This window comes from Gemmatimonadota bacterium (assembly GCA_016712265.1).
Classification (GTDB): Bacteria; Gemmatimonadota; Gemmatimonadetes; order Gemmatimonadales; family Gemmatimonadaceae; genus RBC101.
Genome location: JADJRJ010000027.1, coordinates 517427 through 575097 on the forward strand (window position 1 = coordinate 517427; position 57671 = coordinate 575097).

The 57671-nt window shown below is 67.1% G+C and carries 48 protein-coding genes and 4 pseudogenes (1 of these 52 cut by a window edge); 26 read left to right on the forward strand and 26 right to left on the reverse strand.

The window, feature by feature from the left end:
- The 3 genes in view from mnmG to IPK85_06645 are tightly spaced (at most 54 nt apart) and all read right to left on the reverse strand, a layout consistent with a single transcriptional unit that may run on beyond the window.
- A protein-coding gene (gene mnmG, locus IPK85_06635; GenBank protein MBK8247057.1) for a tRNA uridine-5-carboxymethylaminomethyl(34) synthesis enzyme MnmG crosses the window boundary here: on the reverse strand, positions 1–783 show its beginning. The gene continues 1152 nt to the left of window position 1, outside the view; 783 of the gene's 1935 nt are visible here — the first part of the coding sequence; its start codon is at positions 781–783; its stop codon lies beyond the left edge, outside the window.
- 54 nt (positions 784–837) lie between these two features.
- Positions 838–1980 (reverse strand): ThiF family adenylyltransferase, encoded by a 1143-nt coding sequence (locus tag IPK85_06640; protein ID MBK8247058.1) that lies wholly within the window; start codon positions 1978–1980, stop codon positions 838–840.
- On the reverse strand, positions 1977–2897 hold the full coding sequence (locus tag IPK85_06645; GenBank protein MBK8247059.1) for a bifunctional helix-turn-helix transcriptional regulator/GNAT family N-acetyltransferase: 921 nt from the start codon (positions 2895–2897) through the stop codon (positions 1977–1979). The genes IPK85_06640 and IPK85_06645 overlap by 4 nt, the downstream gene beginning before the upstream one ends.
- A 162-nt stretch (positions 2898–3059) precedes the next feature.
- Between IPK85_06645 and IPK85_06650 the strand changes: the two genes are divergently transcribed.
- Positions 3060–3344 (forward strand): hypothetical protein, encoded by a 285-nt coding sequence (locus IPK85_06650; GenBank protein MBK8247060.1) that lies wholly within the window; start codon positions 3060–3062, stop codon positions 3342–3344.
- Here the strand turns inward: IPK85_06650 and IPK85_06655 are convergent.
- Both IPK85_06655 and IPK85_06660 read right to left on the reverse strand, forming a co-directional pair.
- Positions 3272–3598 (reverse strand): hypothetical protein, encoded by a 327-nt coding sequence (locus tag IPK85_06655; GenBank protein MBK8247061.1) that lies wholly within the window; start codon positions 3596–3598, stop codon positions 3272–3274. The genes IPK85_06650 and IPK85_06655 overlap by 73 nt on opposite strands.
- Positions 3599–3660: 62 nt before the next feature.
- Positions 3661–4680: an alpha/beta fold hydrolase gene (locus tag IPK85_06660; GenBank protein ID MBK8247062.1), complete on the reverse strand. Its 1020-nt coding sequence runs from the start codon at positions 4678–4680 to the stop codon at positions 3661–3663.
- 81 nt (positions 4681–4761) lie between these two features.
- On the opposite strand from IPK85_06660, the gene IPK85_06665 reads away from it, so the two are divergent.
- The 3 genes from IPK85_06665 to IPK85_06675 are packed head-to-tail and all read left to right on the forward strand — an operon-like array spanning position 4762 to position 8138.
- Positions 4762–5109: an arsenate reductase gene (locus tag IPK85_06665; protein MBK8247063.1), complete on the forward strand. Its 348-nt coding sequence runs from the start codon at positions 4762–4764 to the stop codon at positions 5107–5109.
- 19 nt (positions 5110–5128) lie between these two features.
- Entirely contained in the window at positions 5129–7066 is a 1938-nt protein-coding gene (locus IPK85_06670) for an ABC-F family ATP-binding cassette domain-containing protein (protein ID MBK8247064.1), read from the forward strand.
- Between the two features lie 49 nt (positions 7067–7115).
- Positions 7116–8138: a TerC family protein gene (locus IPK85_06675; GenBank protein MBK8247065.1), complete on the forward strand. Its 1023-nt coding sequence runs from the start codon at positions 7116–7118 to the stop codon at positions 8136–8138.
- A 48-nt stretch (positions 8139–8186) separates the two neighbouring features.
- Here IPK85_06675 and IPK85_06680 read toward each other — a convergent pair whose 3' ends face one another.
- From IPK85_06680 to IPK85_06705, 6 genes are all read right to left on the reverse strand, one after another.
- Positions 8187–10673 carry a zinc-dependent metalloprotease gene (locus IPK85_06680; GenBank protein MBK8247066.1) on the reverse strand — a complete coding sequence of 829 codons (2487 nt, stop codon included), beginning with the start codon at positions 10671–10673 and terminating at the stop codon, positions 8187–8189.
- A 115-nt stretch (positions 10674–10788) separates the two neighbouring features.
- A complete protein-coding gene (locus IPK85_06685; protein MBK8247067.1) occupies positions 10789–12918 on the reverse strand; it encodes a N,N-dimethylformamidase large subunit in 2130 nt (709 codons plus the stop codon).
- Positions 12911–14416 (reverse strand): AMP-binding protein, encoded by a 1506-nt coding sequence (locus tag IPK85_06690; protein ID MBK8247068.1) that lies wholly within the window; start codon positions 14414–14416, stop codon positions 12911–12913. The genes IPK85_06685 and IPK85_06690 overlap by 8 nt, the downstream gene beginning before the upstream one ends.
- A 7-nt stretch (positions 14417–14423) precedes the next feature.
- Complete coding sequence (locus IPK85_06695) at positions 14424–15179, reverse strand: TetR/AcrR family transcriptional regulator (GenBank protein MBK8247069.1); 756 nt, start codon at positions 15177–15179, stop codon at positions 14424–14426.
- Positions 15176–16483: an MFS transporter gene (locus IPK85_06700; protein MBK8247070.1), complete on the reverse strand. Its 1308-nt coding sequence runs from the start codon at positions 16481–16483 to the stop codon at positions 15176–15178. Before IPK85_06700 ends, IPK85_06695 begins: the two co-directional genes overlap by 4 nt.
- On the reverse strand, positions 16480–16971 hold the full coding sequence (locus IPK85_06705) for a hypothetical protein (protein ID MBK8247071.1): 492 nt from the start codon (positions 16969–16971) through the stop codon (positions 16480–16482). Before IPK85_06705 ends, IPK85_06700 begins: the two co-directional genes overlap by 4 nt.
- Before the next feature lie 94 nt (positions 16972–17065).
- On the opposite strand from IPK85_06705, the gene IPK85_06710 reads away from it, so the two are divergent.
- From IPK85_06710 to IPK85_06720, 3 genes are read left to right on the forward strand one after another with little or no spacing between them, the layout of a single operon-like run.
- Positions 17066–19399 carry a penicillin acylase family protein gene (locus tag IPK85_06710; protein ID MBK8247072.1) on the forward strand — a complete coding sequence of 778 codons (2334 nt, stop codon included), beginning with the start codon at positions 17066–17068 and terminating at the stop codon, positions 19397–19399.
- Positions 19396–20646 (forward strand): DJ-1/PfpI family protein, encoded by a 1251-nt coding sequence (locus IPK85_06715; protein ID MBK8247073.1) that lies wholly within the window; start codon positions 19396–19398, stop codon positions 20644–20646. The genes IPK85_06710 and IPK85_06715 overlap by 4 nt, the downstream gene beginning before the upstream one ends.
- A gap of 7 nt (positions 20647–20653) precedes the next feature.
- Positions 20654–21133, forward strand: coding sequence for a hypothetical protein (locus tag IPK85_06720; GenBank protein ID MBK8247074.1), 480 nt, complete (start codon positions 20654–20656; stop codon positions 21131–21133).
- A 177-nt stretch (positions 21134–21310) separates the two neighbouring features.
- Here the strand turns inward: IPK85_06720 and IPK85_06725 are convergent, their stop codons facing one another.
- A complete protein-coding gene (locus IPK85_06725) occupies positions 21311–21520 on the reverse strand; it encodes a cold-shock protein (protein MBK8247075.1) in 210 nt (69 codons plus the stop codon).
- Between the two features lie 267 nt (positions 21521–21787).
- The gene (locus IPK85_06730) at positions 21788–22138 is read right to left on the reverse strand and encodes a hypothetical protein (GenBank protein MBK8247076.1); all 351 of its coding nucleotides are present in this window, start codon (positions 22136–22138) and stop codon (positions 21788–21790) included.
- 205 nt (positions 22139–22343) lie between these two features.
- On the opposite strand from IPK85_06730, the gene ispG reads away from it, so the two are divergent.
- Both ispG and IPK85_06740 read left to right on the forward strand, forming a co-directional pair.
- A complete protein-coding gene (gene ispG, locus IPK85_06735) occupies positions 22344–23555 on the forward strand; it encodes a flavodoxin-dependent (E)-4-hydroxy-3-methylbut-2-enyl-diphosphate synthase (protein MBK8247077.1) in 1212 nt (403 codons plus the stop codon).
- 85 nt (positions 23556–23640) lie between these two features.
- Positions 23641–24858, forward strand: a complete 1218-nt coding sequence (locus IPK85_06740) for a hypothetical protein (GenBank protein MBK8247078.1) — start codon at positions 23641–23643, stop codon at positions 24856–24858.
- A gap of 21 nt (positions 24859–24879) precedes the next feature.
- Here the strand turns inward: IPK85_06740 and IPK85_06745 are convergent, their stop codons facing one another.
- The 6 genes from IPK85_06745 to IPK85_06770 form a co-directional block, all read right to left on the reverse strand.
- Positions 24880–26781 carry a CocE/NonD family hydrolase gene (locus IPK85_06745; protein MBK8247079.1) on the reverse strand — a complete coding sequence of 634 codons (1902 nt, stop codon included), beginning with the start codon at positions 26779–26781 and terminating at the stop codon, positions 24880–24882.
- Between the two features lie 4 nt (positions 26782–26785).
- Positions 26786–27382 (reverse strand): HD domain-containing protein, encoded by a 597-nt coding sequence (locus IPK85_06750; GenBank protein ID MBK8247080.1) that lies wholly within the window; start codon positions 27380–27382, stop codon positions 26786–26788.
- 28 nt (positions 27383–27410) lie between these two features.
- On the reverse strand, positions 27411–27782 hold the full coding sequence (locus IPK85_06755) for a hypothetical protein (GenBank protein ID MBK8247081.1): 372 nt from the start codon (positions 27780–27782) through the stop codon (positions 27411–27413).
- Positions 27749–28456: a hypothetical protein gene (locus IPK85_06760; GenBank protein MBK8247082.1), complete on the reverse strand. Its 708-nt coding sequence runs from the start codon at positions 28454–28456 to the stop codon at positions 27749–27751. The genes IPK85_06755 and IPK85_06760 overlap by 34 nt, the downstream gene beginning before the upstream one ends.
- 144 nt (positions 28457–28600) lie before the next feature.
- A complete protein-coding gene (locus IPK85_06765; protein ID MBK8247083.1) occupies positions 28601–29083 on the reverse strand; it encodes a hypothetical protein in 483 nt (160 codons plus the stop codon).
- A 168-nt stretch (positions 29084–29251) separates the two neighbouring features.
- Complete coding sequence (locus IPK85_06770; GenBank protein ID MBK8247084.1) at positions 29252–30892, reverse strand: hypothetical protein; 1641 nt, start codon at positions 30890–30892, stop codon at positions 29252–29254.
- A 363-nt stretch (positions 30893–31255) separates the two neighbouring features.
- On the opposite strand from IPK85_06770, the gene IPK85_06775 reads away from it, so the two are divergent.
- The 16 genes and pseudogenes from IPK85_06775 to IPK85_06850 all read left to right on the forward strand — a co-directional run bounded on the left by IPK85_06775 (position 31256) and on the right by IPK85_06850 (position 49373).
- Complete coding sequence (locus IPK85_06775; GenBank protein ID MBK8247085.1) at positions 31256–32107, forward strand: ATP phosphoribosyltransferase; 852 nt, start codon at positions 31256–31258, stop codon at positions 32105–32107.
- A complete protein-coding gene (gene hisD, locus IPK85_06780) occupies positions 32104–33408 on the forward strand; it encodes a histidinol dehydrogenase (GenBank protein MBK8247086.1) in 1305 nt (434 codons plus the stop codon). Before IPK85_06775 ends, hisD begins: the two co-directional genes overlap by 4 nt.
- Positions 33405–34457: a histidinol-phosphate aminotransferase family protein gene (locus tag IPK85_06785; GenBank protein ID MBK8247087.1), complete on the forward strand. Its 1053-nt coding sequence runs from the start codon at positions 33405–33407 to the stop codon at positions 34455–34457. Before hisD ends, IPK85_06785 begins: the two co-directional genes overlap by 4 nt.
- 2 nt (positions 34458–34459) lie before the next feature.
- The gene (hisH, locus tag IPK85_06790) at positions 34460–35053 is read left to right on the forward strand and encodes an imidazole glycerol phosphate synthase subunit HisH (protein ID MBK8247088.1); all 594 of its coding nucleotides are present in this window, start codon (positions 34460–34462) and stop codon (positions 35051–35053) included.
- A 290-nt stretch (positions 35054–35343) separates the two neighbouring features.
- The gene (locus IPK85_06795) at positions 35344–36057 is read left to right on the forward strand and encodes a 1-(5-phosphoribosyl)-5-[(5-phosphoribosylamino)methylideneamino] imidazole-4-carboxamide isomerase (protein ID MBK8247089.1); all 714 of its coding nucleotides are present in this window, start codon (positions 35344–35346) and stop codon (positions 36055–36057) included.
- On the forward strand, positions 36054–36587 hold the full coding sequence (locus IPK85_06800) for an imidazoleglycerol-phosphate dehydratase (protein ID MBK8247090.1): 534 nt from the start codon (positions 36054–36056) through the stop codon (positions 36585–36587). Before IPK85_06795 ends, IPK85_06800 begins: the two co-directional genes overlap by 4 nt.
- Before the next feature lie 97 nt (positions 36588–36684).
- Positions 36685–37446 carry an imidazole glycerol phosphate synthase subunit HisF gene (hisF, locus tag IPK85_06805; protein ID MBK8247091.1) on the forward strand — a complete coding sequence of 254 codons (762 nt, stop codon included), beginning with the start codon at positions 36685–36687 and terminating at the stop codon, positions 37444–37446.
- A gap of 227 nt (positions 37447–37673) precedes the next feature.
- A complete protein-coding gene (locus tag IPK85_06810; protein MBK8247092.1) occupies positions 37674–38303 on the forward strand; it encodes a type IV toxin-antitoxin system AbiEi family antitoxin domain-containing protein in 630 nt (209 codons plus the stop codon).
- Entirely contained in the window at positions 38300–39232 is a 933-nt protein-coding gene (locus tag IPK85_06815) for a nucleotidyl transferase AbiEii/AbiGii toxin family protein (GenBank protein ID MBK8247093.1), read from the forward strand. Before IPK85_06810 ends, IPK85_06815 begins: the two co-directional genes overlap by 4 nt.
- A gap of 91 nt (positions 39233–39323) precedes the next feature.
- A pseudogene (locus tag IPK85_06820) lies at positions 39324–40535 on the forward strand (IS3 family transposase).
- 172 nt (positions 40536–40707) lie between these two features.
- Positions 40708–41481, forward strand: a complete 774-nt coding sequence (locus tag IPK85_06825; GenBank protein ID MBK8247094.1) for a histidinol phosphate phosphatase — start codon at positions 40708–40710, stop codon at positions 41479–41481.
- Between the two features lie 1285 nt (positions 41482–42766).
- On the forward strand, positions 42767–43756 hold the full coding sequence (locus IPK85_06830; protein ID MBK8247095.1) for a hypothetical protein: 990 nt from the start codon (positions 42767–42769) through the stop codon (positions 43754–43756).
- Between the two features lie 111 nt (positions 43757–43867).
- A complete protein-coding gene (locus IPK85_06835; GenBank protein MBK8247096.1) occupies positions 43868–44131 on the forward strand; it encodes a hypothetical protein in 264 nt (87 codons plus the stop codon).
- Between the two features lie 190 nt (positions 44132–44321).
- Positions 44322–47117: a hypothetical protein gene (locus tag IPK85_06840; protein ID MBK8247097.1), complete on the forward strand. Its 2796-nt coding sequence runs from the start codon at positions 44322–44324 to the stop codon at positions 47115–47117.
- A complete protein-coding gene (locus IPK85_06845) occupies positions 47114–48061 on the forward strand; it encodes a hypothetical protein (GenBank protein ID MBK8247098.1) in 948 nt (315 codons plus the stop codon). Before IPK85_06840 ends, IPK85_06845 begins: the two co-directional genes overlap by 4 nt.
- Positions 48062–48209: 148 nt before the next feature.
- Positions 48210–49373, forward strand: a complete 1164-nt coding sequence (locus IPK85_06850) for a hypothetical protein (protein ID MBK8247099.1) — start codon at positions 48210–48212, stop codon at positions 49371–49373.
- Positions 49374–49616: 243 nt separating this feature from the next.
- Here IPK85_06850 and IPK85_06855 read toward each other — a convergent pair whose 3' ends face one another.
- The 5 genes and pseudogenes from IPK85_06855 to IPK85_06875 all read right to left on the reverse strand — a co-directional run bounded on the left by IPK85_06855 (position 49617) and on the right by IPK85_06875 (position 53206).
- The gene (locus tag IPK85_06855; GenBank protein ID MBK8247100.1) at positions 49617–51410 is read right to left on the reverse strand and encodes a zinc-dependent metalloprotease; all 1794 of its coding nucleotides are present in this window, start codon (positions 51408–51410) and stop codon (positions 49617–49619) included.
- 151 nt (positions 51411–51561) lie between these two features.
- Positions 51562–51801, reverse strand: a pseudogene (locus IPK85_06860) (DUF5117 domain-containing protein).
- Positions 51802–51906: 105 nt separating this feature from the next.
- Positions 51907–52158, reverse strand: a pseudogene (locus IPK85_06865) (DUF5118 domain-containing protein).
- Between the two features lie 173 nt (positions 52159–52331).
- Positions 52332–52772, reverse strand: a complete 441-nt coding sequence (locus tag IPK85_06870; protein MBK8247101.1) for a DUF4143 domain-containing protein — start codon at positions 52770–52772, stop codon at positions 52332–52334.
- A complete protein-coding gene (locus tag IPK85_06875) occupies positions 52679–53206 on the reverse strand; it encodes a DUF4143 domain-containing protein (GenBank protein ID MBK8247102.1) in 528 nt (175 codons plus the stop codon). The genes IPK85_06870 and IPK85_06875 overlap by 94 nt, the downstream gene beginning before the upstream one ends.
- 596 nt (positions 53207–53802) lie before the next feature.
- Here IPK85_06875 and IPK85_06880 point away from each other — a divergent pair.
- On the forward strand, positions 53803–54240 hold the full coding sequence (locus tag IPK85_06880; protein ID MBK8247103.1) for a hypothetical protein: 438 nt from the start codon (positions 53803–53805) through the stop codon (positions 54238–54240).
- Between the two features lie 84 nt (positions 54241–54324).
- Here IPK85_06880 and IPK85_06885 read toward each other — a convergent pair.
- Together IPK85_06885 and IPK85_06890 are read right to left on the reverse strand one after the other, a co-directional pair.
- Positions 54325–56614, reverse strand: a pseudogene (locus IPK85_06885) (glycogen/starch/alpha-glucan phosphorylase).
- A gap of 799 nt (positions 56615–57413) precedes the next feature.
- Positions 57414–57584: a hypothetical protein gene (locus tag IPK85_06890; protein ID MBK8247104.1), complete on the reverse strand. Its 171-nt coding sequence runs from the start codon at positions 57582–57584 to the stop codon at positions 57414–57416.
- Between the last annotated feature and the right edge of the window lie 87 nt (positions 57585–57671).

Consider the following 57671-nt stretch of genomic DNA (forward strand, 5'->3'; position numbering starts at 1 on the left):
CTCCAGGAAGGTGATCCAGCAGTTCAGTTGCTCCGGATGACGGCTGTCGCCATTCTGGCGCCTAGGAGTCTCCCAGAAGTGTGACCAGGAATAGTCGAAGGCTTCGACCTCGGAGTGCTGTTCCTCGAGGGCGGAGTAGTCCACCGACCGGCCGTCGATGCGCGGAGGGGTGCCCGTCTTGAACCGTGCGACGGTGAGCCCGGCCGTCTCCAACTGCTCGGCAAGGTGCGTTGACGAGTTCTCCCCCGCCCGTCCGCCGGCGATGCGCGTTTCCGTCCCGATGTGGATCCGGCCGCGGAGGAAGGTGCCTGTGGTGATGACCACGGCCTTTGCACCGAACTGTCGGCCTTCCAGGGTGGCGACGCCGTGGAGTTCTGCGCCGTCGATCAGGAGGCTGGCGACCGTTCCCTGGATCGTGTGGAGCCCTTGCTGTTCCTCGATCAGCGTCCGGGCGGCGCGGCGATACAGCCCGCGGTCGCACTGGGCTCGTGGGGCCCAGACCGCGGCGCCCTTGCTCCGGTTCAGCATTCGAAACTGGATCATCGCCAGGTCAGTCGCGCGGCCCATGATCCCACCCATGGCATCGACCTCTCGCACGACCGTTCCCTTGGCCACACCGCCGATGGCCGGATTGCACGACATCTGGCCGATGGTCTCGAGGGCGCTCGTGATCAGCCCCACTCGGCAGCCCAGTCGGGCGGCGGCGACGGCGGCCTCCGTGCCGGCGTGGCCGGCCCCGACCACAATGACGTCGAAATCCTGCTCGGTCCGCGTCGACCCCATGGAACGCAAGCTAGCAACGTCCGCAAGCAATGCGGGCCGTTGGCCGGCGAAGGATCAGGCGATCGGGCGGGCCACCAGTTCGTCGAGATCGAGGTGCCCGACGAATGGCTCCACGGCCTCGCCGAGTAGCAGCTTGCGAGCAAACCACGCGAGCTGCCCGGCGGCCAGGCGGGCCTCTCCGGCTAACTGCGGGTAGCCACCAAGCGTCGTGCCCACCCCCTCCAGCGAGCGCCGCGAGCGCTCGGAGATCGCGTCCCATCCGCCAAGCCACACGGTCAGCGCCCGAAGGAACTCACTCGCGGTCGCATACGCGTCCCGTGGGGGCTGCGGGCCCGTGACTCGACCATGAAAGGCCGGCAGCCGGGGATGTGTCGCGTACGGCTCGAGACTCAGGAAGCCGCGTTCGTCGCCGGCGAAGATGATGTTGAGCCGACGTTCCCGGGCCTTCTCGCGCATGAGGTACTTGAGCGGGAGGCTGTCGCACTCCTCGATCAGGAGGTCGAGTCGGTCGAGGAAGGCGTCGACATTGGCCGGCGTGACGCCCTCGGTGTACACACGGAGCCGCAGGTATGGGTCGATCTTCACGATGCGTCGCGCAACGAGGATCGCCTTGTTCTGTCCGAGGTCGTCGAAGCCGGCGCCGAGGCGGTTGAGGTTGGACAGGTCGAGCGCGTCGAAGTCGGCAAGCACCATCTCACCGCAGAGGTGCTCCTGAGCGACGGCGACCGCGGCCTCGCCGCCAACCGACAGCCCCACCACGCCGACACGTCGTGAGCGCAACAGGTCCTGTTCGTCGCGCGTGATCTTCTCCCGGTTGCGGCTCGTGATCACCTCGAGATACGACTCGGGGTCGAGGAGGTGCACCAGGCGTAGCTCCCACGGGAGCAGGACCCAGAGTCCGCACGCATCCACATCGCCCGCGCGGACGACGTGGTCGGCGATGCATCTCCCGCGATCATCGGCCGTTCCGCCAGGGAGTCGCACCGCGGCCAGGTCGGCGAGCTGCCGATCGATGGAATCCACCAGGGTTATCGCATGTTCGAGACACAGCGCTTCGAGCTGCGGTCGCTCACCCGGCGCCAACTGAACGAAGACCGGTTCGTACGACGTCATCGCATCGGCAAGCACGGTCGCCACACACGCGCGAAACGCCGCGAGGTCAAACACCTCACGTGGTCCTGCTGCCACTGCCGTCACAGCGCCAGCTCCCAGGTCTGGCCGACGAGGTCGTGGCCGAACGTGTGGTGTGCCTCCTCGTGCACGAGGCGGTAGCCCTCGTGCTGGTAGATGCGCCGCGCGGCGTGGAGGATCGAATTGGTCCAGAGGGTGATCGCCTGGTATCCGGCCTCGCGAGCGAACTGGGTGCACTCGCGTACCAGTCGTTGGCCGATCCCGAGTCCGCGCGCGCGCTCATCAACGAAGAGCAGCCGGAGTCGTGCGACGCGGTCGCGCTCCCGATGCCGCATCAGGAAGACGGAGCCGACGCGCTCTCCCTCGCGCTCGGCGATCCAGCATCGCTCGCGGTCCGGCTCGAAGTGTCGCAGGAACTGCGCGACGATCTCGGCACAGAGCGCCTCGTACTCGCTGGTCCACCCGAACTCGCGGTTGTACAGGCGCGCCTGCTGCTCGACGACCCACCCCATGTCGCCGACGTGATGCGGGCGGAGGACATACGGTACGCGCGGTTCCTGGCGATCGCCCAGGACGGCCTCGAGCTGGGATAGCGCCGTCACCAACCGTTGCTGGTCGTCCTCGGCCAGCCCGGCGAGCATGGACCCGACCTCGGCTTGCGAGGTGGCGTTGAGCTGCGCGAAGGCCTGGGCGCCGCGCTCGCTCAGCGAGAGCAGGTAGTGGCGCCGGTCCTCGGGCGACTTGCGCTTGCGTACAATGCCGCGTCGCACGAGGGATCGGAGGACGCGACTCAGGTACCCGGCATCGAGCCCGAGCGCGGCACCGAGGGTGCTGGCCGTGGCCTGGTCTCGCTGGGCGAGTTCGTAGATGAGCCGCCCTTCGGTGAGGCTGAAGGGGCTGTCGAGGAATCCCTCGTGGAGGAGCCCGATCCGCTTCGTGTACAGGCGACTGAAGCGGCGCACGGTCTCGATTCGTGCGTCCATATGGCGTGTGGCCAGGCGTGGGTTGGAAACGGCAAGAGTCGACGTCCGGTACTTGCTAGAGTACATCGAATGCTTGCCATAGGCAAGTATTATGACGCCCGCGCCATTCCCCGGCCGCATGCCCCCTGCGGAAAAGCACGGGGGGCCCGTTAGACTCCCGCCATGCCGCTTCCTCTTGCCGCCGAGTATCCGTCCCTCGTCATTCGCCGCGAGGCGTTTGAGCGCACTGGCCTGAACCGGACCGCGTTCGATGAACGCCTTGGGCTGACGGATGAGGAGTTCCGCGTCGAAGGGGCCCTGATTGTCATCGGACCTATCCATGAAACCGATGCCCTGCCCCAGGTCATAGAGGAACTGGAGCGGGCGGGGCTCACCTACTTCGACGACTTCTTCGACCTTTCGGGGAACTGGCCGGCCTGGCTGCGGCTCTTCGCCATGGGTTCATAGGTCACCGGATCGACGTCGGTTGTCAGCGGCCCGCGTCGCAACAACCCTACCCATCCGCAGCGCAAGCACCAGCTCTTGCGGAACCACGGCAGCCAGTGGTCGTGTAGGCGCGAGGCCACGCGCACCGTGGGCGCGTCACAGTCGATGCACCGATCTCCCTGGGGCAGCAACACCAGGAACACGAAGGTGGCCGCAATGACGCGAAGGACGAAGAGTCCCCCAATGACCGCGACGAATATGGTGGCTTCGGTCATGGGTCAGTGGGTAGACGGCAGACGGCAGACGGCAGGAAGCCGCGTGTAGCGTGCCTTGTAGCTTACCGCGTCTCCAGCACCATGGACAGGTCGTTGTTCAGCTGTGACACGCCGAACTCGATGGCGCGTCGCTCGCAATAAGACGATGTCCGCCACGGTACCGCGCCCTCCACGAAGCCGACGTGTCCTCCGACATCAACGAACTCCGTGACCAGCGCCGAATTCCGTCGGGCAATTCCCTCGACGTCGTATAGCAGGTCCGGGGGATGAAATGGATCGTCGTGCGACGACAACAGGAGCGTCGGGACGCGAACGCCTCCCAGGAAGTTGATGGCGCTGCTCTGACGGTAGTAATCGGCGGCGTCGGCGAAGCCATGCACCACGCTCGTGTAGGCATCGTCAAACGACCACATCGAGTTGGAACGGCGGATCGCCTCCGGATCTGCCAGGCCCGGGAACTGCGCGACCTTGGCGAGGGCCTTTGGACGGAGCGTCTTGAGAAACCAGTTGGTGTAAAACGACGCGTGGGTGTCGAGGTGCTGGCAGGATCGTGCCAGGTCAAACGGCACGCTAATGGCCGTGGCGGCGGTGATAACCCCTTCGAGCGCCTCGCCCTGTTCGCCGAGGTACTTGAGGAGCACGTTCCCGCCCAGCGAGACGCCGGCCACGATGAGCGGCGCGTCGGGCCGCTCGTTCTTCAATCGCTCGACAACCATCGCCACGTCCGTGGTCTCGCCGCTGTGGTAGGAGCGTGCCTGGCGATTGGGTTCGCCGCTGCATCCGCGGAAGTACAGGAGATTGGACTCCCAACCCCGCGCCGCCGCCAACTTCAGGATCGGGAGGATGTAGTGCGAGCGGAGACTACTCTCCAATCCATGCAGCAGGAGGAAGGTCGGGGCGTCGGGTGAGGACGCGTCCATCCGCTGGATATCGAGAAAGTCGTCGTCCGGGGTGATCCAGCGCTCACGCCGAAGAGGCAGTGCTGGAAGGCGCCGGGCCAACCGACCCCAGATCGTCTGGAGGTGCGGATTGACCAGCCACGGGGCAGGACGGTACGGGCGATGGCGCGCGGGGGGGTGCATAGGGTGATTACAATGACAGCTCGCGAGGGATTCGGGAACCACCCGGCGCCGAGTTTTCAGCGCGAAAGCGCAGCTTTCCTTATGGAAGTCCAGATCTTCGGAACGAAGAAAAGCGCAGAAACCCGGAAGGCCCTTCGCTTCTTCAGTGAGCGACGGGTGAAAACGCATTTCGTCGACCTGAACGAGCGGGCCGCCGCTCTGGGTGAGTTGCGCCGGTTCGCCCAGAAGTTCGGGGTCGCTGCCCTGATCGATCGGGATTCCCGCCGCTTTCTGGATCTGGGGCTGGCACAGGCCCGCTACGGCGACGATCGGTGGCTGGAAAAGCTGGTCGAGGAGCCGCTCATGCTAAAAACCCCACTCGTACGTTTCCAGCACCAGTTGACCCTTGGGGTGGACGAGGCGGTATGGAAGGGTTGGGTGGGGCGCTGATGCACGCGAGGCACCACGGGTGACGCAGCTCTCGCTGTCCGGGGTCGGCGTTCAATACGGCGCGACGACCATCCTCTCAGGCGTCACCTGCACCATTGGGGCAGGGGAGCGCTGGGGGCTGATCGGGCGCAATGGGTCGGGGAAGACCTCCCTCTTCCGGTTGATCACCGGCGCTCAGGCGCCGAGCGTTGGGTCGATCGCGCGGACCCCCGGGCTCCGGTACGCGGTGCTGGACCAGCATCGCGAGTTCCCAGGCGCGACCACGATCTGGGAGGCGGTCGCCGAGGCGTTCCGCTCGCTGATTGACCTGGAGCTGGACCTCGCCCTGCAGGCCAACGCCCTGGCCGAGGCGGGCGCCCACGCCACGAAGGCGCAGCTCGACCGGTACTCGCGCGACCTGGAGCGGTTCGAGCGCGACGGGGGATACACCTACACATCGACAGTAGACGCCGTCCTCGAAGGGTTGGGTTTCAGCGCGGCGGCCGCGCGCACGACACCGCTGGTGCACCTCAGTGGCGGTGAACGTGGCCGGGTGGCGCTGGCCCGTCAGCTGGCCATCCCCGCCGACGTGCTTCTCCTCGACGAACCGACGAACCACCTGGACCTCGAGACGACGGCCTGGCTGGAGGAGTTCCTGCGCACCTCACGCGAGACGCAGCTGATCATCTCACACGACCGGGCCTTCCTCGATCGCGTGGTCGACCATGTGCTGCACCTGGAGGACCTCAGCGCCCAGGCGTACACCGGTGGTTATGCGGCGTTTGTCCAGCAACGCGGCGAGCGACGCCTGTCGCAGCAACGCGCATTCGACAAGCAGAGCAAGTCGATTGCGCGCGAGGAGGACTACATCCGGCGCAACATTGCCGGGCAGAACACCAAGCAGGCCCAAGGGCGACGCAAGCGCCTCTCCTGGCTCCCGCGCCTCACGCCACCCCCAGACGATGCGTCGGCCATGTCCGTGCGCTTCGAGCCCAGCGCCCGAGGCGGGGACCAGGTGGTGGCCTTCGAGCGCGCGAGCGTGTCGATCGGTGACCGCGTGCTGCTCAAGCCCTTCACCAACTGGGTGCGGCGCGGCGACGTAGTCGGCCTCATTGGTCCCAACGGGACGGGCAAGACGACGTTGCTGCGCACGATCGTTGGGGTGCGGCCGCCGACACACGGCGAGATCCGCGTTGGTGGGGCGATCCAGCCGTCGATCTACACGCAGGACTTTGCCAACGTCCCGCGCGACCGCTCCATCTACGACGTGATCGGGGCGTTGCGTCCGATGTGGGAACGTGGCGCCATTCAGGGGCACCTCGGTCGCGTGCAGTTCTCCGGCGACGAGGTGAAGCGCTCGACGTCGTCGCTCTCGGGTGGTGAGCTGGCGCGGGTGGCACTCGCGATGATGATGCTCGACGGGGCCAACTTCCTGATCTTCGACGAGCCGACGAACCACCTGGACGTCGAGTCGATCGAGGAACTGGAAGACGCGATCGAGTCATATGAAGGCACTGTCCTCCTGGTTTCGCACGACCGGGAGTTGCTTCGCAAGCTCGTGACGCGGGTCTGGGAGCTGCGCGACGGCGAGATGCGGGTGTTTGATGGAGACTTCGTCGAGTGGGAGGACTTTCGCGCGCGGGAGCAGGCCACCGCTGCGAAGCGGGCGTCGGACGTGGCCGCTGCCGAGCGCGAACGCGAGAAGGACCAGGCTCGGCTCCGTGCGCGCGACGCGCAGAAGACGAAGTCCTCCGGTCGCGATGCCCGCCGCGACCTGGAACGTGCGGAGGCCCGGGCGGCCGAGCTGGACGCCGAAGTGGCTCGGCTGACCGCGCTGTTGGCCGATCCCGGGACGTACGAAGGCCCGGACGGACGGGCGCGGGCGGAGCAGCTGAACCGCGAACTCAAGGGCGCCACCGCGAAGCTCGCGGAGGCGATGACGGCCTGGGAAGCGGCGATGGAGGCCGCTGGGGGTTAACAGCCCGGTTACTTTCCTGCACAGATGCGCAACCCGTCGAGGCTCGCCCATTCCTCCTGAACTCCTCGCCTGGGGCGGGTTTATCGCCTTTGTCCTCGTCGTGCTGGCGGTGGACCTTGGCGTCCTCAACCGCAAGGCGCACGTTGTCTCGATCCGTGAGGCGCTGACCTTCACGGCCGGGCTGTTTGTCCTGGCCCTGGTGTTCGTTGGCGTGGTGTACGTGCTCTACGAGAACCACTACCTGGGACTCGGCTCGACGGTCGACAAGCTCGATGGGGTGGTGAACGACGGGCGGTTGGCTGCCGTGAAGTTCTTCACCGGGTACGTGATCGAGATCTCGCTGAGCGCGGACAACGTCTTCGTGATCGCGATGATCTTCCAGTACCTGCGCGTGCCGTCGCAGTACCAGCACCGGGTCTTGTTTTGGGGGATCCTGGGCGCATTGCTGATGCGCGGGACGATGATCCTGCTCGGCGCCACGCTCATCGCCCGCTACCACTGGATCCTCTACATCTTCGGTGCGTTCCTCGTCATCACGGCGTGGAAGATGTTGCGCTCAGGGGACGAAGGTGCGGAAAAGGTTGGGGATTCCCCGGTCATTGGCTGGGTACGGCGCTTCTTTCCCGTCACGCCAACCTACCACGAACAGCGCTTCTCGATCGTGCAGGAGGGGAAGCGAGTCCTGACCCCGCTGGCGGTGGCGCTCGTCCTCGTGGAGACGACGGACCTGATCTTCGCGGTGGACTCGATCCCGGCGATCTTCGCGATCACGACTGACCCGTTCCTGGTCTTCACGAGCAACGTCTTCGCGATATTGGGGCTGCGGTCGCTCTACTTCGCGTTGGCCGGGGCGATCGACAAGTTCACGTACCTCAAGGTCTCGCTCGCGGCGATCCTGGGGCTTGTCGGGATCAAGATGTTGGTGGCCGACCTGCTGAAGGAGTACATCGGGCCGAGCTTCAATTTCTATCTCCTCGGAGTCGTGGCCTTGATCCTGGCGGCGGGGGTCGTCGCGAGCATCGTGAAGCAGCGTCGCGGCGACACCGAGGAGCGGGGGCTGCCGGTCGATTAGTTGACCGGCAGACGTTAGGCGATAGACGGCAGAAGATTCTTTTCTGCCCTATCTCCTGCGCTCGAGGACGTCGGTCACACGATCGGCGAGGTCCTGCCAGTGGGCGCGATTCACGCCGGTGGCTGTGGTGGCGAGGCGACGCGCATCAGCCTGGATGGAGCGCATCTGCGCCCGGGCTAGCGGCGCGATGTCGGCGCGACGGGTGTTCACTGGCGCTGGGAGCGTGAAGCCCGGCGGCGCTCCGGCGGGGACGTTTACGGGGGTCGGTGGCGCGAGCAGCGCCTCAAGTCGCTCCAGGTACACGCGATGGAGCACGCGTCGATTGGCGTCGAGCGTGCCACCGAACACCGAGCGACGCAGGTCGTCCATGTAGGTCGCCAGCGGATACGCGTTGGCGGGATCCATCGCTTCGGCATCGCCGAGGCGCGCGAGCCGCCGGGCGTCGAACAGCTGGGTGAGGATCCCGGCTTGCCGGTTGCTTAACGAGAGTGCCCCCGCCGGGAGGCCAAGGCGTTGGAGGATCCCGGGGTTGGCGAGCCAGGTGGGCGTCACGAACGCCTGGCTGGCCAGGAACTGCAGGGCGGTGCGCTGGCGTGCCATCGGCACGACCTGGTACACCGGCCCGGACTGCTCGGCGGTCTTGAGCTCGATGCGCATCCCGCCCACCCAGTTCACGACGTGGCCCATGTACTGGCTCCACATCCCTAACGTTTCGGTGTAGATCTCGTTCAACTCGGTGAAGTCCTCGCCTGGTGTTGTGGTCCATGCGACGAGGTTGGGGACGACCTTCTTGAGGTTCTCGACGGCAAACCCGGACGCGCGCACGGCATCGTCGCCGAGGTCCTCGGTCTGGGCGCGGGGGTCGATTCCGACCATCTGCTGCGGCAGGTAGCGGTAGGGCATCGGCCCGGTCTGTTCCGTGTACCACCGATTCAGGATCGGGCGTTCATCCTCCGCGGTGCGCGCGGTGGGAATCGCGCGGTATCCCCAGTTGATGATGAAGTCGTCGAAGGGGCCAAGGCGGCGAACGAAGTCTTTCGGTGCGAGCCCGTCACCGGGCTGGGCCACGTAGTTCTGCCGCGCGTAGTCCATGATCGTTGCGGACACGCCGTAGCGGCTGGTGAAGGTCACCTTGCGCAACGAATCCACGGGGAACGACGCACTGGCGATCATGTTGTGTGGGAGGCCGAGGGCGTGGCCGACCTCGTGCGTGATCACCTGCCGCATCGTCTCGCCCATGAGGTCTTCCGGGATGTCGAGGGTGCGTGCCGCGGGATTGGCGGCGCCGGTCTCGATCATCAAGCGGTTGCGATACGACCGCATGTGGTTGTGGTACCAGGTGATGTCACTCTCGATGATTTCGCCGGAACGCGGGTCCGAGGTGCTGGGGCCCACCGCGTTGCGCACCGTGGAGGCGGCCCAGCGCACGACCGAGTAGCGAATGTCTTCCGGGTCCCACTCCGGGTCCTGCGCAGGTGTTGGTGCATCGCGCGCGATGATCGCGTTCTTGAAGCCCGCCTTCTCGAAGGCCTTCTGCCAGTCTTCCACGCCACGCCGCATGAAGGGGCGCCACTTGGCCGGGGTCGCCGGGTCCAGGTAGTAGATGATCGGCTTGACCGGCTCGACGAGTTCACCGCGCGCGTAGGCCGCCGGGTCTTTCGGCTCGAGGCGCCAGCGACGGATGAAGGTCTGCGTGGCGGCCTTCTGTTCATCGAGCCCGTAGTTCACGCGTCCCACGGTGAAGAACCCGATGCGTTCATCGGCGTAGCGCGGCCGCATGGGCTCGCGCGGCAGCAACACGAGCGACTGGCGCATCTCGACCGAGAGAGTCGCCGCATTGCGGTCCGACGGTGGCTCGCCGGCGTCGAAGGTCTGCGTGTGCCGCACCTCAACGTTGAGTGGGAAGGAGCGCACGGTGTTGATGTAGCTCCGCGCGGGATCGAGGCGGCGGACCTGGTACGTGCGTCGCTGGGCTGCATTCAGGGCGCTCAGGGCCGGCGTATCGCCGCCAAAGAATTCGGTCACGTCCAGCACGGCTCCATTGGAGTCGCGCGTGAAGGCCTGGATCGGGAACGAGGCGAGGATGGGGCCGAGGTTGTTGCTCGCCACGGAGATCGCGATGGGCAACGAGTCGTCCGCCACTGCCCCGAACCCAATGGCCCGCAGCATGATGCGCTCGCCGTTCTTCTCCCAGCGTACCACCCGCTCGGCGATCGACGTTCCCGCCGAGGTGAAGCCCGCGAAGTTGGACGGGACGGCAGCCACGCGACTGACCATGAGGAAGTCGCGCCGCAGCAGCGAGTCCGGGACCTCAAAGAACCAGCGGTCCTCCACGCGATGCACCGTGATGGCCCCGGCATCGGTGACGGCGCGGTCGGTGATGACCTGCGCGTAGGGGCGGGGGCCGCGGCGTGGTGGCTGTTGGGCCTGGGCTCCGGCCGCAGGGGGCTGTGCGCCTCCGGGAGGGGGCGTCTGGGCGGCGACCGCAGTTGAGGCGAGGGTCGCGAGCAGGGAGGAACGAACGAAACGCAGCATGGGCGGCGGAGTGGGCAAGCCGCAAAGATGCCACGCCGCACACAAGGAGTGAACGACAGCTGGACCGAATGTTCGCGAGCCCTACACGCGAGGTCCTGGAAAGGGCCCGGTGGAGCTAAGCCGACGGACCCAGGGGAGCAGGATCGACGAACCGATCCAGGACGTTGCGCAGTACCCGGGAGATGCCCGGGTCGTCGAGGGCACCGACAAACGCCATGGATCCCACCGAGAAAACGGCGCCGCCCCCCTCAGTCGGTGTGAGCGTCAGGTCGGATCGTACCTTCGGGTCTGCCGTCGGAGGTTCGTGCGACAGCAACTCCTCCAGTGTGCGCAGGGTGGCTCCGTCGTGCAGTCCCTGCGATGTGGCGACCACCACGGCGTCCGGAGAGGACCCGAGTCGTCGGTCGTACCGGTCGATCTCTTGTCCTGCGGCGCCGCCACCGAACTTGCCGCTGGCGCCAAGGAATTCCTCGTCCACCCCGTTGAGGACGAACCCCGCCCAGCTCTCGCGGGCGCCTGGCACCACCCGATACGGTGCCGATCGCTCAAACCCCTGGCCGGCAAAGCCGACGCCAACCAGCCGCTGCGGGGGCCGTCCCAACCGGCGCCACAACCCGCCCGGATCGCCGTCGAGTTGATGGTGTGACTCCCCCGGCTCGGCGATCCACGGGCGCGTGCCGCCCTCAGCGCGACGGCACTCGATCACCCCTGGCAGGTCACGATGGCTGCTGATGCGCCAGTAGAAGCCGTTGCCGCCGGTATAGACCAAGCGCCCTCCCCCATGCAGCCACGACTCGAGGGCATCGAGCATCGGGCCCGACCAGTATTCCGGGTGATTCCCGGTCACGATCACCCGGTGAGGAGCGAGTGCGGCGACGCCATCGACGTCGATGTCCTCGTCGGTGAGCACGTCATACGAGTACGCGCGCTGGCGCATCCAGCCGGTGAGCAAGCGGTCCGCCTCGAATCCCCAGGGCCGCACGCCAGGCCGGATCGTCAGGATCGGCCGATGCCGGGACACCAGGGAGACGCCGGACTTGTCGGGATGGCGACTGTAGAGGGACCCCCCGAGATCGGGTCGCACACGCCGCAAGTGTTCGGCCGGATGATCTGCGCCCCAGTACGCCGGGCCGAGCATGGCATCCGGGGCGTTGCCGTAGGCAAGGTATGTGTAGGTTGGCGCGAGGTAGGCCAGGGGGCGCGCCGCGGCGGGGGAGTGCGCACGGACCCAGCACGGCACAACGTCATGATCGGGTGACCCGTCGACGCGGACCCGCACGCCGTACACGCCGGAGGGCAGGGTGGCCGGGAGGTCGAGGCGTGCCGTCTGGGGCCACGCCGCGTCGAGCAGGTCATCCGAGTGAAAGTGAATTGCTGCGAATCGTTGGGGTTCGCGCGCCGGGTCCAGGAGCCCGGGACGCCAGTAGGCCCCCGGCACCAGGCGCGTTGGTCCCTGCCGGGTGCGTCCATGGCAGGCGTGTGGGCCCCGATCCACGAGGCGATCCGTCGCCACTTCTGTGGAGAAATCCCAGGCCGCGACCAGCGCCCGTCCCGACGCGTGCCGCCCGGGACCCGCTCGCAGCACCTGGATCTCGGATTCCTCCAGGATCGCGGCGTGCACGGCGGGAGCCTCGAGGGACCCGTTGAAGTGGGCGTGTGCCCTCCCGTCCGCATCCGGTGCTGCGGCGAGCCACACGTTGAGCGGTCCATCCGTCCGCCAGCTCAATGATGTGGACGTTTCTACTGTCGCGGCGGCCGATCGGAGCGGAAAACACTGGAGCAGCGCCTCGCCCGGCGAGAGGCTGAGCGCGACCACCGACCAGGTGCTCGCCGGCAGCGGCACTTCGGCCAACGTCGTGGCATCCCCGTGCTGCAGGTGCAGCTGACCGGTGCCGCTCCACCACAATCGCACCAGGGTTCCCTGTGGGCCAACCAACGCGGCCACCACGCCCGGGTGGAGAACCGTGGGACGCACAATCAGCGATATCGTGAGCGACTCCGCGCGCAGCTCTCCCGGGAGCGGCAGGATGGCATGCGACCCGATCGGGGTGTGCTGCGGCCCAACCGTCACGTGCCCCAGGTCGGGAGTGAAGACCGCCGGGGCATGCGCGACATCTATGGTGTGCCCGCCGAGGTCCACCAGGTCCACGACGGCCCGCCGTGCGTCGCGACATGAGAGATGCAGGCCAAGCGACTCGCCGGCGCGGACACTCCACCGATCGAGGTACCCCAGGAGCTCAATCATTGGATCCTCCGGCTGCACGCGCGGTGAGCAAGCGCTTGTCGACCTTGCCAACCCCCAACATGGGCATTGCATCCAGGACCACGATCCGGCGCGGCACCTTGTAGTGCGCGAGTCGCTCTCGGCACCACGCCACGAGATCCCCTGCGGTCGGTGCCTGGTCCGCGCGAAGCGTCACAAAGGCCACGATCGCTTCCCCGTGCTCAGGTTCGGCGGTGCCCACCACGGCGGCCGCGCTGACCTGCGCATGGGTGGCCAGGACTTCCTCGACTTCACCCGGCATCACCTTGTACCCCCGCGTATTGATGATCTCCTTCAGGCGACCACTCAGCTGGATGGTGCCATCCGGCCGGCGCACGGCGAGGTCCCCGGAGCGGAGCCATCCATCGCTGGTGAACGCCGCGCGTGTGGCGTCCGGGTCGTGGAGGTATCCGTCAAAGACCTGGGCGCCGCGCACCTGCAATTCGCCCTCGTCGCCATGGCCTGGCGCGCCGCTGACCGGACCAAGCCGCAGCTCAACGTCCGCGTGTGGGCGCCCGATCGTCGCGGCGGTGGTGGAGGCATCGTCTTCCGGGTGGGTGAAGCAGGCCGACCCGCTCATTTCCGTCTGGCCATACATGCCCTGCACATACACGCCCAGGGCGTCGAACTCATCCAGGACGGCGCGCGGCAGGGGCGCTCCACCTGACAGCACGTGCACGAGCCGTCCGCGGGCCGCCTCGGCAAACTCTGGTGCGTCGAGGCAGCGACGGAGCAGGAGTGGCACGGCCGGCAACCGCACGTGCGAGACGTCGTGCAGGAGGTCGATGATCGCGGCCGGTGTGAACGACGGGACAAAGATGATCGACTGTTCGTCCCACCAACTCGCCGTGGTCACGTTCACGAGGCCGCCAATGTGGTTCGACGGCAAGGCATTGACGGTAAATCGGGAGCCGTGATGGGTCGCTCGCGCCTGGCTCGCGGAGGCCGAAGCCACGGCCCGGTGCGAGATGAGCGCCCCCTTGGGGTGGCCCGTCGATCCCGTGGTGAAGACGAGCAACGCGGGGAAGGTGGCCGTCGGGGCGGGGAGCGACGCGGCCGCATCGGTCCCCGCCACGAGTTCTCCAAAAGTGCGCAGCTGATCCGGGGCCAGGCCGTACGTCGCCGGCAGCATGTCGTCCTGGGGTGCCAGCGCGGGACACGCCACCAGGCGTGGCCGCGCCCGCTCGACGATCTCCCCGACCTCGCGTGGCGTGTAGCGCGGGTTGATCCCCAGGTAAGTGGCATCCACGCGCCAGGATCCCAAAAGGACCGCAGCAAACTCCAGGGAAGGGGGCCCCCACCACGCCACCCGATCCCCCGGCTGAACACCCGCCGCGACGAGGCCCGTGGCGACGCGGGTGGCGCGGTCCAGCAGGGCCTGCACACTCCAGCGATCTGCTCCCTCCCGGGCCGCTTCGGCCCCGGGGGTGCGCGCGCACCACGCCGCCAATCGCTCGAGGAGGGTCGCGGTCCCCATCATCCCGGTCTCAGGGAGAGCGGCGCGAGCGAGCGATGGCGGTGGTCAGGCGCGGCGTGAGGGCGGCGGCATCGCTCTCCGGCCCGGGGTCCCGCGCATACAGCGCCCGATACCACAGGACCGAGACAAAGTGCGCGAGTTGCTCGTCGGTACGGGCCACGCTGGACGCCAGCTTGCGCACGTGAGGATCTGGCTCGGCGAACAGCTTGCGCGTCAACTCATCGATCATGCCCCCCATCGCATGGGCGATGAGGTGGATGGTGGTTTCGTCCGACGCCGCCGAGGGAAACCGACGTACCACGCTATGGGCGATCCGCCGGTACCAGAGGTCGCTCGCGCGCGCAAAGAGGCGGGCGAACTCGGGGACTTCCTCGGACAGCTGCAGCAGGCATCGCATCAGGCCCGCGTTTGCGCGGGCCAGCGTGATCCAATGTCGGTTGGCATCGAGGATCGCGGCGTAGGCACTGCGTTCCTCCCCGTGATCGCCGCGGGTGAGGAAGTCATCCAGGAACTCCTGCAGCACGTCGGCAGTGAGCGCCTGCTTGTTCTCGAAGTACAGGTACAACACCGGCGGGGTGATCCCCGCACGGGCGCAGACATCAGCGACCTTCATGTCCCGATACCCGACCTCGTTCAGCAGCTCCACCGTTGCGAGGCGAATCCGGTCGCGCGTGCGTTCGCCCTTACGCCGTGCCGGCTCCTGCTGTTGGCGGTTGGCGATCCAGTCGGAAAAGCGCGCCGGTGTCGCGGTGGTGGCCGGCGTCATCGTGAGGCCTCACGCCAGGCCTGTGCATACGGCGCGCGTGCCCGGACCAGCGCCACGGCCGCAATGGGCACGGTGAGGATCGGGAGCCACGCCAGGGAATACCGCACGGCGGCGTCCTGGTGAAAGGCGCGATCCGTCATGAGGGCGACGAGCAACGGGCCAAGGCTGAGACCGATGAGGTTGGAGATGAGCAGGTACAACGCCGTGACCTGCCCGCGCAAGTGTGGAGGCGTGATGAGGGCGAGTGCCCCCGACGCGATGCCATACGGGAACCCCAGGGCAAAGGCCAAGGGCACGTAGACAGCAAGGGCCATCCCGAGGTTGGGAGCGAGGGCGTACGCGGGGATTGCCAGCGCCAGCAGCGTGAGGCCACCAAGCGCGACTCGGATGGGACCGTCGCCACGCCCGCGCTGCAGCTGGGAATCCACGAGCGCGCCGCTGGCGATTACCCCGAGCGGCGCCGCGACCATCAGGATCGCGCCGAGCCATACGCCGGCGTCGGCCGTGCTCACGCCAAAGGTCCGCACGAGGGTCGTTGGCATCCAGGCCATCGCGCCGTAGGCCAGCACGGTGATGGCGGTGAAGGCCATCACATGCCAGCCGTATGCACCGCGTCGCGCGCTCACATAGGCGAGGGTGTCCCGCAGCGGCACGTGAGCGGGGCGGTCGCCCACACCGGGACTGCCGCGCCGTGGTTCGCGCACGAGGAGCAAGAAGGCGGCGATGATCAGCCCGGGGGCACCCACCGCGAAGAAGACCACGCGCCATGGGGCCACCCCGGCGAGGGGGCCGAGTGATGCCGGGTTAACTCCCTCGAGCCATCGCAACAGCCCGCCGCCCACCATCAGGGCGGCGGCACTGCCAAGGAAGATGCCCGACTGAAAGAGGGCGATGGCGCGCGCCACCAGCCGTCGCGGCATCCGCTCGGCCAGCAGCGAAACGGCTGCTGGCGAAAGCGATGCCTCGCCGACTGCCACACCGGCCCGCGCGATCGCGAGCGCCGTGACCGAACCAGCCGCGCCACTGGCCACCGTCATTCCACTCCACAGCGCGACACCGGCGGCCATCAGGCGAGGACGATCACCCCGATCCGCCCACTGCCCGAGCGGGAGCCCCATCACGGCGTACAATGACGCAAAGGCGAGCCCATGCAGGAGGCTGATCACCGTGTCGCTCACCCCGAGATCGGCCCGGATCGGGGCGACGAGCAGGGTGAGCAGTGTGCGATCAATGAACGAAAAGGTGTTGGCCGCCAGGAGCAGGACGGCCAGTCCCCAGACGCGCCGCGGGGCGACCTCGTTCATGCGGCGCCGTTGTCCCGCGCGTGCACCCACATGCTCCACCACTCCGCCGTGAGCGCGGGACGATCGGACCCCTCGATCTCCACGACCACCGAGAAACGCATCATCTCGCCATCCGGGCGGGTCTTGCGCTCGGCCAGCGTGAAGTGGCCGCGGATCCGCGCATTCACCGGGACCGGGCTGACAAAGCGCACCCGGTCGAAGCCGTAGTTGAGTGGGTGCGCGCCGCGCGCCTTGGTGGCCACAAACGCGGCGGAGGTGGCTTCCCGCAGGAGCTTGGTCAGGAGGGACAACGTGAGGAACCCGTAGGCAATGGTGGTGCCGACCGGGCTGTGGTCCCGACACCAGTCGGGATCCGTGTGCAAGGGTTCCACGTCATCGGTGAGCACCCCAAACGCCGTGATGCATTCCTGGTCGATCCGCATCCAGTCGGAGCAGCCGAGGGAAGTTCCCGGGGCCCAGGGACCAAGGGCAGGTGACGACGCAGGCATGACAGCGGGGCGAGGGGACAGCTTGACAGTGGCGGAGTGCCGGACAACATTCCTGCGCGTAATACTAACCGCGACTAGTTTTTCAGGAAGGGGTATGGCTCTCCGTCAGGCCTGCAGCGTCGTGTGGGGTCTCGTCCTCACCGCCCCGCCACTGGTGGCCCAGGTCGAAGTGCGATTCACCAGCCACGGGCTGCCCCACGTCCGGGCGGCCACCCTCGGTGGGGCCGCCGAGGGCTACGCGTGGGCGTTCGCGCGCGACAACCTCTGCCTGACCGTCGAGAAGTTCGTGACCCTCGCCGGGGATCGGACCCGGTACCTTGGCGCCGACAGCGGGTACGTCGACGGGTTTGTCGGCGGGTGGATCAGCAACGCCGCCAGCGACGCGGCATACCGATACCTGCTGGCCCCGGCGGCGACCGCGGCGGTGCGGCGGGCGTCATCGATGGATGTCCGCCAGATGGTGAGCGGGTACGTGCGCGGCTTCAATCGGCATGTCCGTGCCGCCCCCCTGGCGGGCGAATCGTGTCGCCAGCTCGCCTGGTTCCGGTCGATCACCGAGGCCGACGTGTGGCGCCGCCTGACCCAGGTGCCGCTGGTGATGACGTCCCTCCTCCTCCTGCGCGAGATGACGGCGGCCACGCCGCCCGGGCGCGCGGACGGCGGGAGCGAAGAGCTGCCCAACACCACGGCTGCCCTGACCGCGCGAGCGGCTGCCTTTGGTGGCTCCAACGCCCTCGCCGCCGGCCGTGATGTCCTTGGCGTGGGAGCCGGCGGCTTCACCTTCTCCAATCCGCACTTTCCCTGGCAGGGCACCGAGCGGCTGTACGCGATGCACCTCACCGTGCCGGGGCGGCTCGACCTGTTCGGGTCCACGCTTTATGGCGTGCCGATTCCGATGATCGGGTTCTCGCGCGACATCGGATGGTCGGACACGCACACTACCGACAAGCGCTCGACCCTCTACGAGCTCACCCTCGATCCCGCAGACGCCACGCGCTATCGCGTGGGCGACACGTGGGAGTCCATGCGCGCCGTCGTGGTGGCGATCCCCGCCGCGCGTGACACGATCCGTCGGACGATCTGGGAGACACGCTACGGGCCGGTAGTCGCCGGCGCTCGCCTTCCGTGGACGTCGGAACGCGCCTACGCGTTCGCTGATCCGGAGCGCGGCAACGTTCGCATGGCGGACACCTTCCTGGCGATTGCCAGCGCAAAGTCCGTGGAGGGGATTCGCGATGCGCTCTTCCGTCATCACGGGTCGCCGTGGTCGAACATCACCGCGGCGGACCGACGCGGTGGGGTGTTCTACGCCAACATCTCCGTTGCCGGATACATCACCGATGCGCAGTGGGCCCGTTGCACGGTCTCGAGCCCTGCGCGTGTCTTCCAGGACCTGGCGGACGTGACCGTCCTGAACGGTGCCGATCCGGCCTGCGCCTGGACGCGCGACGCGCGCGCCCCGCAACCCGGGATCATCCCAGCGGCCCAGCGGCCCTGGAGCATCCGGCACGACATCGCACTCAACTCCAACGACAGTCACTGGTTCTCCACCACGGCGGCGACGGGACGCCTGGAGGGGTTCCCGCAGGTGATTGGGCCGGAGCGAACCATCCAGGGTGAGCGCACGCGGGTGGCCGCCCTGTACGCGCGGCAGTTCATGGGATCGGGCGCCGAGCCACTGACCCCGGCGCGCTGGGAGCAGCTGTTCTTCTCGGCGCGCAACCTGACGGCAGAACTGATCCTCGACGACCTCCTGGCCGATTGTCGCGCCACACCGCGTGTTGAGATGCCCGTCGGAAGCCCGGCCGACCTGGCCGAGGCGTGCCGTGTGCTTGGCGCGTGGGACCGCACCGACCGATTGGAGAGCCGTGGCTCGGCCCTCTTTGCCGAGTTTGCCCGTTCGCTCGAGCGTGTGCCGATGACCGGATTCTCCTTTCTGCCCCGGTATTGGCGCGTGCCGTTTGACATGGCCGACCCGGTCGGGACGCCGCGGGGGTTCCTCCCGACCGACGAGACGCGCCGCGCCCTCGCGCGCGCGGTCGCACGGCTTGTTGGGGCGAACATCCCGATCGACGCCCCCCTCGGCGACATCCAGGGTGCGGTGCGTAACGGACGTCGGCTGCCGCTGTCCGGGGCGAGCTTTACCTACCACATGGCCTCACCGGCGAACCTGGAGCGGAGCGTCGGCATCACCGACCTCCGCAGCGGCGACAGCTACATCCACGCGGTGCACCTGGGTCCTGACGGGCCACGCGGCCGCTACATCGTCACCTACTCGCAGTCGACCAACCCGGCGTCCCCGCATGTCGCCGACATGACCGAGACCTTCTCGCGGCAGCAGTGGATCGACGTGGCCTTCACCCTTCGCGAGATCACGGCGGCCCAGGTGGGACCGACCGTGCGCTGGCGCCCCCGACCCCTCCCATGACTCGATCAACTATGACGCGACGCGTGTTTGGCGCCGTGGTGGCCCTGCTGGCGCTCGCCCACCCCGTGCGGGCGCAGGTAAACGTGCCGGACTTTGATGCCGCGATGCGCGGGTTGCGCTTTGCCCCGGCGACGACGGACTTCAACAACGGGGCCGGCGGCGGCGGCAACGGGATGCTCGACGCCGAGGAGATGGCCCTGATCACGGCGATCCTCAGGCAGCCCGCTTTTGACCTGTCCGCGCGTGGCGGCGTGACGCGGGCCAAGGTGGAGGCGGCGCTGCAACAGGCGCGGGCCACCGCGAAGAAGGACATCGCGGCGCTCGTGGATCGCTGGCCGACCGCGCCGGAAGTCGTGGCCGGGTACGTGATGCTGGGGCGCGCCTCGTTTGAGGCCTACGACGCGATGTCGAAGGGGTTTGGTGCCCCACTCACCGGCGACTATTCCCTCGCGCTGGCGTTGGACCGCTACCTGGGGCCTAACGGCGACGCGGATGGCGATGGCGTGCCGAATCGTCACGAGTACCAGGTGCATTTTGCGCGCGGGCGGGACGCCTGGGTCAAGGCGGCGCTCGATCCGAGCGAACGCACGCGTCCGGCACTGGTGTCCACCACGCCCGCGCCCAAGGAGGTCAAGACGGTCGGGATCGTGTTGTACCCCGGCTTTGAGGTGCTCGACGTCTATGGTCCCGTGGAGATGTGGTCCTACGTGCCCGAGTTCAAGGTCGTGATGATCGCAGAGCAGGCCGGCCCGGTGCGATCAGCGCAGGGGGTCTCGACGGTCGCGGAGTATTCGTTCGCCAACGCCCCGACGGTGGACATCCTGATGGTCCCTGGCGGCGTCGGTACCTACACGCAGCTCAAGAACGCGGCCTTCCTGGACTTCATTCGTGCGCGGCATGCGGTGACGTCGTACACGACCTCGGTCTGCACCGGCTCCGCGTTGCTGGCGCGTGCCGGGTTGTTGAAGGGGCTGCGGGCGACGAGCAACAAGGGGGCCTTCGCGCTGGCGGTTGAGCAGGATCCGGAGGTCAAGTGGGTACCGAGCGCCCGCTGGGTGGAGGACGGCAAGGTGCTCACCTCCTCGGGCGTTTCCGCGGGGACGGACATGGCGCTCGGACTGGTCTCGAAGATGTTCGGGATCGAACGCGCGCGCGGGCTGGCCCGGAGCCTGGAGTATGAATGGCACGAGGATCGTGACGCCGACCCGTTTGGCCTGAAGGAAGTGCCGAAGGTCTTCAAGCCCTAGGGAGATCATGCATCCCTTCGTGCGCCGGCTCGGCGTGAGCCTCGCGATCCTCGCCCTCCTGGTGGGGAGCGGGGCCGGCGTGGGGGCGGCGGCGCGAGCGGGGCGCCTCATTCCTGTGGCGTTTCCATTTGCGCTGGCGCTGATCCTGGTGCTCCGGCGGTTTGGGGCGCCGGCTGAGCGGTGGGGGTGGGCCGCCTTCACGCTGTGGCTGGGCAGCACCTACCTGGCGACGGGTGGCTCGCGGGAGACGGTGGCGCTGGCCGCGTATGGCTTGGCGGGAGTCCTCGGCGCGGTGTGGTCGCCCTACATCCTCGCAGCTGCCTGGTTGCTGCACCCGGTGTGGGACTTCGTCCCCCGCACGCTGCCGGTGCTGCTGACGGATCTTCCCACCGCTTGCCTGCTCTTTGATATCCCGATTGGGGCGTACCTGGCGTGGGAAGGGTATCGCGGGCGCTGGGCCGCACGGCAACAGGCAACCACGCGGTAGGCAGGGAAAAACCCTCGTGCTGCTCAAGTCTCGTGCTGCACGTGCTGCATCAGTTGAAAAACCTGAACTGCCACAACGCGGCACGAGAGGCACGGGCAGCCCGCGCAGCACGGGTCTACCAACGAAGAAGGGGGCCCGACTCGGGCCCCCTTGCAACGGTGCGTCAACCGGTGGCGATCAACCGGCCTTCGTCACGCCTTCGGCAGCTGGCCCCTTCTGCCCCTGCACGATCTCGAACTCGACGGAGTCCCCTTCGGCCAGGGTCTTGAAGCCGGACCCCTGGATCGCGCTGTAATGCACGAAACAGTCCTTGCTCCCGTCGTCAGGCGTGATGAACCCGAAGCCCTTGGCATCGTTGAACCACTTCACTTTCCCGGTCGTACGCATCGCGGTGCTCCTGAAATGATGCCTGAGGCCAAGGCAGGCTCGGCGCGCCGTCCCAACCCCAAAGCTGTTCTGCGGATTCCGAGGTGCCCCGTTAGGCTGCCATCCGCCGTGGCGTGCGCCTCCCGGGCGGGAGGCGAGGCGCGACGAATATGGAGGGAGGTGCCGGGGTCAGCAATGCGCCAGCCGGGGAGGCCCCCCGACCGCCCCACGTACCGGGACGCGCCGTACCCACCTGCCGTCCGCCCTCTGCCGTCTGCCGCCTCCCCCTCACCCCCCCGCCTTCCTCGCCCCCACCACGAAATACGGCGTGTCCCCGAAACAGGAGAGCGGGACCCCAGGGTGCTCCTCGTAGTCCAGCTCGAGCTGGCTGCCGAGTAACCCTTCAATCACCCTCGCCACGGAGTCGTCCCGGACCGTGAATTGGAAGAGGATCGGAGCGCTCCCCGGGATGTTCGAGAGTTGCAACTCCCCCTCCCAGGTTTTGCAGGCCCACCCCTTTCTGGAGATCTTCTGGACGAACCCCACTCGCTTGCCTGACGAGTAGGAGACGGCGAGCGCCGCGTACGACCAGGCGACCAGGGCAAGGAGGGGGATGCCGATCACGGAGAGGAGTGTCAGTTTTCCCCAGTGGCGGCGGGCAAACCCCGGCTTGCGTTGGGCGGCGGCAACCGCGGCCACATCCTCCGTGTTCAGTTCACGAGGGGGGATTTCGGCGTCCTGGGACATGGCACGTGGGGTAAGGGAAGTACGAAGCCGTTATCAGTAACTGTGAAGCATCCGGCGCGATTCGTCGTCGGCAGACCCGAGGCCTGAGGAGTTCGAAGTGACGTTTCACGCCCGACGAAGTACGGTGACTGTCTCGGTCGGTTCGGTCAAGGTTGGATCGGACCAACCGGTAGTCGTCCAGTCGATGACCAACACCGACACGGCCGATCCGGCAGGAACAGCGGCACAGGTGGCGGCGCTCGCTGGCGCGGGTTCCCAGATCGTTCGGGTGACGGTCAACAACGAGGAGGCGGCGGCCGCCGTCCCTGAGTTGGTCCAACGGCTCCAGGACCAGGGGGTCGAGGTCCCGATCGTCGGAGATTTTCACTACAACGGCCACCAGCTCCTTGCCCGCTACCCGGAATGCGCCCGCGCCCTGGCGAAGTATCGCATCAATCCGGGCAATGTGGGGAGCAAGCGCCGAGATGAGAACTTCCGCACCATCGTGCAGCTGGCCGTCGAGAACGACAAGCCGGTCCGGATCGGGGTGAACTGGGGGTCGTTGGACCAGGACCTCCTCACCGAGATGATGGACGCCAACGCCGCCTCGCCGTCGCCGGCCGACGCCAAGGACGTCTACATCGAGGCGATGATCGAGAGCGCCCTTCGCTCGGCGCACCTCGCCGAGGAAACGGGGCTCCGCCACGACCAGATCATCCTCTCCGCCAAGGTGTCGCAGGTGCAGGACCTGGTGGAGGTGTACCGGCGGCTGGCGAAGCGCTGCATTTATCCGCTCCACCTGGGGCTCACCGAGGCAGGACTCGGGAGCAAGGGGATCATCGCCAGCACGGCGGGGCTGTCGATCCTCCTGGCCGAGGGGATCGGGGACACGATCCGCGTGTCACTGACCCCGCGCCCTGGGGGTGATCGCACGGAAGAGGTGTTCGTCGCGCAGCAAGTGCTCCAATCGTTAGGGCTGCGTTCGTTTGCGCCGCAGGTGACGGCCTGTCCCGGGTGCGGGCGCACGACCTCCACCTTCTTCCAGAAGATGGCCGAGGATATCCAGCAGTACTTGCGCGAGCAGATGCCGGTGTGGCGCGCACGTTATCCCGGTGTGGAGGAACTCAAGGTCGCCGTGATGGGGTGTGTCGTGAACGGGCCCGGGGAATCCAAGCACGCGAACATCGGGATCTCGCTCCCGGGGACGTTCGAGGAGCCCAAGGCGCCGGTGTATGTGGATGGCGCACTGCACACGACGCTCAAGGGCGAGGGGATCGTGCCGGAGTTCCTCGAGATCCTCGAGGGGTACGTCGCACGACGCTACGGATAGGTCGTCAGTCGGGCCACGGCGGCCGGAACGCAACCCAAACGTGGTGTGCGGGGTCGAAGGCGAACCCGACGACAGGAGTCACACGATGCGCGGTCCACGTTCGCTGCTGCTGGTCCTGATCACTGTCGCCTGTGACCGCGGTCCCTCCCGCGAGCCGGCGCAGGCCCAGGTGGAGACCCTGCCCAGCGGCACGCGCATGGTCACGAGCCCGGTGCCGACCGGGTGGAGCGACACGGCCGGCGCCTGGACCCTGGTGGAGGAACAGCGCTACGGCGGCGCGGATGGCGCGGCCGACGAGCTCGGGGAGCCGCGCAGCATGGCGGTCGACGGCGCCGGTCGGCTGTATGTCTTCGATGCCAAGCCGCCGCGCATCAAGGTCTTCAACCGTGATGGCACCCTGCTGCGGACCATTGGTCGTGAGGGCGCTGGGCCCGGCGAGTTCCGCATGGCGTTCATCGCGGCCCGCGGGGGATCGCTGGTCGTCCATGATCCAATCGTCGCACGGACCAGCGTCTTCGACACCTCCGGCACGTACCAGCGCGGCTGGACGACCTTCTGCTGCTATTGGTCCGACATTGCGATCGATACCGCGCAGCGCATCACCGTGCCGGCGTGGATTCCCGACAGCGTACCTGGGCCGGGGCGCGGGATGCCGTACGTCCGGTACACGCTCACCGGAACCACCGTGGACACCTTCTGGGTGCTGCGTCGCACGGAAGAGCGCAGCTGGCTGTTCAGCTCCAAGGGGGCCGACGGCAAGCAGCAGATGAGCATGTCGATGCGCATTCCATGGTCACCAGCGGTCGAGCATACGCTGCATCCCTTTGGCGGCGTCGTCCGGGGCTACACCGGGGAGTACCGGTTGGTGTACGCGCCGCACGGGGTCGATTCTGCGCTCGTGATGACGCGCCCGTGGACGCCGGTCCCCATCACCACCGAGGCGCGGCGGGCAAGGCAGGAATCCATGATCAAGTCGGCGGCCCAGAGCGTCGGGGAGGATGCCGCGCGCGCGGTGGCGAAGCTCGACGACATCCCCTCCACCGAGCCGGCCTTCTCGCAGATCTACACCGACGAAGCAGGGCACACCTGGGTGCGACAGCTGGGAGCCAACGATTCCACGCGCGCGCGGCTCGACGTCTTCGACCCCACGGGGGCCTGGCTCGGCGCGGTGACGATCCCCCATCACGTCCCCGAATACGGCGGCCTGCTGATCACCAGCGCGGCGGTCTACAGCCAGGTGGAAGACGACGATGGCCGCCCGGTGATCGTGCGGCTCGGCATCCGCAGGGCCGCGTCGCGCTAGGCGACGGGGCCGGGCCGGACGTCAGGGCACCACGGCCGTGGGGAGGACGCGGAAGGTCAGCCGCGACGCCTGCCCGGCCGCGGAATACACCCGCTGCGTCGCCGACCGGAAGTCGCTCGCTTTCGCCTTGTAGATGTCGGTGAACACCTGCGGGTTGCGGTCCACCAGCGGGAACCAGCTCCCCTGGACCTGCACGAGCATCCGGTGCCCACGCCGGAAGGTGTGGAACACATCCGGCATGGTGAAATCGAGCTGGGTCACCTCGCCCGGACGCAGCGGGATGGGCTTGCTGAAGCTCTCCCGGAACTTGGCCCGCATCACGTCGCCACGCACCAACTCCTGGAAGCCGTTGGGGTGTTCGTCGATGAGCTTCACCACCCAATCGCCATCGGTGCCACTGCTGGAGACGAACAACGTCGGGCGCACCGGGCCGGCGATGGTCACGTCCTCCGAGAGCACGTCGCCCCGGTACGCGACCACATCCGGGCGCGTGGCCCCGAATCGCTGGTCGCGCGCCATGTAGTCGGGGTCCATGTCGATCCCGCCGCTGGCGACGAACGACGCCGGTTTCGCTGGATCGGTTACCCACTGCGTAAAGGTGCTGTCGCCGGTGTTGGTCGGAGCGTCAAACGAGAGGCGCTGTGATCCCCCGAGGTACAGGGAACGCTCGCTTCCCTCCTGGGGCGGCCACTGGGCGAAGGTACGCCACTGGTTTCGGCCGGTCTCGAAGACCCACGCCCGCGGGTGCGCGCCCTGGCCGTCCCCCTTGAGGTGGGCGGCGAAGAACGGCTCAATCATGTCGCGTTGGTAGGTGTGCGAGGTCGGCCCACCAAACTGCAGCTCTCCGACCGCTGCCCCCGAGTCGCGCGCCCACTGTCCATGGTACCACGGCCCGATCACGATCGCCTGGTCGGTCGACGGACTCTGTCGCACGAGGGTCTCGTAGACCTTGAGCGCGCCGTAGTAGTTGTTGGCGTCATACAGCCCCCCCACCGTGAGCACCGCCGGCTTGATTCCCTTGAGGTGCGGCAGGATGCTCCGCTGCTGCCAGAAGGCGTCGTACGTGCCGTGGCGCATCATGTCCGTCCACCCCGGTGAGCGGCGCTTGAAGTACTTCTTCTCGGCGTTGGCGATGGGACCCAATTCGAGGAAGAACTTCACGCCATCGTCCGTGCCGAAGTCGAACGGCTTGCCACAGGACATCGCGGTTCCCTCGCCGCGCATCCCGCACACCGACATGAAGTTGAAGGTGGAGTTCAGGAAGAACGCCCCATTGTGATGTGTGTCGTCGCCAAGGAACCAGTCGGTCTGCGGCGCCTGAGGGGAGACGGCCTTGAGCGCCGGGTGCGCATCGATCATCCCGGCGGTGGCAAAGAACCCGCCGTAGGAGATCCCCCAGAGGCCCACGCGACCGTTGTTGCCCGGGGCGTTCTTCACGAGCCAGTCGATGGTGTCGTAGGTGTCGCTGCTCTCGTCCACGTCGCGCCGCGACCGCTTGACCGGCCGGTGCGGGGTCATGTGCTCGAAGCGTCCCTCGGAACGGTAGCGGCCGCGCACATCCTGCGTGACGAAGATGTAGCCCAACTCGGGAAAGCGAGGCCCTGGGCCCAGGGTGCGCGGGAAGGCGCCTTCGCCGTAGGGCGCCGCGCTGTAGGGCGTCCGGGTCAGGAGGATCGGCAGGCTGCCGGCGGAAGTTATCGGCGTATAGATCGCCGTGAACAGCTTCACGCCATCGCGCATGGGGATCATCACCTCGCGCTTGGCATAGTTGGTCCGGATGTAACTCGTGTCTGCGGCCGCCGCGCCCCGCCCGCCTTGTGCCCCGGCGGCCCCTGCGGCCCCTGCGGCCCAAACACCACACAGCAGAACGGCGATGGCACGCATCGCCAGTCGCCTGAGCCGGGTGCCAGGGGCGGTCACCATCGGGCTACAGCCCTTCCAGCTCCTGCACCGCCGCTGCCAGCTCGGCCATCACCGGCGCCGCGAAGCCTGCTGCAGATAGTTGGTCCGCGACGCGACGGTACCAACGCAGCGTGGCGTCGCGTCCTACCGAGACCCGCGCCCAGACCGCGTCGGCGTCGACCGTGCGACGCAGGTCCGCGGCGAGCGATGAGGCGCTGTGCAACGCATCGGCCGCGCAGACCCAGCGCGCTGCCTCGGGGGCACTCGCCAGGCGGGCGAGCACATCGTCGCGTCGTTCGTCCGGCGACAACTCGACGCCGTCGTCGTCGAGCTTGCGGGCTGCGATAGTCACGAGCAGGTCCAGCACGCCGCTGCCAAACTTCCCCCCGAGCCGCTCCTCCAGCTGCTCGCGCGACAACCCGTTGCGCGAGAAGTCGTCGACGACCTGGTGCAGGATGCCGGCGATCACCGTTGTATCGTCCTGCGCGTACCGCGTCAGGATGATCGCGAGGTTCGCCGGCTGCGTGAAGTACGGGGCGCGCAGTCCCTTGCGCACCTGCTGGTCGTGGTGCTTCGCCGCAAAGGCGAGCGCGTGATGGATCCGATCGGAATAACCTGCCACGACGTTCCGGGGTGAGCGGGGTGCAAAGTTACGTCACCGGCCGGGTATTGGGCAGGCGAGCGGGGACGGCGCCATCCCACAAGACGATTCCCCTGACGCGGGCGCCCACGTCAATCAACTTGACCACCGTCCGTGACAACGCCGACAGTCGCGTCACGCCGCGCACGACGCAGAGGACCACGTCATCCCCCGCGCGCCAGCTTATCGCCTGCGCGGTCGGGCTAACCACCACGGTGGCGTCGTGCCGGCGCGCGGCCCGCACGATCTCCCCCCCGGTGGCGTGCCCTTCGGCTGGGCCAGGGGGCCGCTCCCGCTGGCCCGCGGGGAGGACATACATCGTGCGACCCCGCCCGACCGTGTAGGGGATCAACGACTCCGTCCAGCGCCGTCGGTTCTCCATGACGGCGACCAATCCGGGGAGTTGGCGAGCCCGAGCAGATTGCGGACCGGTTCGGCGCGGAAATCGGTGTCGACCAGAAGCGTGGCGCGCGCGTCGACCGCAAAGGCGGCGGCAAGGTTGGCGCCGACCACGCCGGCCACCAGTGGGTCATCTGCCGCGATGGTCACGACCCCTTCGCGGGGCCACTGCGAGGTCAGGTGCCAGGAGAGGATGCGGATCTCGTCCGCCTCGGGGACCAGCCAGGGCGGGGTCGCGCGATCGGCCGCCCGGCGAGCTGGATGCGTGGGCGCCGCCGCCAACCGGGTGCTGGTCAACACGCGGAGTGCAGTCACCCGCTCCGCCTCGGCCGCGTCGGCCACGCGCGGGTCGCGCATCTCGTCCACAAGGGCGACCAGGGTGGAGACAAACAATGCGATGACGGCCGCCGCCGCGATGAGCACCAGGGGATGCGAGGGCCACTGGTCGCTCGCCACGAACTGCCCACCGCTCACCATGGGGACCAGGCGCGGGATCCCGACAAAGGCCGCGGCGAGGACGAGAAAGGTGAGGGTCCAGAGTCCGACAAAGCGCCGCGGCCGCTGCCGCACGTTGGCCGCGCGTGCGCCAGGCCAGGCGGCGCGGGATGGCACGCGCATCCGCCGCGAGACGCTTGGGAGTCGGGAGGAGGTGGACATGGGGCTCGCCATGAAGACTCCCCGGGTCGCGTTCGCGTTGCAATGTCACCGGGAACACAAACGGGGATGCCGTCGTGGCATCCCCGCGTGCTCCTTCAGGACATCAAGACACTCGGTCCCGGGTCGAGCCCGGGACGCAAGGTGTTACTTGACGATCAACTCCATCTTCATGCCCATCGCGAGGTGCGGCGTGCAGATGATGCCGTACGTGCCGGCCGGGATGTTCCCCATGGAGACCGTCCAGGTCTCGTTGGCGTTCATCATCATCGGCGACGAGAAGTCAGCCGAGTTCGGCATGTTGGCCTGCAGCTGCCCCTTGACCGCTTCCGGGATGGTGGCGGCGTCGAACGCGACGTTGTGTGGGCCGCCGGAAACCATGACGAAGCTGATGCCGTCGCCCGGGGCGACAGTCAACGTGGCGGGCTCAAAGCGATAGCCCTTGTCGTCGCCAACCATGTTGACGGTGTGGGTCGTGCCGGTGATCGGGGCAGCAGTCGCGGTGCCGGTGGCGGCCGCGGGGGTGACTTCCGGCGCCGGCGCCGGGGTGTCGGCTGGCGGAGTCTCACTGCCGCCGCAAGCGGCGAGGAGCGCAGCACCAGCGAAGAGCGCAATTCCGTGGAAACGCATTGTCTGAAGGCCTCCAGAGCCGAACAGAGATCAGGTCGTAGTCCCGCAGGGCCCTGCGGGCATTGTGAATTTATTCACAAGGGTCGACCAAGTGTAGGGGGCGGGACCCGCCGAGGGGGGAGTATCGGCGGGATTGGCTGGTGGGGGAGGGGACGGCAGACGGAGCCCTCACTGCGCGGTGACGCTCACGGTGCGGGCGCTCAGGGCGAGGCCGCGGGCGTTCATCGCGCGAATCCGGTAGGTGTACCGGGTGCCGGCGGTTACCCCTTGGTCGACGAAGGTCCCGGTGTTCTCCAGGACGATGCCGGCGGGGAGGAAAGCGCCGCTTCCGGTCGCACGCTCGATAATGAAGCCCGCCTCGGTGTTGCTCCGGTCGGTCCAGGACAGGACAACCTGACCGGTCGAGACCGTGGCGGTCGGGATTCCGGGATCGGCCGGCGCCGGCGGAAGCGCCGCCGAGTAGACGTTGGTGGCTCCCGTGCTCGGTGATGCGCTCCCGCGGCGCCAGCGCACCATCATCCCGCTCGCGGGGGTCGCGTTGCGGGAGATCGTGATGGTGTCGCCCGAGGCGCAGCTCCCGTAGGTCACTTGTTCCACGACGTCAATTTCGGTTGCGGTAGCGCGTGTGAGTCGGAGTGGTCCACCGCACGAGAGGGTGGGGTATGCCGAACTGCCCACGATCGCCCCGACCGGGCCGTCCACGAGCCCGAGGTCGACGTTGTGCTCCGCTGTGTTGTTGTAGGGGAGGCGTAACCCGCGCCACATGGTGGCGAAGGCTCCGAGCGACGGTCCCGTGGGAGCGGAGGCGCGGGTGAGGGTACCCGTGATGGCGATGGGAAAGGCGACCGCGGTGCCGCGGAAGTCGAGCTGGCCGTTAGGGGTGATGCGCACCGTGTAGTCGCTATCGAAGCAGTTGCCGAAAGTGATCGTCTCGCGCACGCGGAGCGAGTCCGCGCCCAGGCTCCGCAGGGTCCATGTCCCTCCACAGGTCAACGATGGATACGCGACGGTGGCGACCACGCTCCCGATCGGGCCGCCGGCGTAGGTCAACAGCACGTTCCACGTGATGTTGGGACTGGTTTGTACTCCCGTGCCCGTCCAGGTGCCATGGAAGGTGGTGGTGGGGGCGGCGCCGTTGATCACGACGAGGTTGAAGGTGAAGCTCACCGCCGTCACGCCGCTTCCCGAGGCACGCACCGTCACCGGATAGGTCCCCGTTGCCATGGCGGACACCACCGTTAGCGTCAGGGTGTGCGTCTCGATGTTGCCACTGGTGATAGGGCCTGGTGACACCGCGCCGGTGATCCCGGTGGGAAGGGGATCGAGGGTGACGGCGAGTGGGCCGGTGAAGCTGGTGCGTGTCACGACGGCGGTGGTGGTGCCGCTGGTTCCCTGGGCCACAGATAGTGGCGAGGCGACAATCGCCAGCGAGGCCGGCGGCTGGACGAGGACCGCCGTGGTCCCGGTCACTCCTCCCGACGTGGCGCGCACGGTCGTCGTCCCGGGCGCGACCGAGGTCACGGTGGCCGCCACGCCGCTCCCGACCACGGTGGCAATTCCCGGGTTGTCACTGGTCCAGGTGACGGTGGGATTCGCGACGATCCCCGCCGTGGTGACGACCTGCGCGCTAAGCGCGCTCGTGGCGCCGGGGCCGGTGAGGACGACGTTCCCCGGCGATATGGAGACCGAGACAACGGAGGGAGGTGGTGGCGGTGGGGTAACGACCGTGCCGCCGCCGGAGCAGGCGAGGGACACGACGGTGCACAGGGTGGCCAGGGCTGGGAGGCGCATCGAAAGATGGGTTTTCATCAATACTCCATTGCGTGGTCCGCGCGCCGAACGTGTCATCCCACGGTCAGGCGCCGGCGGGCTCTCGAACCCTGAACGTCTCCAGAGCCTCCGCTCTTACGGATGGTGACATCCGGTCCCGTCCCGCTCGCCGCAGCTGAGCCGGTCCTGCGATAACCCGAGGGGCACAGTGGTCAGCCCGCTCAACCCGCGTTGACGGTTCGCGAAGCCGCGGCTACCTTCACGCCGTGACCATGCACAGCCACCACCACCATCATGCCCACGGCCCCTCCGGGTCGCGGTGGTGCGTGCGCGCGTAGTTCACTCGCGCTTCCGCAGTCGCCACGGCCCGTCGCTTGACGGGCCTTTTCTTTTGCTATCCCATTGATACGTATAGCTTTACCCAACAAGGGACGCCTCGCTGAGGAAACACGTGAGTTGCTCTCGGACGCTGGTCTTCCGGTCCGAAGCAACGATCGCGTCCTCACCGCCAAGCTCGGCGACGACTTCCAGGCCCTCTTCGTCCGCGCCCAGGACATCCCGGAATTCGTGGCCGATGGCGCCGCGGACGCGGGGGTCACCGGCTGGGACCTGGTCGCCGAATCCGGTCGCGAACTTGAATCGCTCCTCGACCTCTCCTTCGGCGCCTGTCGGCTGGTGGTCGCGGTTCGCGAGGAATCGACGGTTACTTCCGTATCAGAGCTGGCCGCCGGCACCCGGGTCGCCACCGTTTTTCCGGGGATCACGCGCCGCTTTTTTGCCGAGCGTGGGATCCCGGTCGAACTGGTCCCGATGAGCGGGGCGGTCGAGGTCGCGCCGCACCTCGGGATCGCCGATGTGGTCGTGGACATCACGTCGACCGGCTCGACACTCAAGACCAACGGGCTGCGCGAGGTCGAGACGGTCCTCCGGTCGACCGCCCATGTCGTGGCGCGCGCCGGGCGGTCGGAGCCGTCGCCGCAACTGGACGAGCTGGTCGCCGCGCTGGAATCGGTGCTCCGCGCTCGCGGAAAGCGCTACCTCATGGCCAATGTTCCTCGGCGCGCGCTGGACCAGGTGCGCGAGGTGGTCCCCGGGCTCAACGGCCCCACGGTGATCGACATCATGGACGGCGGGGTGTTCGTGGCCGTCCACGCGGTGGTCCCGGCCGCCGCGATCTACAAGACCATTGCGGCGCTCAAGGCGTTAGGCGCCGAAGGAATCCTCGTGACTCGAATCGAACGGCTGATGCCATGAGCCTGCTCTCCCTGAAGTACCGCGGCCCGGTGACCGACCTGCCGGACGACGACCGCATGACCCTGTTCGACCGCACCCCCACCAACGACGACATCGTGCGCGACACGGTGGCGGCCATCATCGACCTCGTGAAGCGCGAGGGAGACGATGCCCTCCGGTCGCTCGCGCGCGAGTACGACCAGGTGAAGCTGTCGGCGATCGAGGTGCCGAAGGCACTGTGGCAAAAGGCACTGGACGGGGTGGATCCCGTCCTCGTCGAGGCGATGCGCCGCGCCGCGCGCAACATCGAGACGGTGCACCGTACCTCCCCACCGGTCCCGACCCGCGTGGAGCCCGAACCGGGGATCGTCATCGAACGACGCCCGCACCCGTTAGGCAGGATCGGGGTCTACGCCCCGGGGGGGAAGGCGTCCTATCCCAGCTCGGTCCTGATGGGAGCGATCCCGGCTCGTGTGGCCGGCGTGCGCGAGGTGATCGTCTGCTCGCCGCCCGACAAGTCGGGGATGCCGCCAACCGGGATCCTCGCTGCGTGTGCGATTGCGGGAGTCGACCGGGTGTTCGCCGTGGGTGGTGCGGGAGCCGTTGCCGCGATGGCCTTCGGGACGGAGACGATACCGCGCGTCGACGCCATTGTTGGTCCCGGCAACACTTACGTGACAGAAGCGAAGGTGCAGGTCTCGAGCACGGTGGTCATCGATTCCCCGGCGGGGCCGTCGGAGTTGCTCGTCCTCGCGGATGACAGTGCCGACGCCGCGATGGTCGCGCGCGAGTTGATCGCCCAGGCGGAGCACGACGAGATGGCTTGCGCGGTTGCGCTCGTCCTGGGCCACGAGATGGGCGAGAAGGTGGTAGCGTCGCTGCGTGTGCAGGCGGCGGCGACGAAGCGCGCGTCGATCGTGAAGAAGGCCCTCGAAGGACAGGGCGGGGTGATCGTGGCGTCCTCACGCGACCAGATGGCGGCCTTTGCCACCATGTACGCCCCCGAACATCTCCTGGTGGTGATGGAGAACGCCGAGCCGATTGTGGCCGAGGTGCGCGGAGCAGGGACCGTCTTCGTGGGCGGCCGCACGTCGGTGGCCTTCGGCGACTACATGACCGGCGCAAATCACGTGCTCCCCACGGGCGGGGCCGCGCGTGCCTACAGCGGGCTCTCGCTGGACACCTTCTATAGATGGACGACGGTGCAGACCGTGAACGCCGCCGCGGCCGCGTCACTGGCCGAGTCGGTGGGAGTATTCGCCGACGCCGAGGGGCTGGATGCCCACGCGCGCGCGGCCAGGGCGCTGGGGGGAGCGCGATGAGGTTCACCCCGCGGGCCGAGTATCGCGAGCTTCGCGCGTATGACGCGGAGCCCGCGGCGGTTGCGGTGAACCTGGCGGACAACACGCCGGCGCATGGGATGTCGCCCGGGGTGGTGGAGGCGTTGCGTGCGCTTGCTGGCGGCGATGGGCTCGACCTCACGCGGTATCCCACGACGTACTCACGTCCGCTCCGCGAGGCGATTGCCCGGTATGTAGGGGTAGCCCCCGAGGAGATCATGGTCGGGGCGGGGTCGGACGAGGTGTTGAGCTGCACCTTTCGTGCATTGGCCAGCCCGGGACAGCGCCTCGCGTACATGCACCCGACGTTCGTGATGACGCCGGTCTTTGCGCGGACCAACTCGGTGGTGCCCGTTGCTGTGCCACTCACGCCGTCGCACGACGTGGACGCGGACGCCTTGCTCGCGCAGAACGCGGAGCTCACCTATCTGTGCACGCCGAACAACCCCACCGGGGTGCCGATCGCTCGTGAGGTGGTGGAGCGTGTGGTGCGGGAAACGCGCGGCCTGGTGATGGTGGATGAAGCGTATGCAGAGTTCGCTGGCACGAACTGGGCCGGATCAGCTCCCGGCTCGGACGGCCTGCTGGTCTACCGCACCTTCTCCAAGGCGTTCGGCCTCGCGGGGGCGCGCGTGGGTTTTGTGGTCGGTGCTCGGCAGCTCATCGCAGAACTCGAGAAGGCACGTGGTCCGTATACCGTATCGGCGCTGAGCGAACGGTTGGCCCTGGCCGCCCTCGAACGGGACGTCGCATGGATACAGGCGCGCGTTGCCGAGACCGTTGAGATGCGCGACGAGTTTGCCGCACAGCTGCGCGAGGACGGATTCGCTCCCTTGCCGAGTGCGGCGAACTTCGTCCTGGTCCCCGTGCGTGAAGCTGCCGCGGCGCACGTGACGTTGCGCGCCCGCGGGATCCTCGTGAGGGCGTTTGCCGGGCTGCCGGGAATCGGCGACGCGTTGCGGATCACGATCGGGAGTCGTGCGACGATGGCCTCGGTGCGGGAGGGGTTGCAGGCGTGCGCCCGTCCTTGAGGATGCTCGACTACGGCGTCGGGAACCTTCACTCGCTGGTGAAGGGGCTCGTGGCTGCCGGCGCCGATGTGGAGGTCGTGACCGATCCCGTGGAGGCACTGCAGGGCACGGCGATGGTGCTGCCCGGAGTTGGAGCGTTCGAGCCCGCCGCCGAGGTGATCGCTCCCGAACGTTGGGCGATGCAGCGCGCCGTCGCGGACGGGTACCCGGTGCTCGGCATCTGCCTGGGGATGCAGCTCTTGTTCGATGCGAGCGAGGAGGGTCCGGGGTTCGGCATTGGCGCGATCCCCGGCCAGGTGGCGCGCCTTAACGCGCGCTCGGTGCCGCAGATCGGCTGGAATACGGTGGACGGAGCCGGTGAGCCACTGGTGGCCGAGAGCGGGCTGCGCGAGGCGTACTACGCCAACTCATACGTGTGTCGGCCGCTCGACGAGTCCGTGGTCACCGCCTGGACGACGCACGAGGAGGATCGCTTTCCCGCAGTCGTGCGATACCGCAACGTGGTGGGGGCGCAGTTTCATCCGGAGAAGTCGTCAGCAGAGGGACTGCGGTTCCTTGGCCAGTGGGTGAGCTCGCTGCCGGGAGGTGGCGGGTGACGCCAACGGATGCAGCACAGCACGAGCAGCACGAGCAGTACGGGCGGCACGGGTTACACGGCCACCGACGCGCGTGCCCCCCGTGCTGCGCGTGCCTCGTTCTGGCAGCTGTGTCGGCGGAGCGGGGATGAACGCACCAACCGATGCAGCACGAGCAGCACGAGAGGTCAGGGCAGCACGGGTTCTCACAGCGTGCTCCCCGTGCTCCCCGTGCTCCCCGTGCTGCGCGTGCCGCCCGTACTGCTCGTACCGCGCAGTGGCAGTTGCAGTCCACTCCTCTTCCGCCACCAATGATCGCCATTCCAGCCATTGACCTACGCGGCGGCGCCTGCGTCCAGCTCGTGGGCGGCGACGCGGCAGCTGAACGCATTCGCTTGCCCGATCCCGTGCACGTCGCGCGCGAGTGGCAACAGCTCGGCTTCGCCCGCCTGCATGTCGTCGACCTCGACGCTGCCATGGGAAAGGGGAACAACGAGCGGCAGGTGCGAGCGCTGCTCGACGAGGACACCGCCGACGTCCAGGTCGGCGGCGGGCTGCGCACCAACGAGGCCGTGGAGGACATCCTCGAGGCCGGCGCGCGGTACGCCATTGTTGGCACTCGCGCATTGGAAGATCTCGACTGGCTTGCCGAGATCACGAACTTGTATCCCGGGGAGATCATCCTCGCCGCCGATGTCCGCGAGCGAAAGATCGTGACCCGTGGCTGGCAGCACACCCTGCCGCGCGACATCCTCGACCTTGTCGGCGAGATAAATAGCCTCCCATTGGCGGCCCTGCTCGTAACCGCGGTCCACAAGGAAGGGCAGATGCTGGGCGTCGACCTCCCGCTGATGGAGGATGTGGTCGAGGAGGCCGACTTTCAGGTGTATGCCGCTGGCGGCGTCGGGAGCATCGGGGACCTGTGGGCGCTGCGCGATCGTGGCGTCCATGGGGCAGTCATCGGGATGGCCCTGTACACCCAGGCGATTGATCCGCGCACGGTCGCGGAGGAGTTTGCGGAATGAGCATCGAACGCAAGACACGCGAGACGCAGGTGCGTGTGGCCCTGTCACGCACCAACTCCACGGTGCAGGTCGATACGACGGAACCCTTCCTCACGCACATGCTGGAGACCTGGGCCCGATACGCCGGCCTGGGGCTGGAGCTGCACGCACGCGGCGACCTTCGCCACCATCTCATCGAGGACGTCGCCATCACACTCGGCGCCGCCGTTCGTGAGCTGTTGCCGCCAACCGCGGCGCGGTACGGACATCGCGTGATTCCGATGGACGACGCGCTCGTGCAGGTGTCCGCCGACTTCGGCGGGCGGGTGTTCTATGAAGGCCCACTGCCGAGCGGGATGTACGACCACTGGATGCGTTCGTTCGCCGAGCATGCGCAGTGCACGCTGCATGTGGTCGTGCAGCGCGGGAGCGACCGGCATCATGTGGTCGAGGCTGCATTCAAGGCGCTCGGACTTGCGTTGCGTGATGCACTGGTTGAGACGGGGAGCGTCTTCTCCACGAAGGGAAGCGTAACGTGGACCCGCGAATGATCACGTATTGCGCGTGCCCCTCGTACCGCTCGGGCTGCCCGTGCCGCTCGTGCTTCGCTGTTGCCGTTGATCTTGGTCTTGGAGGCTGGGCCTCGCTTTGCTGACTCGCCGCCTGATCGCCTGCCTCGACGTCAAGGATGCCCGCGTCGTGAAGGGCACGAAGTTCGTCGGTCTCCGCGACGTCGGCGATCCCGTTGAGCTGGCCACGCGTTACGAGCGCGAGGGGGCGGACGAGATCGTCTTTCTCGATATCACCGCTGCGGTCGAGGCGCGTGGAACGTTGCTCGACCTCGTGCAGCGTACGGCCGAGCACCTGTTCATCCCGCTGACTGTCGGTGGCGGAGTCCGCACGGTGCAGGACGTGGGTGATGTCCTTCGTGCGGGGGCCGACAAGGTGAGCGTGAACACGGCTGCCGTGCAGCGCCCTGGCCTCATCACGGAATGCGCCGATCGGTTTGGTGCGCAGTGTGTCGTGGCGAGCATCGATGCGAAGCGTGAGGGTGACTCGTGGCGCGTCGTGGTGAAGGGCGGCCGTGAGGCCACCGACCTCGACGCGACTGCCTGGGCAGCTCGCTGCGCCGAGTTGGGGGCGGGGGAGATCATGCTCACCAGCATTGACCAGGATGGGGCGCGCACCGGGTACGACCTCGCGTTGACCCGCGCGGTGCGCGCCGCGGTCTCGATCCCGGTGATTGCCTCGGGCGGAGCGGGGAGCGCTGAGCACGTGTGTGCGGCGCTGGAGGACGGTGTCGCGGATGCGGCGCTGGTCGCCGGCATCCTGCATGACGAGGTGACGACGGTCCGTGCGCTCAAGGATGCGATGATGGCCCGCGGGATCCCCACACGGAGAGTGGCGTGAGGTGACCACTCCGCGGGTACCCCGCGGCAGTCCCTCAGGGAGTCTGATCCCCGATGCCAGCCATCGGCGCCCGAACGAATTGTCGGGGGTTGTGCACAAGTCCCGACAGCTCGGCTCTGGTCGGATCGGCCTGAAGATGACGCAAAATGTCGGCACAGAGGTGATCTGTGCCTGCATTTTGGGTTGACAACGGCCACCTTTCCAACCAAAATGTCGGCATGGTAGCCATGCGTGCCGACAAATCGGGTGGCAGAGCAGGGTCTGAAGGCCACGGTAAGCTGCTTCGCGAAGGAGGGCTCGGAGCCTTCTTCAGCCCCAGCCAGGCGGAGGATGCGGGGCTAAGCCGTGAGCGGCTGCGGACCCTCGTTCGCCACGGCTCTGTGGAGCATGTGGGGCGGGGCCTGTACCGGGTCTCAGAGTCCGAGCCTACCGAGCACTACTCGCTCGCCATGGCCTGCGCGCGGGTCCCTGATGGTATCGTCTGCCTCCTCTCGGCGCTTCGCGTGCACGGCATCGGGACCCAGGCACCTGCCGAGGTTTGGCTCGCCATCCCGCATAAGGCGCGGGTACCGCGAGTCCCGGGGCTGCGCGTGCGTTACGTGCGTTTCAGTGGGCCCGCCTGGTCACTCGACGTGCACGACACGACCTTCGAAGGCGTGCCCGCGCGCATTACGTCGCCCGCGCGTACGGTGGTGGACTGCTTCCGCTTTGAGCGGCTCGTGGGTGCAGAGGCGGCCATGGAGGCACTGCAGGACGCGCTGCGCCAGCGCAAGGTGACCATCGCCGAGCTCTCGCGCATCGAGGAGGTCCTTCCATCGCGGCGGCTCGCCGCGGCGCTCGACGTGCGATCGATATGACGGCGGACGTCGCAGCGTCGGTGAGGGCGCGGCTGTTGAACCAGGCCAAAGCGCGCCGCGAAGAGTTCGAGCGCACGCTCTCACGGTTTGCTGGCGAACGATTCCTGTTCCGTCTCGGTGCATCCGACGCACGAGAGAGATGCATCCTGAAGGGCGCCAGCTTGCTCGCCGTGTGGATGCCGGATCCGTACCGGGCGACCCGCGACATCGACGTACTCGCGACAGGTTCGACGGACGATGAGGCGATCCGGCGCTTGCTGTCCGAGATCTGCGCTGTGGACTGCGTCGAAGACGGTGTTCGCTTCGATCTATCCGAACTGGTTGTCGACGCGATTCGAGCAGAGGACGAATTCGTCGGCCGGCGCGCCCGCTTTCACGCTTACCTTGGTCAGGCGCGTATCGCCATGCAGGTGGACTTCGGCGTAGGTGACGCCTTGGCGGTTGAGCCGCAGCACATAGTCTACCCAACCAACCTCACCGCACTGCCCGCTCCACGTGTACGCGCCTATCCCCGCGAACAGGCTGTGGCAGAGAAGTTTGAAGCGATGGTTGTGCTCGGCACCCGAAACAGCCGAATGAAGGACTTCCACGATGTGTGGGCGCTCTTCGGCGCGTTCGATTTCGATGGTGCCTTGCTCCGTCGGTCGGTAGCAGCCTGCTTCGAGCGGCGGAAGACTCCGTGGGATGCGGAAATCCCAGCCGCCCTTACGCCGGCATTCTACGAGCACCCCCAGCCGGCAACGCGGTGGAAACACTACCTTGCTGCAGGTGCCGTGATCACTCCACCACCGAGGGAGTTTGCAGAGCTCGGTGAGCGGGTGCGTCAGTTCCTCGTCCCGGTGTACGGGCAGCTGGGCGTGGGCGGAGTCTTGACCCAGCGCTGGAAGAAGGGAGGACCGTGGACTGCACCGAGTACAACCGCGGAATGAGGCGACCATATTCCAGCCACGGGTCCGCTGTCCTGCCTCAGTTGAAATGTGACTCCCCGACCGCTCCATTCTATGGAGCCAGGAGGAGTCCATGAGCAAAGGGAAACGCCGCCAGTTCACGGCCGATGACAAGGCCACCATCCTGCGACGGCACTTGGCCTACAAGGTCCCGGTGTCGGACCTCTGCGACGAGTACCGCATTCAGCCGAGCCTGTTCTACCTGTGGCAGCGTCAGCTGATGGAGCACCTGAGCGCGGCGCTCGAGGATCGCCGGACCCGCCGCGTGGAGACGACCGACGTCGCGACCCGGCAGCGGACCATTGACCGGCTCGAAGCGCAGTTGCAGAAGAAGGACGCCACTATCGCCTTCGTGTCGGAGGAGCATCTCGCCTTGAAAAAAGCTTGGGGAGAGCTGAAAGCGCGATGGGTGCCTCCCGATTTGCGCGACGAGGTGGTGGACTTCGTGCAGGGCTTCTGCCGCCGCACGGAGCGTTCCACGGCGTGGGTACTGCGGCAGCTGGCGATTCCGCCGGCGCAGTTGTACCGCTGGGCCCAGCGCTACGGCACGGTCCATCGGCCCCACGGCACGATCCCCCGGGACCACTGGCTCACCGCGGGGGAGCGCGCGGCGATCCTGACGTTCTTCGACGCGCACCCGCTCGAGGGCTATCGCCGGCTGTCCTTCATGATGCTCGACGCCCAGGTGGTGGCCGCCAGTCCGGCTACGGTCTACCGAATGCTCAAGCAGGCGGGGCGCCTGGATCGGTTTCAGGGCAAGCCCTCGACCAAGGGCACGGGCTTCGTGCAGCCGCTGCACGCGCACGACCACTGGCATGTCGACGTGACGTACGTGAATCTCGCGGGGACGTTCTACTATCTCTGCGCGGTGCTCGATGGCTACACCCGGTTCCTGGTGCACTGGGAGCTGCGGCCGCAGATGACGGCGGCCGATGTGGAGATCATCGTGCAGCGGGGCCGCGAGCGGTATCCGGCCGCCCGTCCCCGGATCATCTCGGACAATGGGCCGCAGTTCATCGCCCGAGACTTCAAAGAGTTTGTGCGGCTGTCGGGGATGACGCACGTGCGGACCTCGCCGTACTATCCCCAATCGAACGGCAAACTGGAACGCTGGAACCAGACCCTCAAGGTGACCACGATCCGCCCGAAGGCTCCGGCGACGCTCGCCGAAGCCCAGCGCGTGATCGCCGACTTCGTGACGCACTACAACCACGTCCGCCTGCACAGCGCCCTTGGCTACGTCACGCCGGCCGACACGCTGGCGGGACGGGAGCAGGCCATTTGGGATGCCCGCGACCGCACGTTCGAAGCGGCGCGGGAGCAACGTCGCCTCGCCCGCCGCACCGTCGCACCCGCACCCGCCGTACTCCATTAACTGATCACCCCCGAGTCACATTTCCGCTGAACCAAGACACCGCTGCGAAAGCAGCAGGGTGCGGGCCTAAACGGAGCGTGGCATGAACGTGACGCAATCCACCTTGCTGGCCGCCGTTGCCGATGCCGCGCGCGTGGCCTGTCGTGTCGCGATGAAGTACTACCGCACCGGCGTCGTCGCCGACGCGAAGGGCGACGGGAGTCCGGTGACGATCGCCGATCGCGAGGCCGAGCAGGCCGTGCGCGCCTGGATCGCGCAGCAGTTCCCCGGCGACGAAGTCTTAGGCGAGGAGTTTGGGCTCACCGCGGGTCGTGGCCGGCGCTGGTTCATCGATCCTATCGACGGGACCAAGACCTTCGTGCGTGGGGTGCCGTTGTGGGGGGCGATGGTCGCTGTGGCCGAGGGCGACACTGTGCTGGCCGGATCGATCTACTGTCCCGCAGTGGACGAGATGGTGGCCGCGGCCGTTGGGGAGGGATGTTGGTTCAACAACACCCGCTGTTTCGTCTCGACCGTCGATTCCATTGAAGCGGCGACGATCCTCACGACCGACGACACTTTCTCCTACAACCCCGAGCGCGCGCCCCGGTGGGCGGCGTTGGCCAAACGCGCGAGGGTGGCGCGCACCTGGGGGGATTGCTATGGCTACGTGCTGGTGGCGACCGGGCGGGCTGAGGTGATGGTGGATGATCGGTTGAGTCCGTGGGATGCGGCGTCGTTGATCCCGATCATCACCGAGGCCGGGGGTGTGTACACCGACTGGCTTGGCGGGACGGCAGTGGATGGGGGGGATGGGATCGCAACCAACCGACTCCTTGGCGAGGCGACAAGGCGTGCGCTCGTCAGGTCCGACTAGCCCATGTCAGGATCACCGCGACGTAGTTAGCGGGGGGTGGGTGTTCGGAGTCCCGCGAACCACGCCCGGCTAGCCGACCTGTAGCTGGGTTCGCGGATTGGGCAGCCGGGGCGTAGCTTGAGCGGGATTTCGCGGACCGAGCGACGAACTCCCCGCAAGTCCAATGCTAGTTCGGCGGACTAAGTTGGAGCCCACGCAGGTGAGACATGACGGTCATCTCGGTTGATCTCGCGTACAAGCGCCAGGCAGACATTGGCATCGTGGCGATTACGCGCAGCGCGCGAGGACTCGACTGCCGATTCGTGTCCCCGCCTGTCCTTCCGGACCCTCCCCAACCGAATCACCTCGCTCAATGGCTGACACACCTAGCGGCGGAGGCCGGGGCGTCTACGCTAATGCTCGACGGCCCGCAGGGGTGGAAAGACCCTGCCAATGGGCTCGTACACTCTCGAGTCTGTGAACGGGCACTGAACGCTCCAGCGAAGACTGGGCTGCGCGGCACCTCAAAGCCTGCGAACTACCTCCCGTTCATATCGTTCTCCATCGCCGTCTTCGACGCTCTGGATGCCTCCGGCTGGAAGCGTCTCGCATCCTTCCCCGCGACCAAGCCGTCCGCATCCCAGCCAGTCGCTGTGGAGTCGCTGCCCTTGTCGGCGTGGCGCTCGCTTGGAATTCCCATACTTCCCGCGAAAGCGCGCGCCCGCGCGCACCATGTCGCCGACCGACTCGCCCGTCTCGCACAGTTTCGGACTCTTGCGCTTTCGACAGATGTGCCAACTCACGATCAGCTCCAGGCGCTCGTTAGCGGCCTCGGAGCGGACTCCTTCTCTGCGGGCGACATCGCCAAGGTCGCCGTGGCCGGACTCCCGCCGGCGAGTGTAGAAGGTGTCTGGTGCGAGGGCTACATCATGAATCCGCTACCATAGCGATGGCCGCCGACCAAAGTGGTGCACCAGACGGGCGCGCCGGTCAGTCGGCCCGGGACCGCTTCAATCTCGCCGAGTTCGTGCTTGAACAGGTTGTTGCCGAAGCAGCGCGAGGAACGTGCCCAACGCAGGCCCATAGGTCAACGATCTGCACGAGGTGAGCGAAGATGCAGTGCATCCACTGTGACCGGTCGTTGATCGAGGCCGATAGACGTTGCCCCGACTGTGGGGAAGCAGTCAACCGCTCAAGAGTCCCGGCGTCGTCCAGCGCGGTACCACCTGCACGACTACCATTCATCTGGCTAGGGTCTGTTGAACGGCCCTTTCGAGGAGCTGCTGCGCCAAACCGCGTGTCCTCAATGGAGCAACTCTACTCAAGGCTCTTTCTCGGCGATTTGGCTGCTGAGACGTTCCTGCGCACATCGGACGGCTGGCAGGTCGCCTATCTCGATGACACGCCAGACTCGAGTGTCGCACTCACGTTCGACTTTGCCAACGGTGCGATGAGGCTGCGAACGCGCTGGCGCGGAGCCGACGGCCCGGAGACCGTAAAGTTCAATGCATCATGGAACGACATGCTGCAGGTGTTCTGGATGGGGATCTCACCCGCTTGGAGTGAGCGTGACGCGAGGAGGCTACAGGGTCTCTTCAACGCGACCTTGCTGTCCGGTCCGGCAAGATCAGTCGGCTTGCCGGCAACATCAGTCGCATTTCTTCCAGATGGCACCTTTCGGTCGATCAGCTTCCCTCTGCCCGTGTCGCAATTGCGCGCACTCCTTGACTTTGTGGGCGGGCTTCAGGCGAATCCCGCGATCAAAGGACCAGTCACTGCGTATGCCTCGGTGGTGCAAAGTTACGCCTTCTATGTAAAGGGGGGCGCGCCATCCGATCTGGATGAGAGAAGCATCGCGCGGTACACCACCGCGACCTTGGGACTTCCAGTTGCCGCTAGCCCCTACTGGCAAGTGGGCGAGGACGGATCGCAAGTGCTCACCGTGCTAAGACAGCACTACAACGCAACCCTGCAGTGCACCTTTCGCGATACCGAGAGGGTCCTGGACGCGCTCTTCGGTGTCGGTCTACTCGCGTCACGCGGGCGCGCACTCCAGCCGTGGCCCTGCGGCCCAGAGTATGCAGCCACCATATTGGACGTAGGCAGTGGCAACGGCGCGCGTATTGGCTTCCAGGAGGAGGGTTGCCACCTGGAATACCCGCAACTATTCCATCCCGAGGCGGAAGCCTGGGCTACTCGGTCGATCGTCGGAGTGCCCCCAGAAGCTGTTCGCTCTCGTGCCCTCGCTCGGATTCGGGAGGCTGAGAGCGCAGCGGCCGAAGTGAACGAGGTGTAGTGCGTGTGGAGTGCCTGGGGGCCTCACAATCAGCTAACCCCGAGCGGCCTGAGGCGCATGCGACACGTTGCCGGTGATTGACATAGCATCGTAAGCGTCCCACGATTCTGCATGGCATCATCCCGCGACCATCTCGCCGCCATTCGTCGGAAGGGCGGCATTCGCAGCCGCCGCGTCCTCGATCCGGAACCGGCCCGACTCATGGTCCCCGTCCGCGAGGCGAGGCGCGCCTATCGTCGATTTCATGCCCGTTGCTTCTGGTCCTATCGGCCAGACCTAGTGATCGGGGCCGATGACGTCCCGTGGGTCGCCGAGCAGCTCATGCGTCACGGCGATCGTGAGGGGTTCGCCGTGGGCCGTGCGCTGTGCCGTTAACCCCGGTGCAAGCGGCCATCCCGGCCTGCGTCGCACCGCAGCATAACCACGCCAAGTGGCTGCTCACCTCAGCACAAGACTCCAATGGCAAGATGCATCCGACGCGCGACACGCCAGCTCGCCCTCACGGTGCTGACGGCGGCTCCGTGTTTGGCGCAGCTCCCCGCTGCCTGCGGCGGCCAGAGACTCGGTGGTCCGGATCGACGGGGACGTGGCGGAAGCAGGGAAGGTGCTGGATGCGCCCGGAGGTGCGGTGGCCGTGGGAATCTGGACCCACACGCATCCCAACGGAAAGCTCGCACGACGGGGCCTCTACATCGGAGGTAAGCGCAGCGGTGTGTGGGAGTCGTGGTACGACGACGGTACCCGTGAGAGTGAGCAGACGTGGGCCGAGGGACGGTTGAGCGGCCCGTCGCTGGAGTACTGGCCGAATGGCAAGGTCAGCGCGCGTGGAACCTACATGCGTGGTGCGAAGAGCGGGAAATGGGAGACGTATGCGGCCACGGGCAAGCCCATCGAGGTCTGCCATTACGACAATGATCAGCGGTCCGGCGACTGCTGGTTCGCCGCTCCGGAGGACGCGCGCATGCCCTGGAAGTTCTCGTCCGGCGCAATGCGCAACGATCAACGAGACGGCCTCTGGACGTTCTGGTACGACTCGTTGCGAAAGGAGGGCGAGGCGACCTACGCCCACGGGGTTTCGCACGGCGTGTCTCGTGTGTGGTCGGCAGCCGGCGCACTGACGGAGGAGCGACACCATCGTTACGGGCTGCTGCACGGTCCTCAGCTCGCACTCTCAAAGGAGGGTGCGCTGCAGCGATCGTACTACTACCTCGACAGGCCGCTCGCCGGTGAGGCCGCGTGGGACTCGTTGAGCAGGGGGGACGTGGGTCGGGGCGCAAGCGAGCTCTCGCCGTTGACGTATGCCACGCTCGTTGCCCCGTATCCCGGACGGCTCCAATCGATAGCCCGTCCCGGGGCCGTCGTGCGTGCAGCGAACGACGAAGCAACGGCCACCGTCGTGGCCGAACCCGTGAGGCGCGCACTCGGAATGGCCATGGCGGAGCTTCAGCGGTCCGTGCTCACGGAGGACATCGCCTCACCCGACTACTACGTCGATCCCACGCTGCTCCGGATTGACACCGCGTCCTTTCAGCTCGCGGTGCAGACCCGGCGATTCAAGCTGGTGCCCACGCCGGCGGGGCCGTCCGCACCCGCTGACTATGAGGCAGCCGTACGTTGGCGGAAGGCCGCGACGACCGGGCCAACGGCGGCAGATCGAGAGGTTCTGCGGGGACTCAGGTACCTGCACACCGGTCTCCTCTCGATCGGCGACGACTCCCTGGCTCGCGGGCTTGCCGCTGAGTACACCGCCCTGAGCGCCCTCTCCGACAGCATCACCTATTCCCCCTCCCGACGCCTCGCCCTCTGGCACTATCGCGAGGTCCTGCTGAGTCCACTCGACCTCCTGGAATACCCCATCGAAGCGGCACGTCGAACCCGCGACCTCTGGCGGTACCTTGCCCGGAGCGGTGGCGCCCTCGACGCGGAGCGCGTTTTGCCAGAGCGAGGGGCGCTCTGCGATGCGGCGCTCCAGGGTCGATTGCACGAGTCGCAGATGGACGCGCTCGCGGGCGATTGGAACGCCCTCGCCGATAGCGCGATGGTGTGGCGGCGCAGGTTCGATGATCTGGTGGTGAACCCGGACAGCCTCGCCGCTGTCATGAAGGACGTCTATGAGCGTCGTCGAAAGGTGCTCGAGAACGCGCAGGGTTCAGCGACGACAAAAGACTCGCTTGAGGTCCTGAACAAGATCGAGGCCGATGTGGAAGCAGCCGAAGGTCGGCGGTATGCCCTGCAATTCAGGCTCAACGGAAAGATCCTCTGCGTCACACCAGGCATCCGCCGAGAAGGAGGTCACATCCGCCTGCCTTTCCCCACCCCGAAAATCCTTGGCGGTGCGCGGCACCGGTTCCTGACGTTCCAGGCGTCTGAGGCCGAGCTTCGAGGAAGCGATGTGCTCCAGGGGAGCGCACTCGACCGACTGCGGCTCGACCTTCGAGCGGCACGGACCGGGTTCGCGCTCCGCCGCGAGATCTATGCGGATCCGTGGCGCGCGGGGCAGTGGCCGGGAGTCTTCATCTTCGAGCTGGCAGTGGTGCGCAGGGAGCTGGATGCGATGGAAGCAGATGCGCGCGGCGCGGCGCAATACCTGGCCGCCCTCGATGAGTTTGAGGCATGGTTCGACGCACGCGTGCTCGCCGCCAGCGAATATGCGGCGCGAGTGCGCGTCCTGCAGCAGTTGCAGACGCTTCGCGAGGCGGGCCGACTCGTCCTTCCCCAGACGGTACAAGTGGTGTCGCACCAGCGTGCCGAGGGCGACAGCGTGAACGCCGGAGAGCCGATCATGGACGTCGTCGCCGTGGAGCGACGGATCCTGCACCTGCGGTTCAACCGCGGAGATCCGGTCCTCATGGCGCTGTCGCCAGGGGACTCGATCGACCTTGTGCTGCGGAGAGCCGGTCGGCCGCCGCTGGCCGCCGAGGTGCTTGGTTGGGTCGAGGGCATGTCGGCAACGGATCAAGACGCGTTCCTCGAAGCCGTGACAACCAGCTTTGGCCGTCCGATAAGGTTCAGTGGGACCCTTGTGGCGAAATCCGATGTTGGCGAAGGCGTGATGGCGGATGTCCGAGTCACGGCCACGGTTGACGACTCGTTCATTCCCCTTCCGCAATCGGCACTCGCCTACGTCGCGGCAGGTCGACCGAGGGATGTCTTTCGGCGGGTCGATGGGGCTGATGCAGGGGGCAGCCCGTTCGCGGTGCCTGCAGCCGCAGCGGTCGGTCGCTGGTACATCCGGCTCGACGACCGGTCACTCCAGGCAACGAGCCGCGGCAACATCGAGGTGCTCGGCACTTCGAAAGCGGGCATGGAAGAACTGAGGCGGGTCATCGCGTGGCAGGTAACCGCGCGACCACAGTCATGAAGGCCAGGTCCTTCGTGCGCGTCGCCGTGTGCATCGCAGCGCTGGCTGTGCCGCAGTTGGACGCGCAACTCGTGGAGACCGTCTCGGGTCGATGGGCGCCCTACGCCGGCGGCAAAGTCGGGGCGCCGGGATCCCTGATCGACTGGTGGAACGAGCACTGGAAGTCGCTCGTTGCGGCACGGAACGGCGACGAGCTGGCCAGGCTCGCGACGGACGTCAGCAGTCGGTTACGGCCCGACGAAGCCGCGGTGTTCGATGTGTACGTCACGGACCTGGGGCCATACGGCGTGGCCGTGATGGGGATTGGTCGCGCCGACCAACCGGCACTCTTGCCCGGCGACTGGCGCCTGGCCAGGAAGACCGACCCCCTCTTCACGGGACAGCAGCTTACCGTTCGTGGGTACAGTCGATCCCTCGACGCCGTGCGACCGATCGTGGGCGGTATGGATGCCTCTGAGTACCGGGGCCTCAGTCTCCCGTCGTTGGAGCAGGTATACGAGAGAGGGCGGGCGGATCTCGTGGATCTCGTGAAAACCGGACCCTCGCCGAACTCCGGTGCCGATCGGCTGGGGCGGCAGCTGGAGCGCCTTCGCCTGATCAACGCCGAGATTGAACGTCGCAAGGAACTGGAGAAGCAGCGAAGGGAGGCAGGGGAGCGCGAACGGCAAGAGCGGGAAAGTGTGAGGCGCGAGGAGGAGCGCCGCCGGGAGGCTGAGCGACAGGAGCGCCGGCGACGAGAGGAGGAGCGCCGCGACCGATGGAGAGAACGGATACCGCGTGAACGTGGAAGCTCGAGCAGCAGCCCTAGGCATTCCACCAGCGCATCGGATGGGGCGCGGATTGGGGATGATGTGGGCAAGCCGACGCCGACACCGAGACCCGACCAGAGGCCGCCGCGACCACTCCCACCAACGCTTCCGATCGTGCGGCCGGTGATCCCATAGGCCAGGCGTCCTGAGCTTCCGGTGGGGCACCCTGGACACCACTGTGGGGCGAGGACTGTCAGAGGGCGCCATTACACTTACTGCTCCGGGGGCTTCCCGGTCAGGCCGTCGAAGGTCCTTCGGCTCTCGCCAACTTGAGCGTCAGGTAATGCCGGACGCGGCAGTGCGGAATGGTCCGGTCGACCGGGTCGCGCAGCAGTGCGAATGTGGACTCCCTCGAACCAAACTGGGGCGGCGAGCGCCCAGGAACCCCAACCCGAAGACGGAGGCGCCCCTGCGACGCGGCACACTCATCGCACTCCTTCCGCTGGCCCTCGCCTGTCGCGACCGTGCAGACAGCGCCCGGCACGGTGAACTGCCGACGGCACCAGCATCCTGGCTGGGCAACGACGACACGGCGGGTCGCCTCACCTATTTGCCGCTGCCGCCGGGCCTCACGAACGGCGGGGCCATGGCCATCAATGCTGCCGGATGGATCGTTGGATCCGCTGCGGACCACACCGGGTGTTCCCGAGTCGTCCTGTGGTCCCCGAGAGGCTCGGTCGAAGCACTGCCGTTCTGCGCCTATCCGGTCGACATCAATGGGCGAAACCAGGTGACGGGCAGCATCGCGGTCGGTGGAGTGGAGAGAGCCTTCCTCTGGACCCCGGGCAAGGGTGTGGTTGACCTGGGTTCGCTGAACGGAACCTGGAGCCGAGCTGCAGGCATCAATGACTCCGGGTGGGTCGTTGGAGCCTCGGGGCAAGTCGGTGTAAGCCAGACGGGTTTCGTATACACGCCGGGCCTTGGCATGCGGGATCTGAGCCCGCTCGCCGGCACAACTGTGCTGGAGGCCCGGGCAGTCAATCGGCGGGGTGAGGTGCTCGCCGACGAGGCAGGTCCGCCCCTGGCGTCGGTTGTCTGGCATCCCGTAGCGGGCACACGACAACTCCCCCCTTTCATGCCTGGGCTCTACAACCGGGGGCGGGGGTATGGGCTGAACGACCTGGGCGAGGCCACGGGCATCGGGCCGTACGACTGGTTCAACGACCTCATCACCCTGAAGTGGCCTGCGTCAGGCGCGCCGCAGAGGATCCCGGTCCAGATGGGGTGCATCGGCTACTCCTATGGCATCCGGATCGCCGAGAATGGGTCGGTGCTCGGCTATCGCAACAACTGTACCGACATGAGGCATGTCCCGTTCCTCTGGACCGCTGCTCATGGGACGCGGTTTCTCCGGGAGTACCTGCAATGCTCCGCTAGCGACCTTAGTCCGTCGGGCAAGAGGGCGGTGGGAGTCTGCCCGGACGGACCAGTCGTCTGGGACTTCTGAGGGAGCGACCAGCGAATTCGGTGCCCCGCCGGCGTCAATCACACTGGGCCGCGTCATCGGGCAGGCACCGGAACAACGGTCGCGCCCGCGCCAACCGCGCGATGAAGCCGCCACGCCCCGCCGGGACCACGTGCACGTTCCTGCGGTGCTTGCGAGCCATGGAACCTCCCCAGTGTGATGTTGTGTGGACTGCCCGGCCAGGGACGAGGGGGTGAGGGGGTCGCCAGCTCCTCCGTCCGTTGCTCAGGGCACCACGTTGCGAACCGTCGCCGGCTTCTGCTCCAGGATCGTGTCGATACGATGCAGCGCCGCACGCAGGTGCAGCTCCGTCGGCTTGTCCCCGGCCTTCCGCATCGCACGCTCGATCTCGTCCTTGAGCGAGACCAGCTGGCCACGCAGGTGCGACTTCGCGTCCTCGGAAAGCGGCGTCTGCGGCTGTCCACCGAAGCCGCCACCACCACCGCCGCCACCCGGACCGGCGGGCGTCGCTGGCGGGTTCATCTTGGTGTTGATCATCGCGATGTGGTCGTTCTGCAGCTCGCGACGGAACACGTTGATGATCGTGCTCGCGGCCGACAGCTCCTCCCAAATTCCCTTGCGCACGTCGTCGAGCATCGTGTTCAGCGTGTACACCTTGCTCTTGTCGGCCGCAGTCCCCTCCTGCTCGAGCAGGCGATTCATGCGGGCGTCCTGCATGACGGTGCCCAGCACGCGCTGCTGCGGCGAGTTGATGCGCGGGACCATCCCGCCGGCCTCCACCCGCTCACCGATATCCGGCCGGATGAGATACGCGGGCGCCTTGAACCCGTTCTCCTTCAGGAACTTCACCGCCTCGGCCTGTCGCTCTCGGCTCATCGGCGTGAACACCGACCCGGTCTGCCCGCCGGACTTGTACTGCACCGTGGCACCAGAGACCAACGTCGCCACATGATTCGCCTCGTTGGCCCACTGGCCGACGGTGCGGTTGTAGAGCTCGAGCAGGTCGGCGTTGTCCTCGAGCGGGTTCGTCGTCGCATCCTTCAGGTAGCCCATCACCCGCTCGATGTTCTTGAAGCCGAGGGTGGTGGCCTTCACCGGGTCAGCATCTCCCACGGCCTCGTTCTGCGTGCCGGTGGCGCCATAGGCGTTGTTGGCCGAGAAGCGGTACCAGGGGATGGTGTCCTGCATGCGCGACCATTGCTCGAGCACGGTGCGCTCCTGATCCGAGGTCCGCGCGGTGGGAATCGGCTTGTACCCCCACATGATCGCGTACTTGTCGTATGGACCAACCGTCGGAAGCAGATGCTGCACCGGGATGTTGTCCTCGGGTTGCGCCACATAGTTGAAGCGCGAGTAGTCCATGATGCTCGGGCTGTGGCCCATCTTCGCGAGCCACGTCTTGCTCCGGAGCGAGTCAATCGGGTACGTGGACGAGCCAATTTGGTCGTGTTGCAGTCCCAGGTGTGGCCGATCTCGTGTGCGACGACGAACTGCACCAGCCGCCCCATCAACGAGTCGGGGAAGGGCAGCTTGCGCGCGCGTGCATCGAGCGGCGACACCGGTGAAGTACCAGAGCGCTGCAGGTTCATGATATTGTGGAACATGCGCACGGAGCCGTTGAGGATCTCCCCGGTGCGCGGGTCGTGCACGTGCGGGCCGACGGCGTTTTCCGTCGTGGACGGCAGCCATCGAATCATGGTGTGGCGCACGTCTTCGGGTGACCAATCGGGGTCCTGCTCGGGCGATGGCGGCTCGGCGGGGACAATCCCCTCCCTTGAACCCGGCGGCCTCGAACGCCACCTGCCATTCCACGATTCCGGCGCGCACATACTTCTTGAGCCACTCCGGCGTGTCGCGATCGACGTAGTAGGTGATCGGCTTCTTCGGGTAGCAGAGGTTGCCGCTGCGACGCTCGCTGCACTCCAGGCGGTACTTGGTGATGAAGCGACGGTTGGCCGATCGGTGTTCGTTGGTGCCGAAGTCGGTCATGCGGGTCGAGAAGAAGCCGACCCGCTCGTCGAACCGTCGCGGCATCATGGGCGCTTCCGGGAGGCGCACGATGCTGTAGTGCGCCATCACGCTGCGCGGCGGACGCGGGGCGTTGGCGCCGCCGCCACCACCGCCTCCGCCACCCCACCGCCTTGCGCGGCGGGTGCGACCCCGGTCTGCGTCGCTTCAATCCCGATGTTGTCCGCAAAGGCAGGTGCCGCTCGATGAAGGAACGGTTAGCGTCGATCGTGCCGGGAATCGCCTGGATCTCCGGGACGGCCGTCGTGAAGAGGCGCGTCACGTCGATGACCGGGGCGCTGTCCGGCCCGAACGCCTCGATGTTGAAGGTCGCGATGACAGCGGCGTAGTTGGCGTTCTGGACGGCGCGGAGCACCGACGCCGTGGTATCACTCGACGTGATCGCGAACTCGGGGCCGCGCAGCACAACGCGGTTCCCCATCCGTTCCCACTGGAGGGTGCGCTCGGTGAACTGGTCGCCCGCATACGCGGTCTGGCCGCCGCCACCACCGCCGCCGCCACGTCCTCCGCCCGTTGGGGCTGCCGCGCGAGCGTAGCGACCGATCAGGAGCTGGTCCTTGCCGAGTTCGCGTCGCGGGATCTCGAAGTAGAGTCGCTCGCCAACGCGGTGCACATTGAACAACCCGCGCTTGGTCTTCGCCTCGGCGGTGATCACCCGCTCATACGGACGCGGACCGCCGCGCCCGACCGCTGCGGGGCCGCGTGTGGAATCTGTGTCCTGGGCGATGACGGGCACGGCAGAGGCCGTGACGAGCGCGAGGCAAAGGAGCTGTCGCATGGGAGCTGGCCGCGGTGAGTGGGCTGGGCCTGATGGCGTTCTGCGAAGATCGCCGCCGGTCCGGGGGCAACAAGGCCCGGCGGGGTCCCCGCAGGGCCCATGAACAGTCCCTCAGCTCGCACACGGCGGCCGGCAGGAGTGGCTACACCGGTCGGCTGAGGATGGCGTGCCAGTTACCGCGACGTGCTTCCGCGGCGGCGCTCCGTGCGAGGTGCGGCGGTCGTGGTATTCAGCTCTCCGATGAAATCGGCGATGTCCACGGCGCGTACGCCTGGGAGGATGGCCTCGGTGACCGGGCGCGTCCTCCCGCGCCGGTACACGACCACGGCCTTCGTCGAACCCCGGAGGCGCTCCGCAAGTCGTGAGACATGGGCCGCGTCCCGCGGTAGGGGTGTGCTCGACGTCTTGACCTCGATCAGGAGCGTGTCCGACCCGCGGCGCAGGAGAAAGTCCACCTCGAACCCCTGGTGATCGCGAAAGAAGTAGAGTTCGCGCCGTTGGCCTGCGTTCAGCTGCGATTTCACGATCTCGGATGCCACCCATCCCTCGAACAGCGCGCCCTTGAACGGGAACGTTCCCAGTCTTCCATCTTCGTGACACCTAGCAGGTGACAGGCGAGCCCGCTGTCGGCAAGAAAGACCTTGGGTGTCTTCACCAGGCGTTTGCCGAGGTTCTCGAAGTACGGTGGCACGACGAAGAGCTGGCCGGTGACCTCAAGGACGCCGATCCACTCACCGATGGTTGGAATGGAGACGCCGAGTGGTGCGGCGAGGTCCGCCTTGTTGAGCAACTGGCCCGTGCGCGCGGCGAGCAGGGTGAGGAACCGTCGAAAGGTCGAGAGATCCCGCACGTTGAGCACGGCCCGCACGTCACGTTCGAGGTACGTCTGGAGGTAGGACTCGAACCAGAGCGATCGGTCGCGGGGCCGAAGGACGACCTCGGGAAACCCTCCGTGCAGCAGGGTGACCTTTGGCGACTCCGCCGCGGCGAGCGGCAGCAGTCCCAGGACGGCCGCCCGCCCCGCGAGGGACTCCGTGACGTGCTGCATCAGGGCGCCTCCTGCGAACCGGTCAGAGCCACCGACCGCGATGCTTCGGTTCGTGGTCGATGCGTTCCTTGAGGTACGCGAAGAGCTCCCGGCGCGTTCTGGATCTCGTCGAGGATGGTGACGCCACGTCGTTCATCCAGAATCGGCGCGGGTCGGCCCGCACTGCGGCGAGGATGTCTGGGGCGTCCAGCGACGACGTCAGCCCCGGAAGGCGTGCTTCAGGACCGTGGTCTTGCCGGCGCGTCGCGGTCCACGTGAGGACGAGCGCAGGGAAGGCCTTCGCGGCCCGTTCAGGAGTGGGGTGATCAGTCGGGCGATGAACGGCATATGAGAAATCTAAAGTGCCACCTTAGATTTCTCAATATCGATGCTCCCTCTCGACCCGCAGTAGCACGAAGAAGGGTCGTGCGCCGTGTCCAGGGGGTCACCGTCCTGCTGGAGTCGCGGCTGACGGGCAGGGCGTGCCAAAGACTGGACCAACCGCCACCGGCTCGCCAAGTTCGCTCCATGTCGCGTTCATTCCCTGCCGTCCGCGCGTTCGCCGTGGCGTCGGTCGCCCACGCCCAGCGCCTGACCTCAGCGGTACACGGATCCGCGTGGACTCCGCCGCCCCGGCGCGCACCGTCGCGGCCACCGGGGACGCGGCCTTCCCGCGCGGCGACATGGGCACAGGCTGGGGATCACCCATCACGATCGCCCAAGGACGCCGCCCGTCTGGTCGTGACGTTCAACTACTTCACGGCGTACGACCTGCAACCCAGGTGCAGCTCGCCTACGCCCTCGACGGGAGTGAGTCGCGCAACCCGATCGTGACCGGGCAGGCTGCGCCGCCTCTCGATCCACGGTCATGGAACGGCGCGACGATGGTCATTACCACACAGTACCCCGCGCCGGCCGGTGAACCTCCGCCGGGGGCGCTCGAGGTGCGGCAGGAACTCACCCTCGACGCACAGGGACGGCTCACGGTCCGCACGTCGCGACGCGGTGGCGACGGCGCGACGAACACGGTCGTCGCGGCGTACATGCGTCGTTAGGCGGCTGTTTCCCGCAAGGCCGGCGTTCCGCCGTCCGCTTCCCGCCAGGCCGGCGTTCTGCCGGCCGTGGTTCACCAGGAACGGTCAGGTCACCGCGCCTTCGACGTTCCAGATCAGGCAGGCGTAGTCGGCGACCGTGCGGTCGCTGGAGAATCCCCATCGCGCCACGTTCAGCACGGCGCGCCGAAGCCCACTCGTCTGGGCGCTGGTAGAGCACATCGACGCGCTCCTGGCAGGCGACATACGACGCGAAGTCGGCCAGGAGGATTACTGGTCGCCACCCTCCGTCAGCCGATCGACAACCTCGCGGAAGCGTGACGGCTCGGCAGGGAGAAGTGACCGTCCGCGATCATGTCCAGGGCCTGCCGCACGTCATCGTTCGCCCGGTACACGTCCCACGGGTTGTATCCGGCCGCCCGGCACTCCGCCACTTCGGCGGCGGTCTTCCGAAGATGAAAATGTTGTCGTCGCCCACCGCCGCCGCCATCTCCAGCGTGGCGCCGTCGAGCGTCCCGATCGTCAGCGCTCCGTTCAGTGCCAGCTTCATGTTGCCCGTTCCAGAGGCCTCGGTCCCCGCGGTCGAAATCTGCTCCGAGAGGTCACATGCCGGGATGATCACCTCGGCGTTCGACACATTGTAGTTAGGGATGAAGGCGACCTTGAGCAGGTCACCGACCGCCGGGTCGCGGTTCACCACATCGGCCACGCCGTGGATGAGGCGAATGATGAGCTTCGCAAACGCATACCCGGGCGCGGCCTTGCCGCTGAAGATCACGGTGCGGGGGCACCATGCCGGCCACGCGCCCCTCGCAAATGCGACGGTAACGCGTGATGACGTGCAGCACGTTCAGCAGCTGGCGCTTGTACTCGTGGATCCGCTTGACCTGGATGTCGAACAGGCCATCGGGGTTCACCGCTAGGCCGGTCCGGTCGTGGATCAGTGCCTGCAGGCGCTGCTTGTTGGCTGCTTTCGCGCGCGGAAGTGGTCGCGAAGTCCGCATCGTCGGCCCAAGGCACGAGGCGTTCCAGCTGCCGCAGGTCGGTCACCCAGCCATCGCCGATCTGCTCGGTGATCAGCGCCGCGAGGCCCGGGTTGGCGTGGTGCAGCCACCGGCGAGGCGTGACGCCGTTCGTGACGTTCACGAAGGCCGCGGGACGGATGGCATGGAAGTCGGCAAAGACGCTCGCCTGCATCAGGTCGGTGTGCAGCTGCGAGACGCCGTTGACGTGATGGCTGCCGACGATCGCCAAGGTTGGCCATGCGAATCCGGCGACCCCCTCCTCCGCGACAATGGACAAACGCCGGATGCGGTCGAGGTCGGTCGTGTGAGACCGGCGCACCTCGTCCAGGAAGCGCTGGTTGATTCGTAGATGATCTCGAGGTGTCGCGGGAGCAGCGGCCGAAGAGGGTGACCGGCCACGTCTCCAGCGCCTCGGGCATCAGCGTGAAAGTGTTCGTATAGGAAAGACCTGTCGCGTGATCTCCCAGGCGCGTTCCGCCAGCGCGTGCTCATCGACCAGCAGGCGCATCAGCCGGGAATGGCCACCGTGGGGTGCGTATCGTTGAGCTGGATGGCCACGTGGTCCGGCAGGGCGTCGAACGGTTCGCCGGTCGCGAGGAAGCGATGGAGAATGTCCTGCAACGAGGCAGAGACGTTGAAGTACTGCTGCTTCAGTCGCAACTCGCGCCCCACCGCCGTCGAGTCGTCGGGATGCGGGACCTTGGACAGGTTCTCGAGGACTCGGTCTTCTGTTCGACCGCCCGACGGAAGTCCCCTCGTTGAACCGCTGGAGGTTGAAGTCGCGGGTGGCCTTCGCGGACCAGAGGCGAAGGTTGTTGACCGTTGCGTTGTTGTAGCCGGGCACCGGCGTGTCGCATGCCATGGCGAACACGGTGTCGGCTCTCGAGCCAGTGGGCCCGGACGTTGCCGTGGCCATCGGACAGGTGCGCCGTCCGGCCGCCGAAGCGCACCAGGTACAAGACCTCCGGGCGCTGCAATTCCACGGGTTGCGACAGCGCAACGGTGTCAGGATGCTCGACCTGCGCCATTCTCGATGCCCTGGTAAAACAGGCCGTACTCGTAGTGGATCCCGTAGCCGATCCCTGGTATCGCCAGCGTGGCCATGGAATCGAGGATGCGGGCGGCGAGCCGGCCCGGACCTGCCCATTCCCGAGCGCAGCGTCGGGCTCTATCCTGGATCTCCTCGAAGTCGACCTCGAGCTCGGCGAGCGCGGTGCGGAGTTCGTCGCCGAGCCCGATGTTGAGCAGGCTGTTGGACAGTAACCGTCCGGTGAGGAACTCTGCGGACAGGTAACACACGCGTTTCCAGGAGACACCTCGGAGGCGTGCATGGCCTGCATCCACTGCGGCATCAGCGATCGCGGACCGCGAACGCCGTCGCCGGGTACCAATCGCGCGGCGTGGCCGTGAGGCGATCCCTTGCCGAGCGAGAAGCCGGTCGGTGATCGCCTCGCGCAACGTGGACAGCAGTTGAGTGCTCATTGGGCCGATCTGTTACCCGCGGTGAGGTCGCCCACCTTCCACAGGAGACCCCGATCCCGGGTCGCCCCCATGCTCAGGGGACGACCGGTCGGCGCCACAGGTGTCGCCCTTCGGTCGCGGCGTCGGTCGTCGCGGTGGGATGTAGGGTCCTTCGCCCCAACCGGCACGTGTGGGAACTGGGCCGCGCTCGGTTGAACTCGGCGATGAGTCCGTCGAACAGACCCAACGCCCACGGGTTGGCGTCCTTCACGTCGCTCTCTTCCTTCGGGTCTGCGCGGAGGTTGAAGCCGCATGAGCGGCGCCTCGGTCACGCGCGGCTCCGGCTGGTAGGCGTAGTGGAACTTCCAGTCAGTTCCACTTCGCGGCGGGACGGGCCATTGGAGCCCGCCGAAGAACAGCGCGCACTCGTGCGCGGCGGCGTCGACTGCTTGCGCTGCAGAACGCCAGCTGGTTCTCGCCGTCGATCGGGCGGTCGCCCGGCGCTTTCCGCCGCCGCGGCATGGTCGGAAGATGTCGAGTCCGTGGAAGACCGCGTTGGACACCTGCCCACGCGGGATCGTGCCGACCCATCGCATCACGCACGGGTGCGAATGCCACCTTCCATCACCGAGTTGTAGAAGACGCGCAGAGCCCTGACGACCCTGCCGCGGACGACGTCCCTCGGGGCCGTTATCGGTGCACCACATCACGAGGGTGTTGTTGTCCAGCTTCATGCGCTTGAGCGCCGCCAGTGATCAGGCCGACGTTGTAGTCGACGTCCATCATCGCGTCGCCCATGTCGCCAGCCCCTGTCTTCCCGATGAAGTCCAGGGGGTGAGCGGGGAAGTGGATCTGAGTCATCGGGTAATACAGGAAGAACGACTTCGCGCGCGCGCACATTTCGCTCGATGAACTCGACTCCCCTGAGCGCCGCCTCGCGATCCACGG

Coding starts and splice junctions, on each gene's coding strand:
- IPK85_06850 (MBK8247099.1), top strand. CDS start 48,210: ATGCCGGACGCGGCAGTGCGGAATGGTCCGGTCGACCGGGTCGCGCAG.
- IPK85_06815 (MBK8247093.1), top strand. CDS start 38,300: ATGACGGCGGACGTCGCAGCGTCGGTGAGGGCGCGGCTGTTGAACCAG.
- hisD (MBK8247086.1), top strand. CDS start 32,104: ATGAGCCTGCTCTCCCTGAAGTACCGCGGCCCGGTGACCGACCTGCCG.
- IPK85_06890 (MBK8247104.1), bottom strand. CDS start 57,584: ATGACTCAGATCCACTTCCCCGCTCACCCCCTGGACTTCATCGGGAAG.
- IPK85_06695 (MBK8247069.1), bottom strand. CDS start 15,179: ATGACGCCGGCCACCACCGCGACACCGGCGCGCTTTTCCGACTGGATC.
- IPK85_06795 (MBK8247089.1), top strand. CDS start 35,344: ATGATCGCCATTCCAGCCATTGACCTACGCGGCGGCGCCTGCGTCCAG.
- IPK85_06725 (MBK8247075.1), bottom strand. CDS start 21,520: ATGCGTACGACCGGGAAAGTGAAGTGGTTCAACGATGCCAAGGGCTTC.
- IPK85_06690 (MBK8247068.1), bottom strand. CDS start 14,416: ATGATGGGGACCGCGACCCTCCTCGAGCGATTGGCGGCGTGGTGCGCG.
- IPK85_06700 (MBK8247070.1), bottom strand. CDS start 16,483: ATGAACGAGGTCGCCCCGCGGCGCGTCTGGGGACTGGCCGTCCTGCTC.
- IPK85_06810 (MBK8247092.1), top strand. CDS start 37,674: ATGCGTGCCGACAAATCGGGTGGCAGAGCAGGGTCTGAAGGCCACGGT.
- IPK85_06830 (MBK8247095.1), top strand. CDS start 42,767: ATGGAGCAACTCTACTCAAGGCTCTTTCTCGGCGATTTGGCTGCTGAG.
- IPK85_06715 (MBK8247073.1), top strand. CDS start 19,396: ATGACTCGATCAACTATGACGCGACGCGTGTTTGGCGCCGTGGTGGCC.
- IPK85_06740 (MBK8247078.1), top strand. CDS start 23,641: ATGCGCGGTCCACGTTCGCTGCTGCTGGTCCTGATCACTGTCGCCTGT.
- IPK85_06680 (MBK8247066.1), bottom strand. CDS start 10,673: ATGCTGCGTTTCGTTCGTTCCTCCCTGCTCGCGACCCTCGCCTCAACT.
- IPK85_06800 (MBK8247090.1), top strand. CDS start 36,054: ATGAGCATCGAACGCAAGACACGCGAGACGCAGGTGCGTGTGGCCCTG.
- IPK85_06745 (MBK8247079.1), bottom strand. CDS start 26,781: ATGGTGACCGCCCCTGGCACCCGGCTCAGGCGACTGGCGATGCGTGCC.
- IPK85_06710 (MBK8247072.1), top strand. CDS start 17,066: ATGGCTCTCCGTCAGGCCTGCAGCGTCGTGTGGGGTCTCGTCCTCACC.
- IPK85_06835 (MBK8247096.1), top strand. CDS start 43,868: ATGGCATCATCCCGCGACCATCTCGCCGCCATTCGTCGGAAGGGCGGC.
- IPK85_06755 (MBK8247081.1), bottom strand. CDS start 27,782: ATGGAGAACCGACGGCGCTGGACGGAGTCGTTGATCCCCTACACGGTC.
- IPK85_06665 (MBK8247063.1), top strand. CDS start 4,762: ATGGAAGTCCAGATCTTCGGAACGAAGAAAAGCGCAGAAACCCGGAAG.
- IPK85_06685 (MBK8247067.1), bottom strand. CDS start 12,918: ATGATTGAGCTCCTGGGGTACCTCGATCGGTGGAGTGTCCGCGCCGGC.
- IPK85_06785 (MBK8247087.1), top strand. CDS start 33,405: ATGAGGTTCACCCCGCGGGCCGAGTATCGCGAGCTTCGCGCGTATGAC.
- IPK85_06720 (MBK8247074.1), top strand. CDS start 20,654: ATGCATCCCTTCGTGCGCCGGCTCGGCGTGAGCCTCGCGATCCTCGCC.
- IPK85_06875 (MBK8247102.1), bottom strand. CDS start 53,206: ATGCAGCACGTCACGGAGTCCCTCGCGGGGCGGGCGGCCGTCCTGGGA.
- IPK85_06765 (MBK8247083.1), bottom strand. CDS start 29,083: ATGCGTTTCCACGGAATTGCGCTCTTCGCTGGTGCTGCGCTCCTCGCC.
- IPK85_06655 (MBK8247061.1), bottom strand. CDS start 3,598: ATGACCGAAGCCACCATATTCGTCGCGGTCATTGGGGGACTCTTCGTC.
- IPK85_06825 (MBK8247094.1), top strand. CDS start 40,708: ATGAACGTGACGCAATCCACCTTGCTGGCCGCCGTTGCCGATGCCGCG.
- IPK85_06770 (MBK8247084.1), bottom strand. CDS start 30,892: ATGAAAACCCATCTTTCGATGCGCCTCCCAGCCCTGGCCACCCTGTGC.
- IPK85_06760 (MBK8247082.1), bottom strand. CDS start 28,456: ATGTCCACCTCCTCCCGACTCCCAAGCGTCTCGCGGCGGATGCGCGTG.
- hisH (MBK8247088.1), top strand. CDS start 34,460: ATGCTCGACTACGGCGTCGGGAACCTTCACTCGCTGGTGAAGGGGCTC.
- IPK85_06845 (MBK8247098.1), top strand. CDS start 47,114: ATGAAGGCCAGGTCCTTCGTGCGCGTCGCCGTGTGCATCGCAGCGCTG.
- IPK85_06645 (MBK8247059.1), bottom strand. CDS start 2,897: ATGGACGCACGAATCGAGACCGTGCGCCGCTTCAGTCGCCTGTACACG.
- IPK85_06660 (MBK8247062.1), bottom strand. CDS start 4,680: ATGCACCCCCCCGCGCGCCATCGCCCGTACCGTCCTGCCCCGTGGCTG.
- IPK85_06705 (MBK8247071.1), bottom strand. CDS start 16,971: ATGCCTGCGTCGTCACCTGCCCTTGGTCCCTGGGCCCCGGGAACTTCC.
- IPK85_06650 (MBK8247060.1), top strand. CDS start 3,060: ATGCCGCTTCCTCTTGCCGCCGAGTATCCGTCCCTCGTCATTCGCCGC.